The following is a 57,671-nucleotide window of genomic DNA, read 5'->3' as shown; positions in this document are numbered from 1 at the left end:
CTCATCCACCGCCCCTACTGAGAGAACGGAAGTATACTTAGCCGGGTAACGAGGCGTAGCCCCCCCATCATTTCCAGCTGCCGCTATGAGCAAGATCCCCTGATCATGCGCTTTTTGGATCGCCTCTTCCAGTGCTTGCGAATATTGCTCTCCGACAAAACTCATGGAAACAATATCCATATGCTGTTCTATAGCCCAATCCAAGGCCTGAATAACGGAACTGTATCGGCCTCCGCCCGCATTATCCAGTACTTTGACCGCGTACAAATCTGCGTCGGGCGCAATGCCTACGATCCCTTTCCCGTTTTTGGTGGCAGCGATGATGCCCGCTGCGTGGGTACCGTGTCCATTCAGATCGTCATAGGAGGAATCGCTAGGTACAAATGAAATTCCCTCTTTGACCTTCAGCTCATCGGAATGTAAACTGATCCCGGTATCGAAGATGGCAATTTTGACCCCTTTGCCGCGGTACGTAGACTCGACTACGGTATCCGCATGAATTTGCACCAGGTTAGGGGGGATTGTATCCGCTGCTTTTTTGATATACCCATCTGGTTCAATATATTCGACATTCGGGTCACTTTGCAGTTGTTTGAGTTCAGACTGCTTCAAGCGAACCATGGAATGCTGGTCAGACAACGGGTTCCCTGTTTTCCCTGCACTCTTTTTCAAGGTTTGTATGCTTCTGTTGCTAGGGGCAGCCTGTTTAAACTTTACAATATAAGGTGCTTCTGTGAGCTGATCCTCAACTAAGTTTGCTGCAGCTTCAACGGAAGGTGCTGTCAAAGATAACAATAAGATGCCACTTAATAATGTGGATATAAACTTGATTTTCATAAGTGCCTCCAAACCATGATTAATTGCTTAATTTCGTCCAGGTTGTGCTTTGAATACGTCCTGCTGCATCATAGTCGTACTGTATTTTTAGCTTGACGGGTGAAACGGTTGGCGGTGCAATCGCAGGAACCACTTTAATAGTTCGGGATAAGGGGGGGCCAAACCATGTCAGCCCGACTTTTACCATTCTCCAGTCCGATATATAGTTTCCTACGGCGGATGGAGCTGTCATCGTAAACGAAAAAGTATAGGATTGACCTGGGGCAATGGCCTGCCCACCGGTAATGACCTGTCTTCCGCTCGCAAACGGATCCGAATCGTCAATCGCTCCCAGACGATACGCTCCGGCTTCCGTCCAAGCTTCATCCCCATCATTCCGATACGTGACCGTGACCGGATACGTCTTCCCGGCTTCCATTGTACTCGGAATGGTATGATTGATTAAGGTAGACTTATGTGCGATGTAGGTAAGGACGGTCCAGCATTGTGCATAATAACATGCACCTCCATAAACCATTCCCGAATTTCCATGCTGGGCCATAATTTGAGCTCCTGTGACCCTTAATATGGCATCATAGTTACTAACCATTACTGTCCGACCAATATAAATAACGCTTCTCCCGTCTTGACCAGGCGGGGGATTAGATACATAAATGTTGCCATACTCTTGTCGAGTCAAATAAAAATCTATGGGGCTCCCCTCAAGCCCATCACTACCGTTGTCATACGAATGCACTTCTAGACTTACAATACTCGATATCTCTAAATCTGGATTAATGTCAAAATAGGAAGGACCCTCGAAGTAGTTCGTTGTCGGGTCGATCATGATCGGATATTGTAAACCTTCGTCATTTAATTCGATTCGTAAAATGGTTTCGTTTTCATAACGATCAATGAACAACCGCGTGCGGTCATACCGTTTCTCTGAACTGGATGCATCCCGAATCCATAAACGCGGGATAGACCCAAAGAGCTCTCCTTTGTTATTCACAACATCAATGCTTCCATCTTCTTTTTGGATAATTTCCAGATTGTTGGTTGTTACTTGGAATTGAAATACCTTAGGAGCACTTGCATCCTTCAGCCACAATTCCATTTTGAGATCATCCGGATTTACTTTATAGATGAGATCGGTTTGAACCCAAGCGTTGGGATATGTAATCTTGTTGTCTTTGACAACGCCTTCCGTCTGAAGGTTGTCCATAGCGGCATAAGTCATTGTTTCATCGTAGACCTGATAGGTGACGGTTGGCTGACTCCGTCGATTAAATTTAACAGAAAACCGATTTTGATCAGCAATTTCAGTAAACCCATTTTGGTCGGGCATCTTATGTATGGTCGTATCGATGTCTTTCCATTGATTCGCTTGAAGATAATGCAGTGAATAGGTCGAAGTCATCACCGTCATCGTTTCGTCATGATTACGAAATGTTTTACTGTTCTTTGTTCGCAGATTAGTTAACTCTTGGCTACCCCGTCTTTGAAAACCAGCCCCATAAACATCAGTGGTGATAGAGGGACGATAACTGTTTTGTGTTACTGTAGAGGCACCTTGTATCAATGTTAGTTCATTACTTTGATTTCCGTTTGCATAGGATAGAGCAGGTTGGATACTTAGTAATATAAACATGAGTAAAAGAATGATTTTTACTGTATTCGTTCTTATCGCCAATTTACTGTCTCCTTTGTTTAAACATATATTACATCTTCTAGCCAGGGCTGCTTGACCTTTTTCATCATTCTTTGTTCTTAGTTATATTTAACAAATTACCATTTTGATCGTATTTATACTGGATAACGTCCCCTGCTTCAAAATTTATTGAGAGGGTTTTGACAATCAATGAACTACTCTGTGCTGATACATTTCCTGCACCATCTTTTGCTGTAATGGTGAAGGAGTAGCTTGTATTCGGTATTAGCTCGCCTACGGTGTAGCTTGTGGAAGAAACATTTTCTACGTGTTTATCTCCATTATAAATAGAGTATTCCGTTACCCCCACGTTGTCAGTTGAAGGACTCCAGTTCAAGGTGACACTATTAATAGTAATATTTGATCCAACTAGGTTGGTTGGGGAACTGGGAGGTGTTCCGTCTAGTGTAAAAGTTGTCAATGGCGTGCTACTTGCTGATATATTTCCTGCAGCATCCCTAGCTTTAACGGAAAATAAATAAGTTGAAAGTTCATTTAAGCCTATAACAGTAAAGCTATTGATGATGCTTGTCCCAATCTGTAAATCTCCCATATAAATATCGTAGCCCACTACGCCCCCATTATCTGTAGAAGGGTTCCACACTAATGTCATACTGGAGGATGTTGGATCAATTGCTTTTAGATCTGTTGGTTCAGTAGGTGGCGTTGTATCATCTGTAACGTTAGTCAATATATTACTTACGGCGGACTGATTTCCCGCAGCATCCAATGCAACAACTGAAAAATTATATGTTGTAAGATCAGTAATTCCTTCTACGTTAAAACTATTGGTGATAGGGCTGCCAATTTTTGTTGATCCATCGTAAATATCATATCTGGCCACCCCCACATTGTCTGTTGATTCAGTCCAACTAAGAAAGAGAGTGCTCCCGTTTCTCCCATTTGAGACAAGATTAGTTGGGGCAGTTGGTGAAGTAAGGTCTTTGACTTGAACAGTCTGAGAGAGAATTGGACCAAACCATGTAACTCCGTCCTGAACCATCCGCCAATCAGTAATAAATGAACCTAGTTGATTGGCCGTCATGTTGAAGTTAAATGTATATTGTTGACCTGTCGATACAATTTGTCCTCCCATAATAGGTTGACGTCCACCTGCAAAAGGATCACTATCATCTACCGCACCCAATCGATACGAATCTGATTCTCGCCATGGATAATATCCATCATTTCTAAGGGAAACTGAAACATTATATATCCTTCCAACATCCATTATGACCGGGATTGTATTTGAAACAATTGTGTACGCCCTACCTGGTAAAACATTTGTACTTATTCCACCGCCTAAAAATGTGTAATTTCCAGCATTGTCATATGCGTAAACATGAGTGTTGTAAATACCCAGTTCATTATGATGTTGATTAAATGGAATAGTTACTTTCCAGGTGCCGTTTCCAATATTTATACCTTCATGCCATACTAAATCATCTTGACCATTGTATTCGGTCCATGTTGGAAACTTGACGGATTGAACTCCTGAGCCAGTATCGTTAACTCCGTAGGCGAACAAGTCATATCCTGACCCCTCATATGGAATTGTGGATGAAGATGATATGCTCCCACCAATCGGAGGGATAGTATCCACTACATTTACGTTTTTAGTTAGTGTCTGGCCAAACCATGTAACTCCGTCTAAAACCATCTGCCAATCGGTAATTTTGTTGCCTAGGCCATTAGCACCAAGTGGAGCTGTCATATTAAAATAAAATGTATATTCTTGCCCGGGGGAAACGTTCTGATTATTAGTAATAGTCTGTCTTCCTAAAGCAAAAGGATCACTTTCACCTACTGCACCAAGCCGAAATGAACTGCCCTCACTCCAATCTCCATATCCAGTATTCCTTAAAGTTATAGAAACGGGATAATTCTGACCTTGTTGCATCGTTGCGGGAATTGTGTCAGAAACTATACTTGCATTAAAAGGATATGCGTATTCTATTCGGTCAACAGTGAACCCGTAATGATCATCAAATTGCATTCCAGTATATAACGCAACATTCGCAGAATTACCTATTAACCAATCGCTCCAAATATCATAGTAAAAACTCTTATACCTATTTCCAGAATTTGGGGCGTTATTATTAACAGAAACAACGTCACTGTAATTCTCGACATCGATTTTTGAAAAATGAACTCGAATTGCAGAAGCACCCGGTTTAGATATGGTCCATACTGCAGAAGTATATGCAGAAATAGGGTGTGAACTTTCTATGGAATATGCTTCACCTAATATCATCGGATATGGTTCGTACTCTATCTGATCTATTACAAAACCTCTATAGGATTTAGTATTATCAGATGTTAAATTTACAGTTATAGATCCTGTTGTGCTCCAATTACTCCAAAGTCCAGAATAGAAACCACTCCATCTGTTACCAGAACTAGTTGTTACATAATCAAATCCAGACTCTGTTTCAACATAAGAAAAATGAACTCGAATTTTTGCTCCAGGCTTAGCTATGTACCATGTGTTATTGTAAGAATTAGGATAGTTATGAGGAGATTCAATTAGAACAGATTCAGTTATTGTGCCCGTATCTGCAACCAATTGGCTTACTCCCACACTTGATATTAAATTTATATCGTTGTTTTCTCTTTCGTAGGTTATACCAGAAACCGAAGTGTAAACATCATTAATCACGGTACTGTCTGAAAGGACTTTTGAATCATAGGCCGATTCTAAATTTATATCGTCCTTAGTTGTACCCTCAGCTTGTGTTAGGTATGGCGTTAATATAAATAGAGCTACAACCACCAAACTAATTAATGCCAGTTTTTTTCTAAAATACATGAACCGACCACTCCTAATTATTCATTTCCTAAATATCCGGCTCCCCATGTCCACACAAACCATTGTTTTTTAAACAGTGCTAATGTTGTTCCCAGCAATTGCTTGTCTCACCTCCGTCATTACTGGTACTTTTATAGGAGTATACGGTTGATCTCCTAACTGACCGTAGAAGTTGTCTCCCAAGCAAATAAGGTATCATCGTTCCGAACTTTCAACACATGCTTGCTTTCAATTGAAGCGTAGGACATTTGAATTGTCGGGTTCGTTCATTAATAAGTTCTTTCTTATCTTGAACCTTCGAAAGAGGGTCCCTTTCGTTATCCTTTCTAAAAAGTTTCTGAGTTTCATTCGGGTATTCATCTGATTGATTCAGACTGATACACATATGGCTGACTATGCTGTTACCCTGCCTTCCTGATTCCCAGTAAAGATATTGTCCCTGTCACTGCAATCGATTACCGGAGTTATGCCCTTATTAGCAGGAGATTTGTTGCTGGTAACGGTAACACCTCCGCTTCAACCCCCATAGGCAAGCAGATGCACATGGTAATAAAACTTTTTTCCATACACATCTACAACCTCCTATTTTTTTGAAAATACACACGCATTCTAGAATAATAGGTAATATTATCTATGTAAACAATTATTTTGTAATATTGTGTATAAATTCTTTTGTCTGATAGTGCGAAACGCAACCTATACTTTCTTTGTCAGTCGTGCTATATCGCCTAATCGTTATTGCCCATAAACATTATTTCCTTTATGAACAAGTAATTGATTTTTTTGACATAGCAATATCTAAACTTCGTTTATTCATGGAGTGACACCACAAACTCTTTGTCGCCATTGAAGACGGGGTCAGAATAAGCTAAAAAAAATAAGACTCTAAAACCACTACTAATGTGTGGTTCTGGAGTCTTTTTGAGCTTTCACTTGGTTGTTTACCTGCCAGCAGCTTTAGTGCAGAGGATTATCATATGATAATCATATATTATATTAATTACTTGATGGTAGTATAATATATGATTATTACGATTAATTGCTCTTTTAATTGATAATATCGCATAATATACATATTTTTTAAATAATTCATTGACAAATAATATACGATTATATATTATTGCTATATTATCATTTTGTTAATGAGAACTATTGGATTTCTTTCAACAAAGGAAAGGCGGAAGTGAATGAAGGAGAAAGAAAAAGGAGTCACTACGGAGTATATTTATAATTTGTTAAAGGAGCAGATTTTTGAGTGGAAATTATCTCCCGGACAAAAGATTAACATCGATCACCTGTCGAAGGAGTTAAATATTAGCCCAATCCCTTTAAGAGAAGTTCTCTCCCGTTTTCATTCCGAGAAGCTGGTCATACTTGAGCCTTATAAGGGGTATCGGGTCAGCGGGATTTTGGATGATCAAAGTATGACGGATATGCTGGAAGCTCGAATTTTAATTGAGACGCATGCGATTCGCAATATAATCCGTTATAATCGTCTGCATATTTTGGATGGAATGACCCGCTTAATGGAGCAAATCGCATCGATCAAGATGGGTTCATCTTATAAGGAAGTTCTTGAATTCAATCAATTGGACCATCTGTTTCACTTAACTATGGTTAAGGCAACGGAAAATTCATTTCTTACCGATGCGTATGGAGGGATGCACTGTCATCTGCACATCGCCCGTTTTTATCATGTAAGAGGTGAAGTGGATCAATATGAGGCTTCAGCGGAGCATGAGGAAATTGTAGAGGCCATTCGATCCCGTGATATATATCGTGCTGAGGAAGCTGTTACTAACCACATCTGGGATGCGAAAAATCGTTTGTTGCAAAAAAGGGATAAGGATTTAAAGAAGCTTTGATTTTCTTAGAAGGGAGCTAAATCATCTTGGATTCAGTGTGGACACCCCAAGGATTTGCTCTCTCTTTATGAAATTTTTTATGAAAAGTTTGGGAAAACCGGCAGCATGTGCACGATACATACAGTTTTGTAAGCGCTCTCTTGGAGTTGGATTGATTATTAGCTGGAGGTGATACGGGAATTCACATGAGTTGCGGGGCAAAATGGTAAGCGATGTATTAGCAAAAATCAGGAGGGGTTAAGAAATGAAGAATACCAAAGCTATAGCTCTGATCGCCATGTCAGCCGTTGCTTTAAGTGCTTGCAGTTCAACCAGTCCAGCGCCAGTTGCAAGTACGCCAGCTCCAGGAACATCGGCACCAACAACTACAGTACCCAAATTCGATCCTAATAAAAAAGTGAGCATTAAATATTCTTTCTGGGGCGATACGGATACAAAAGCTTTGCATGTCGCCGTAGTCGACGCGTTCATGAAAGAGTACCCGAATGTTACGGTTGAGCCTGTGTACATTCCGGCGGAGTATTTAACCAAAATTCAGACTACATTTACCGGTGGAACCCAACCGGATCTCATCAATTTCACGGCTAACGACTTAATTTCTTTTGCTGCCGCCGGAGTATTGGAGCCACAAACCAAATGGATTAAAGGTGAATGGGATAAGGAAAATTTCGGCGACAACTTTGAGAGATTGATGAAAGCGATGGAATATAACGGTGAGATATGGGCTTTGCCTCGGAACTCAGCGGGCAGAACGATCTTTTACAATAAGCGGATTTTTGACGAGGCCGGCGTAAAATACCCGGATAGTAGCTGGACATGGGATACATTAATTGAGCAAGGAAAAAAGCTGACGAACAATAGCACCGATCCGAACAAGAAAGTGTACGCGATTGGCTTTCAAGGGGAAATATCGGACATAAGCGCAAGCTACATTTGGCAAGCGGGCGGTGATTATTTCAGCCAGGACGGGAAAAAATTTATTTTTAACTCGCCTGAAAGCAGAAAGGCACTCCAGTATTTACATGACCTTATCTATGTTCATCAAATTGCGCCAAACCCGAGCGTTTATACAAATGGAACTCCGCAGTCCTTATTTATGAATGAAAAAATAGCCATGCATTTTGATGCGGGATCCTTTATTGCAACTATGCAAAAGGCTAAGTTCGAATGGAACCTTGCTTTGTTCCCGATGGGACCCAAAAACCGTCTAGGTGCTTTGTCTCCTACAAGCTTAGCGATACCGAAGGCGAGCAAAAACAAAGAAGCGGCCTGGGAACTAGCCAAGTTTATTAACGGGCCAAAAGGTCAGGAGATTCTGATCAGCACCGGATTCTCCGCTCCTGTCAGAAAGTCCATACTGAACGATGAGAAAAAGTATTTGCCAGGCGATAAATTCAAAGTGGACCGTAAAGTCGCATTGGAGAGCTATACCGATCATTCCGGTGTAAAGCCTACCAATCCGATATGGACGCAAACCGATACTATAATTAAAAAATATTTGGGTCTTTATTTCCTTGATAAGAACGGTAAGATCGATGAATCGCTGAAGCTCATTGAGAATGAAGTTAACGCAATAATGCCTAAGTAGTCTAAATTGGGTCATGTTCTGTGTATGGATCTAAGAGGGCGTAAGGTGACCGGATGAGGATTGAAGCCCCTTCTTGTCCGGTTTCATAAATAAATATTGAGGGGAATGCAGCATGTCGAGGAAATTTTTGTTAAATGACACGATGGTAGCCTATTACTTTTTGTTGCCGGCGATAATCGGATTCGGTATTTTCACTGCAGTTCCGTTGGTGACATCCCTTGTTATTTCCTTCTATGAATGGAACACCTTGTCGAGTCCGAAATTTATTGGTTTTGGGAACTTTATCAAGATTTTTACGGAGGATAAAATATTTTGGATTGCCCTGGAAAATACATTCTGGTATGCGGTCGGAGTTGTTCCGTTAAGCATCGCACTGGGATTGGCAGCCGCCTTATTGTTAAATCAAAAAATACTCGGGATTGCCTTGTGGAGAACGGTGTATTTCCTCCCTGTAATGACTTCGACAGTAGCTATTTCGCTGGTCTGGAAGTGGCTGTACAACCCTGATGTCGGTTTAATTAATGTGTTATTGAGGGAAATGGGCGTTCAGAATCCTCCTACCTGGCTAACCAGCACCACTTGGGCTTTACCTTCGATCATCATTGTAACGATTTGGAAAACGATTGGCTACAATATGGTTATTTTTCTGGCAGGCTTGCAAAATGTGCCCAAGGAATTATATGAAGCGGCTGAAATTGACGGATCGAGCAAGTGGAATATGTTTTGGAAAATTACGCTTCCTTTGTTGCGGCCTACTACCTTTTTTATAACGGTGATTTCGATTATCCACTCTTTTCAAGTGTTTGGATATGCGCTGATCATGACGGAAGGCGGTCCCGGTGCTTCGACAAACACGTTGGTTTTATACATCTATCAGCAGGGATTCAAATATTTCAATATGGGCTATGCTTCGGCTATTGCTTGGGTTTTATTCCTTATTCTTTTAATCGTTACTATGATTCAGTCCTATGTCAATCACCGAAGGGAGGCCGCATAATCCATGGAAACTGTCCAATCTACGGCAAAAGCGTCCATCGCCCTGAAAAGGTCGACCCTGCAGCGGATTACCGATTTGATAACGTACGCCATTCTAATTACTTTTTCCGGAATAATGATCCTCCCTTTTATTTGGATGGTATCCTCTTCTTTGAAAAATTTGGATGAAGTAAGCGAAATTCCGATTCGCTGGATTCCTGAGACATTCCGATTTAGCAATTACGTAGAAGTTTTTCAAAGCATTCCGATGGGACGGTTTATTTTAAATTCCTTTTTTGTTGCTATTTCAGTGACGATATTGGCGATTTTGGTTTCTTCCCTGGCAGCTTATGCGTTTGCACGACTGAATTTTAAAGGGAAAAGCACTCTCTTTCTATGCTTCTTGACAACAATGATGATACCGCAGCAGGTAACGATGATTCCCAACTTTTTGATTATGAAGGAATTCGGTTGGTTGAATACGTATAACGCATTGATTTTTCCCCAATTATTTACGGCTTTCGGGGTGTTTATGTTAAGGCAATTTTTCCTCTCAGTCCCTGTTGAGCTTGAGGAAGCGGCAAGAATTGATGGGTGCAGCCGGTTCAGAATTTACTGGAACATTATGATTCCGTTGGCTAAGCCTGCATTTGTAACTTTGGGCATATTTCTTTTCCTGGGCGAATGGAATTCATTTCTATGGCCGCTCATTGTTATCGATTCTGTAGATCTACAGCCGATTCAAGTCGGTTTGCGTACGTTCCAAGGAGAGTTTACTACTCACTGGCATCTTATGATGGCAGGAGCCTTTATAGCTGAGTTGCCCGTTTTATTGTTTTATGTCTTTTGTCAACGGTACATTATTGAAGGCATCGCCACTTCAGGGATCAAAGGCTAGTAATGAAACTAAATTCATTGGAGGTTTATTCATGAAAATCACGAAGCTGGAAGCTGTAATTATTGTAACGGAAGTTAAAAATCCGATGAAGGACGCACTGCACACTTATGATGCAGGCACTCGAGTAGTAACCAAGATCCATACGGACGAAGGGATTATAGGGTATGGATCGAGTTTTTTCGGTAGAGGAAAAGCAAGCGGAGCGATATTGAAGCTGATGCTGGAATCAGAGCTGGGGCCGCATCTCATTGGGGAAGATCCTCATTTTACTCGTCAAATCCGCAAGAAGCTGTGGAGTATCGCTGACTATCACGGTGCAGAAGGCTTCTCGCATTTCGCTATTTCAGCAATAGATATTGCGCTGTGGGATATTATTGGAAAAAAAGCCAATCTGCCGACTGCGAAGGTTTTAGGCGCTGTTCGTGACCGTATTCCTGCTTATTGCATGGCTGGATGGTATGTCGATACAGAAAAGGAATATGTCGCAAAATGCATCGAAACCGTGGAAGAAGGATTTAAGGCCATTAAACTTAAAGTAGGTAAATATTCTTTGGAGAATGATATCGAACGGATCAAATTAGCGCAAAGAGAAGTAGGGCCTGACATTAAAATTATGGTTGACGCGAATCAGGGATTTGATGAGAAAGAAGCGCTTCGTCGGGGGAGAGCTTATGAGCAGCTGGGTGTCCGATGGTTTGAGGAGCCGTTGATTCCACAGCATAAGGAAAGCTCTGCAAGATTGGCCCACGCGTTGGATATCCCGATAGCCATTGGAGAAAACTTTTATTCCAAATTCCAATTCTACGATGCAGTTCAAGCCGGAGCTGCCTCAATCTACCAACCGGATAACCGGAGAGCCGGAGGACCTACGGAATGGCTGGAAATCGGAGCTATTACCGATGTGGCTGGACATCATATCGCAAGCCATGGCGGCGGACCGGCAAATGTGAATATGCTGTGCGTTCTGCCTAACGCGATCTTCCTGGAAAGCGGCAGCCTGAAAAAAGAGGATGGCCTGCTGAAAACTCGGCTAACCATGGTGGACGGGGAAGTGCTGCTTCCGGATGTACCGGGAATGGGAACGGAAGTAGATGAAGAGTACGTTGAGAAATATCGGGTGGATTAGAAGGTTGGAGAGAAGAATACCTCGGCGGGCAACCGGGGTGTTCCTTTACATGGGGGAGGAGCTGGAGAATGTCTAAACATACAGTGGAAGCGTTAGGGAATTTGGTTAACGGGCAATGGATAATCGGCTCAGAAACGTTTGATGTTCTCAATAAATATACCGGAGATGTGATTGTTAAAGTGACCAAGTCATCCCCGGAGGATGTTAGTCATGCGATTGGCAATGCTTTGGAAACGTTCAAAACAACGAAGCTGACACCTTATCAAAGGTATGAGATTTTAATGAAAGCGGCCGAACTGTTTAAACAGCGGAAAAAAGAGCTTGCTCTGACGATTGTTCGGGAAGGCGGCAAGGTGCTAAAAGACGCCAGCATGGAGATTGAGCGGGGGATTCAGACATTCATCGCTTCTGCTGAGGAGGCGAAGAGACTGCAAGGGCATGAAGTCCCTGTTCAAGGGCAGCCAGGCAGCGACAACAAAATCGCCTTTACTTTACGTGTGCCTGTAGGTGTCCTGTGCGCAATAACGCCGTTCAATTTCCCTTTTAATTTAGTAGCTCATAAAGTTGCGCCTGCACTTGCTGCAGGCAATACGGTTATATTAAAGCCGGCAGGCGTAACACCGCAGATTGCCGCCCAAATGGCAGCCATTTTGTTGGAGGCAGGCCTTCCGCCAGGCTTTTTAAATATCGTAAACGGTCCTGGAAGAGAGATTGGGCAATATTTATTAGAGGATGCCCGCATAGCGATGTATACCTTTACCGGTAGTACGGAGGTTGGCAAGCAGATTAAAGCATCCTCCGGTATCCGCAAGGTGACCTTGGAGCTTGGAAGCAACTCGCCGAATATTGTTCACAAAGATGCGCCGGATTTAGCTAGAGCCGCCCAATTATGTGTGAGTAAGGGCTTTACCAACGCCGGGCAAGCATGCATTTCCGTACAAAGAATTTATGTGCATCAAGACGTATATGCAGCTTTTGTTGAAAAGTCAATTGAAACCGCATCGAAGCTAAGAGTGGGCGACCCCGAGCTTGATGAAACCGATATTGGCCCGATGATTTCCGAGAAAGAAGCAGAGCGAGCCGAACTGTGGATTCAAGAAGCTGTTCAACAGGGGGCGACGATCGCTTATGGAGGCCATCGGAAGGGCGCCATTCTATACCCAACCATTATGACCAATACGCTGGCTTCGATGAAGGTGATGTGCCAGGAGGTTTTTGCACCCGTAGTTTGCATTACTCCCTATAGCGACATTAGTGAAGCTTTGAATGCAGCGAATGATTCCAATTACGGACTGCAGGCTGGTATTTTTACATCGGATCTTCAAATAGCCTTCAAGGCAGCCAAGGAATTGGAGTTCGGTGGCGTTATTATCAATGATGTGTCGACGTTTCGAGCCGATATAATGCCATATGGCGGTGTAAAGGATAGCGGATATGGAAAAGAAGGTCCGAAGTATGCCATTCAAGAAATGACGAATGAAAAATTAGTTGTTTTTGATATTTAGTCGAAGAGAGATGATCAGCATATGAGGGATACATGGTCTTATTTCCCATCAGGGAAAATTATATTCGGCAATGGTGCCATTCATAAACTAGGCGAGCTTTTGAAAAACATGAATGCCCGTAATATATTCCTCATTACCGATAAGGGAATCGTTCAATCCGGCATACTGCATACGGTTTTGGATATTTTGGAGAAAGATAAATTCCAGGTTAAAGTGTTTGACGGAACGACTCCGGAACCTCCGGTTTCGAAAGTGCTGGAATGCTATGAATATGCCAAAAAGGAAATTAATGCGGATGTCATCATCGGGCTGGGTGGAGGAAGCAGCATTGATTTGGCCAAAGTCGTTGCCCTCCTTGTAGCGCATGGCGGACAGCCGCAGGATTATTTTGGCGAGAACGCTATTCCATCTGCGATTGCTCCCTTGATAGCTATACCTACAACGGCAGGCACAGGGTCTGAAGTGACATCGGTAGCTGTCGTAACGGATACGGTTAATAACATTAAAGTTGGGATTTCCAACAATTATTTGAGACCGGCGGTTGCTTTATTGGATCCCGAGCTGACCATGCAGCTGCCTCCCTATGTAACTGCGTGCTCAGGCATTGATGCTTTGGCTCATGCGATTGAAGCTTACCTGGCCAAGGATTTTAAATATATCCAGGCAGAAGGCGACATTTTATTTCAAGGCTCGGCTCCGATAAGCGACACCTTAGCTTTGCAAGCGATTGATCTCATTTCCAAAAATCTGGTAACTGCTGTCCAACAAGGGACTAACCTGGAAGCACGTTCTAACATGCTGTTGGGCAGCTTGCTAGCCGGATTGGCATTTTCAAATGCGGGTACGGCTGCGGCTCATGCGTTGGCCTACCCGATAGGTGGATTATCCAAATCACCTCATGGAGAAGTAACAGGCCTTCTGCTGCCGTATGTCATCAGCTACAATGCCCGTACTACGGGGGAGAAAATCGATAAGCTGGCTCAAGCCATGCATATTCCTGCTTATAATCTCCAACCGGCATCGGACAAGATCCAACTGGTCGTCTCCCATATCATCGATATTTTGCAGCAGATTGGATTGCCGACTCGACTTCATTCGATTGGGATTACGAGGGAGCAGCTGCCTGAAATCGCGGAAAAAGCGATACAAATCGAACGGTTAATTCGAAACAACCCGCGCGCAGCAACTGTAGGAGGCTTCATTGATTTGCTTGAAAAGGCCTACTAATTTTCGGGAGAGGATTTCATGAAGGTTGTCATAACGAGACGTATTCCGGAAAGCGTTAAGCAAAAGCTGGACGCGAATTACACCACCTATATGTGGCCAGAAGAAAATGTGCCGATTCCTTATGAGCTGCTGCTAGAACAAGTAAAGGATGCCGATGCTTTGTTCACCAATGTATCGGATCGGATAGATAAACATGTATTTCAAGCGGCTCCCAAGCTGAAGGTTGTCAGCACGATGGCGGTTGGTTACGACAACATAGATATTGAGGAAGCAACCGCAAGAGGGATACTTGTAGGGCATACGCCCGATGTTCTGTCGGAAGCAGTGGCAGATTTGACGTTTGCGCTCTTGCTTTCAACTGCGCGAAAAGTAGTGGAGGCCATGAGCTTCATCAAGAAAGACAGCTGGAGAGGCTGGGGGCCCATGCTTTTGACCGGGCAAAATGTTTACAACTCCACAATCGGCATTATCGGCATGGGTGGAATTGGAAAAGGAGTGGCCAGAAGGGCTGCCGGCTTCGGTATGCGAATTCTATATCATAACAGAAGACGAAGAGAAGATATGGAGCGGGAGCTGGGTGTCGAATACAGCTCGCTGGATAGCTTGCTTCAAGCTTCTGATTTTGTAGTGATGCTGGCTCCAGCCACTCAGGAAACGCGTAAGATGATAGGCAAAAGAGAGCTTTCGCTAATGAAACCAACCGCTATTTTGATTAATACCTCCAGAGGAAGCAACGTTGATGAAGCCGCGCTTATTACTGCATTAAAAGACCGCCAAATTTGGGGAGCCGGTTTGGATGTGTTTGAAGTCGAGCCGATTCGTGCGGACCATCCTTTGATCGGTCTTGATAATGTAGTGCTGCTGCCGCATATAGGAAGCGCTACTGTAGCTACCAGGATGGAAATGGCCGAATTGACTGCTCACCATATCCTTACGGGATTAAGTGGCGAGAGGATAAGAAATCTTGTAAACCCTGAAGTTTACAAGATCAGAGGTTAAGGGATGAATCGGTAAAGCAGGATTGTGGCCATTGTAATCTGTGGTTTTACGAATTTAATAGACTGTGGGTACAATGGCCCGCAATACTTCATGAAAAACATTTGCATTTCATAAAGAAGCCTGATATATTGGTATTTGTCGCTGATTTAGCGGAACGGCAATACTTTCTAGCTCCTCCAATCTTAGGACTAGTAGTCAACCGTGGGGAGTTGATGTCCCCTGCACATAGAATTACGGGACGTAGCTCAGCTTGGTAGAGCACCTGGTTTGGGACCAGGGGGTCGCATGTTCAAATCGTGTCGTCCCGACCATTTTTTGCAGATGTAGTTCAATGGCAGAACTTCAGCTTCCCAAGCTGGTGGCGTGGGTTCGATTCCCATCATCTGCTTAATAGAAACCAAAAAAATCCGTGATGATTCACGGATTTTTTTTGGTTGAGAAAGCATGAAATTTTACAGTAAAACAACGAATCTGGGTTTGCCCACATTCATCCCTCCCCACGCACAAAAGTAAAGGGTACACCAAGGACCTGGCCATCGGCCAGGTTTTTTTGTGTTCTCAGACTGAATATTCGTAACCTCCCCAAACACCTCCGTTTTTTCTATGTCAAAAGCACCAAAAAAATGCCATAAAAATAGGAAAAATGTAACTATTAGTAAAGAAAATGCTGTATAATGGAGACTGCTTTTATTTGTAAATTATGGTATCGGGAGGCAAGAGAGTGTCCATTAAATTAAAGGCAGCAAACTTCTTGGCACAATGGAAGCGAGTCGTTCCGGAGGTGTCCAAGCTGTTGGTTTTTACCATGCTCTTTTCTGCTATATTTGGCGGATGGGGCGGTATATGGGGAGCGGCACAAGAAGTGTATGCAGACTCTGCGCCCGGACTTACGGATATAGGGGCCTCATATGCGGCAAAAGAAATTGAAGCGCTGACCAAGTCAGGAATCGTTTCAGGTTATGGAGACGGAACCTTTGCTCCACAGAAGGAAATGACAAGAGCCGAGCTTGCTAAAATTGTCGCCATGGCTCTTAATCTAAAGGAAGATCCGGCAGCTGCGGATGCATTTATCGATGTGCCGTCTAATGCATGGCATAAGGGCTATATCGGTGCCTTGGTTAAAGCGGGAATCACTCAAGGGATATCTGCTTCAAGCTTTGCACCGGACCAAGAAGTGACACGGCAAGAGCTTGTCGTCTTCTTCATTCGAGCGTTTCAGATGGAAGAGACGGCGAAGAAGCTCGCGCTGGACATTCCGTTTGCTGATGCAGACGACATAGCGGCTTGGGCTCATCCCCATGTTGCGCTTGGCTTCAAGATCGGCTTCATTAATGGTGTAGAAGCTGCTGGGGGGAAGCTGCTTTTTGCGCCCAAGGCCAGAGCGGATCGACAGGCATTGGCTCGTCTAGCTTATGAGTTTATTGAAAATAAAGATGTGTATAAGAATAGAGTCCAAACCTTAGCAGCTCTGCCGCCAGAGAAACCAAATGAGCCAACGCCTGTATTAACAGGTGGAGGGGGAGGCGGCGGTGGCGGCGGCGGTGGCGGCGGTGGAGGTGGTGGAAATACAACCGGGACCATCACAGCACCTGTAGTTGCATCCGTGAACGCAATCACAAGCTCTACTGTGGAAGTAACCTTTAATATAGCAGTAACGTCTGTGTCGAGTGAGCAGTTTACATTGGATAATCAACTAATCGTAAGCTCTGCTCAATTGAAAATAAATCCGGGCAACATCGTGGTACTAACCACCAGTACGCAAACAGCAGGGCAAGTCTATAAGCTGTCTTATAATGGAATTCAAACAGGTAAAAGCTTTACTGGTAAATCCCTTGCATCGGATGTATTAAATCATGCAGGCTCCTATAAGGGAGATCTCCAAATTAATGCTCAGGATATTATTCAGAATAATGGTGTTACTTTTGGTCCAGAGTCTGGACAAGCAATCGTTGAAGGAACGCTTACTCTGGATCCGGGCGCCACAGGCAGTGTAACCCTCCGTAACATTCAAGCAACCAATCTGGCAGTGAAGTCCGGAGCCTCTCATACGGTGAAGCTGGATAAAGTAAATGTTACAGAAGAAATGACGGTTAATACGGCTAATCAATCGGAACCCGTTAGAATTACGACAAATGGCAGTACCCAAGTAAAGAAAACAAAGATTGGCACGAAAGTTAAATTAGAAGCAATTCAAGGAACGGGGAGTCTTGGGACGATTGAAGTTGAGACGACCATGCCGGACCAACAAGTCGAGTTGACGGGTGAATTCGAGCAGGTTATCGTTTCTCGAGGAGCCCAAGGAGTCCAGCTATCCTTAAACGCTGGGACTAAGGCGAGTAAAATTATGTTGAATGCAGATATAAAGCTTGCAGGGGACTGGGATGCAATAGCTTCTGTACCTTTGGAGTCGGTGAGCGGTGTGAAAATTGATGCACCCGGTGATGTATTGGCTAAGCTTCGTGCCAAGGCTTTAGAAAGAGCCCGGATTGCAATCCAGGCTTTGAAGCTAGCAACGGATTATTCCGCAGCGATTGAAGAAGAGATTGAAGCTGCACGCAGATTGGTGAATACCGTTGTTTCCCTGGGAGGAACGGAACTTGAGGTACCTACTGACAGGTTAGTTCGAGCTGAGAATATGATTAAGGAAGCAGCTTTGAAATATGCAACTGAACAGCTTTCTGTTGGTTTTACGGGAGCTGATTCTGCGGAATACGTGATAGAAACTCTTAAGCTTCCATTAATGGGGGCAGCCGGAACAACGATTAGTTGGAGTTCCAATGATGAAGCTGTTCTTAGTCCAATTGGAGTCGTTCATCGGCCGGCAGCTGATCAGTCTAACCAGAAGGTTACGCTGACTGCGACTATAGTAAAGAAGGATCTAACTACAGTCAAACAGTTCCATTTAATTGTAATTTCACTCAATCAAGCTCCAATAGCTAGAGTGCTGGAGCGTCAATACATTTTTAACAATCATGCAGATATGGTTTTGGAAGGAAATCAGCTTGCTACTGACCCGGAGCAGGGCTCCTTGTCGGTTATTGCGGCTAGCTCGGATCATGAAGACATCGTGAAAGCTACGGTAACAGGCAGGATGCTTTATCTTCACCCTGTTAAGGGAGGGACGGCAAGCGTCACGGCTAAAGTAAGTGATCCGCAGGGACTTGTGGTCACAAATATAGTGCAAATAACAGTAGTCTATGTGGACATTAAGGAATATGGTTCGTTGGGTGATAAAAGTATCTATATGAACGGGAATTCCAGCTTCGCGGATAACATTCATGTAAGGCTTGTCTCGCCATCAGGCTTGAAGAGGAACTATTCGCGCGATGCCGGCATTGTGATGGCCTCAGACGGAACCTTCACTCTGCAAACTGAAACGGGAATGGAACCCGGGAATTGGAGTTTTGAGGTTGTCGCTGCAGCCGGGACTAAAGAGCAATCTATATCTGTAGGACAAATCCTTATCAGGGAGCCTGCAAAGCCGACAAATCTCACGGATTCTCCAAGTATTGTGGGCAGTGTTTTGAATGATGGTATGCCGATAAAGGGCAATTCTTCTCCTGGTGCTCATGTTGTTGCGCGAAATGGCCAATCTGAGATATTAGCAGCGGCGGATGCGGATGGAGAAGGCCATTTTACATTGAACTTACAGAAAGAACTGTGGTTGAAATCCAATGAAAGCATCTCGATTACAGCCAAACTTCCGGATCTTCCGGAAAGCAACCCGTTGCCTATCGCAGTGGCGGCCTCATCAGTCCAAACCCCGCAGCCAACACTGACAGGAAAGCTTTATACCGATGGCGGCGCGTTCGAAATAGCAGGCCCTTTGGGCAGCATTATGCTGATGCAGAACGAAAACGGGCAAACCGTCAATTGGAATGAATTGAAAACGGGGGCTCTATATTTTTCCCTCGATCAAGAATTCATGGCAAATAAAAAGATTAATCTCTATGTTCGCCAACCAGGGAAAGCGCCAAGTGAACCGCTAGTACTCACAGTTCAACCTGTTAACGGGAAAACTTCAGCTCCAGTTGTTGCTAAGGTAGTTTACGAGAACACTGATTATTTATCCGGTTATACAGAGCCTTACTCTAAAGTGAAGATTCGTAAGCAGGATGGATCACTGGTTGCACAAGCCACTTCATCGCGGAGCGGGATGTTTGATTGGCACCCTGATACTATGAACGTCAAAGCTGGAGAAAAGTTGATTTTTACGGCAGATGCCTACGGGAAGACGGAAAGCGAGCAAACGTCTGTCACGGTTAGTGCGTTAACCGGTCTAACTAAAGCGCCCAATGTTAGCGGAGCGGTTTACACTAATGGGGGAGTTTTGTCAGGGGAGGCGGATGAGCTTTCGGACATTTATTTCCGCAGTGGTTCGGGAATCTTCATGCAATCCCAATATAATAAGATCGATTTTAGCGCCGTTATTACAAACGCCAATGGCTTTAGCGCCGGTGAGAGTGTAATGGTGAGTGCGATAGCGCCAGGGAAGGCGGAAAGTGAGAAGGTTGTATTCAAGGTGAAGCCCGTTCAAGGGAAGAGCACTAGGCCTTTGGTAAGTCCATTTTACGAGGGTTCTAATTCCATCAAAATCAACAATGCTGAGGATGGTTTTATCGTAATAACGAGATCTGACGGTACAGTAGTGAGTCGAGGATCGACGTTTAAGGGCTTGTCCGAAACGTTCTTTTATAAACAGTCGTTCAAGGCTGGAGAAGTCCTTCAGGTGGCTTTGGAGGCGTTTGGAAAACAAATCAGTGACGCGGTTCCTGTAATCGTATTATCATCTATGGGACAGACTCCGACACCTAAGGTTACAGGCTCTGTATATGCCGATGGCGTGGGGCTAAGTATTTACAATGTTTATACATATGGCACTTTACGTCTCACAAGAGAGGATGGCACGATCTTCTTTCAGTCTGACATATGGGGGTCTCTGAAATTAAGCTTTGCCGCAGAATCTATAGCCGGGGAAATTTTGAAGGTTACTGTACAATCGGCAGGAATGAGGGAAAGCGATCCAGTCTACCTGCAAGTACTCCCGATTTCGGGACAAACACCTGTACCTTCGGTGAGCAGTACTTTGTATGACCTTCCTCCAGGCAGCAGCACCTTATCTGGTCAGACATTACCTTATTCTGTACTAATCCTGACTCGTAGTAATGGGGAAAGTATGGGCACCGGGAATGCGGATGAACGAGGCATCTACACCATGACTATTCAAAAGTCTCTGGTTGCGGGAGAAACTTTGCGTTTAATTTCTGATGCACCTGGTATGGCAAAAAGCGAACCCAAGCTTATTCAGGTTCAAGCGGCAGCAAAGACAGCGAAGCCTAGCGTGACCTCTACGGTTTATATCGATCAAGGACTGTTGATCTTCACGGTAGAGAATTATTCGAAAGTTACGGTGAAAAAGGCGGATGGAACGATCCTATGGGATCTTTGGGGAGGTAATAGTACTGTTTACCTTGAGGTAACCAAACTTGTTATTGGTGAACAGCTTATTGTTACCGCGACTGAAATCGGGAAAAAAGAGAGCGATCCAGTCTATATTACGGTTCGTCCGCTTCAAGGTAAAACCGGTACGCCGACTATGAATGGTAAAATTTATGATACAGTTGCTAGCTTTATCTATGGTTATGGGGAACCTGATACCAAGATTGAAATAAAACGGTCCAATGGCGCAGTGATCTACTCCACTACAGCAGGATATGACGGGTACTTTGCTTATTATATGAACGGAAGTAACTGGAATCTGGTAGCTGGAGAAGTTTTATATTTAACTTCAGATGCATATGGAAAGGCTGAAAGCGACCCCCTTCTTATTACCGTTGCTCTTGCGCCGCAAACATCTGCACCTACGGTGACATCAAATGTGTATACAGACGGCGGTTGGCTGGAAGGAAGGACGAAGGGGTATGCAAACCTTTGGCTGAAAAAAAATGACGGTACTCAAGTAGCCTGGGGTAACAGCTACTTGGTATATGATAATGTTACAGGGTCTGATAGCTATCAGTATTCGATGAACCTGATGTCCTATACTTTTGTAGAAGGCGAGGTTCTCCAGCTAGTTGCCAAAGAAGACGACAAAAGCCTTAGTAATCCAGTATATCTGAAGGTATTACCTGTGCAGGGAATAACAGGAATACCTTTCGTTTCGGGGAATGTATACGCGGAAGTTTCAAACTATCTTTATGGTTGGGCGGAGCCGGGGTCGCTGGTAGTACTCAAAAAAGAAAATGGCAAAATAAGCAATTCTACGTATGCTGGTGGTAATGGTTCTTTCACTTTGTACACAGATTCGTATAGTTTACGTGAAGGCGAGAAGCTGACTCTGACAGCTGATGCTGCCGGGAAAGCTGTAAGCAGCCCTATTCATTTGATAGTGTTGGGCAAGCCACAGCTGCCCAAGCCGACTGGTGTAATATCTAATGTATATGCAGATGGCGGCGTGATACGCGGTTATATGAGTGTCCCGGCTGAATTGCGTCTAACTGATGCAAGCGGAGGCTACATTGCTTCACGAAGTGTGAACGGAAGCTTCACGTTCATTTTCTCGTCGAACTGGCTTACTTCTGGACAAATATTGAACTTGACAGCCTATGAGACGTACTACAAGCCTAGTGATCCCATCCTAGTGCCAGTGCTCCCGGTAGAAGGAACAACCTCAACTCCTACGGTGAAGGGAGTCGTTTACGAACAGACGAATAGTTCGTTGTCTGGACGAGCGGAGCCTTATTCCATAGTAGAGCTAAGGACAAAAGACAATCAAGATTTGATTGCAAGAACAGATGCGGATGCTCAGGGGAGTTATGCTTTTAGCTTTTATTTACCTTCACGGGTAATGCCAAATCAATACGTGATACTTACAGCGGATGCTTATGGCAAAATGAAGAGTAATGGTTTGGAATTAATAGTTACAGCCATACCGGAAACAACGATCCCAACCGTCACAGGCAGTGTATACACGTCAAGTAGCTTGCTGCAGGGGGTCAGCGAGCCTAATGCCTATATCTCAATAGATATACCGAGTTATGGAGTGTTGGGGGCGTACAGCGATTGGAAGGGTCAATATTCTTTGTCGCTAAATAGCAATATGGAATTGAAGCCTGGAACACTCATCCAAATAAAAGCACAAGCATCAGGGAAAAGGTGGAGTTTACCGAGGGTGGTGACGGTGCTTGCTACACCTTCGGTTACACTTAACGTGTATAAAGTCAGCATGTCGAGTACAGCATCGGTCCAAGGAGCAGTGTATCAAGCATTTCTGGATGATTCATTGAGGATTAATGAACTAGATAATCCATATATTCTGAAACAGGCAGGTCCTTATCTGATTATTGACTTCAATATCCAACTAAGCTCTTTTCAACCGAAACTATATGTATCAACAGCGGATTATTCTCCAAATGGGACGATAACAGGGGCCGTATACAAAAGTGTCAGTGGATCTTCCTTAATAATCAAAACACTGGAATTTTTTCAGTCAGGTCACGATTACGATATCAGTATTGATGGCTTGATGATGGGGGACTCGGTATCACCAATCATCGTTAACCCTGTACTAATTTATTTACGCAAATATTAATTTATTAATCTTCGTTATAGGGTTACTTCCAGCCGCTGGTCTATGACCAGCGGCTTTATGGTCCGTCCTAGAGTGGTACGTCATTGTTTCTATTATAAGGAGGAGTATAGAAAAAATTGTCGAAGGAATTAATAAGTGAAGCTTTTAAGCATGGATATGGACCCGGATTGAAGTCCGTAATTGGATTGGTTGTTGGAATTTGCATTACTAGCTAGAGGGTGGAGTTTAAAGTAAGGGTAGGGTGCTGAGTTTTTTATTTATAACCGATGAAAAGGAGCGATGCGGACATGAGTAACTACGAGAACAACTATTCCGAGAATTCTTTCTGGGAGAAGCTAAAGAAGCATGCTGTTGAAGCGGGGAAAAAGGTTGTATATAGTGCTCTTCTTGCCTTTTATGCGATTGAAAATCCTAATGTGCCTCGAAAAGACAAAATGAAAATATACGGGGCACTTGGGTACTTGATACTTCCCATTGACCTGGTTCCCGACTTTATTCCGGTTGTCGGTTATGGAGATGATTTGGCTGCATTGCTCTTTGTGCTCGGTACGATTGCAACCCATTTGGATAAAGATGTGAAGCAAAAGGCGCTTAACAAAATGGAAGAGTGGTTCGGTAAACTCGATCATGGAGATCAGGAAATAATTGAGATTGATGCCAAGATTGTTGATGTGGAAAAAGGTATCGATGGAATCGCTTCGACCACGCAGCTGAAAGAAGATTAAGTAAGCAGAAGTGAGACCGTCACTGTGCTGTACTATAGTAGGGACACCCATTTAATGAGGTGTCCTATTTGTTTTGGTCATGAAGCCATCTTTAAGTTTGCTATTCCTGACCGTAAGCATTAAATATAAATCCAGTTAACTTTTAACGTAATTAGTTGTAGCATACCGCAGGCCGCTCTATCTTTTTTCATACAATTTTGGATAGATGTACATATTATGGCTATAGGTAATTTTTATGAATTCTGAAGAAGTTGAGGTGCTATGGATGCAATCCACAAATTGTGATGTATCTCCTATGAAAGACCAGCTAAAACAGCATTTGAACTATATTGCAGCTGAAATAGAGCATAGCTTACAGCTTTTGGATGCAGAGGCTCATTGTCTTTTGAACGAATTTGAAAAAGTCAGGGAAGCCTTCAATACAGTGGAGTCTTTAGCGGCTTCGTTCTATCTGCAATGCTACCTGTCGTCTTTTACAAGCAGCTACTCAGAGCTCGCCATAAGTATTCGGCATTTATCCGAGCGTCGGCATGGTGCGCTGATCGTCATTCAGAGAAAAGATAACCTGAACGCCTTCATCCACTCCGGCATTTCAATAGAAGGGACCTTGAGTCATTCGCTGTTGGAGTCTATCTTTTATCCTGGAAATCGGCTGCATGACGGGGCTGTATGGATTAAGTCGGACCGGATAATTTCAGCGGCCAATATCCTGCCGGTTTCAGCTTTATTAGTGGAAGAGGATAAAAAAATGGGGACCCGACATCGTGCGGCGATAGGTTTAACGGAGAGGACAGATGCGCTGGTGCTCATCGTTTCGGAAGAAACCGGAAATGCATCCTTTGCTTATCAAGGAAAGCTGCATCCTCTTAATGCGATGGGTTCAGTGGTTGAACTTGCAGAGGCGACCCACTACATGGATATGGAGATTATATAAATACTAGATTAAGATACACAAAAATTACCACTGTTCAATAAATGGATACATTTACTGCATTGACAATATCCGACTATAATAGTACGATTTGTTGTGTTGTCAGTACTTCAATGCTTGAATTTTTCTTGTTTAAATAACCATTAATTGGAATTTATTGCAATTACTAAAGCTTCTGACTGGGATATATATAATTATATAGTTCTCTGTATAAACAACAAGTAAGCTACGAAGGTGATGCCTTTTCTAATGGAAAAGGCGTTTTTATCATCTTGGAGGGACATGCATGATCAACCTGAAACATTTACATAAAGAGTATAGAACGAAAAAAGGAACGGTTATAGGTGTTGATAATGTGAATTTGACGGTCCGTAAAGGAGAAATTTACGGTATCGTTGGGTACAGTGGAGCGGGTAAGAGCTCGGTGCTCCGTTGCATCAATTTGCTTGAGAGGCCTACTTCCGGCGAGGTGCTGGTAGATGGTGTGAATTTGATGTCTCTTTCCACGGGTGATCTGAGGCTCGCGAGGCAGAAGATCGGGATGATTTTTCAGCATTTTCATCTTATCAGCAGCAAGACCGTGTTCGATAATGTAGCCTTTGCATTGAAAGCGGCCGGTAAGCCGGCCTCTGTCATTGGTAAGAGGGTTCAAGAGCTGCTGCAGCTCGTTGGGCTATCGGACAAAGCTGACAATTATCCCGCTCAGCTGAGTGGAGGCCAGAAGCAGCGGGTCGGGATTGCACGGGCGTTGGCGAATGATCCGCGGGTACTCCTCTGTGATGAACCGACCTCTGCACTCGATCCAATGACAACGCAATCGATACTGACGCTGCTCCGGGAGATCAACCAAACGCTAGGGTTAACCATTGTCCTCATTACTCATGAGATGGATGTTGTGAAGGACTTATGCCATCACGTTGCTATTATGAATAACGGAAGAATCGTCGAAGAGGGATCGGTTTACGATATTTTTGCTAATCCGGTACAGCCGCTTACCAAAGAATTCGTTCAGAACTCATTGGAGTTCAAGCTGCCCCAGAAGCTGTGGGATAAACGGGATCCGAACGGCAAAATTGTGAAGATATTGTTCAAGAATGAGGCAGCAGAACAGGCTATTATTTATGAAATGCTTAAAGCTATTCCTGTGAAGGCCAACATCATCCATGGCAAAATCGATTATATCGGGGACAAGCCCCTTGGGATGTTTATTATGGAAGTCACGGGCGGTATCCAAGAGATTGAGCACGCGCTGAAGTTTCTAGTGGACCAGTCCTGCGGTGTGGAGGAGATCGTAACCAATGAGTGACAATGCTTTGATTAAATTGCTTCCGGACATGCTTAAGGCGTTCTATGAAACCTTATATATGTGCGGTGTGTCGCTCATTCTAGCGATTGTGATAGGTATTCCTCTGGGAATATTGCTGTTCATCAGCGACAGGGGCTTATTTGCGGAAAATAGATTCGTTAACATGGTGTTAGGCGTGTTGTCCAACATAATCCGGTCGATTCCGTTCCTTATCTTATTAGTACTGCTGCTGCCGTTCACTCAATGGATTCTCGGAACGACCATTGGTCCATCTGCCGCGGCGGTGCCGTTATCCGTGGCTGCAATTCCTTTCTACGCGCGGCTTGTAGAAGCTTCCTTGAGGGAAGTCAGCAAGGGTGTCATAGAAGCGGCAGTCGCTGCGGGAGCTAAGCCGTGGCTGATTATCCGCGAGGTGCTGCTGCCTGAAGCCAAGTCGGGTATCATCTCCGGGTTGACGATTACAGCTGTCAGCCTGCTGGGCTTCTCGGCTATGGCCGGTACGGTTGGCGGTGGGGGCATTGGCGATTTAGCTATCCGTTTTGGGTATTACCGTTATGACAATCAAGTATTATTTACAACGGTTATTTTACTAATCGTTCTAGTCCAAATCATCCAGCTTCTTGGTGATTGGGCTGCGCGCAAAGTGGATAAACGTTGATCAAATAAAAACACATCAAGAGGGAGTCTGAAATCATGAGAAAGAACATTTTTATTATTATGGCTTTGACACTGGCCTTTTCATTATTTGTAGCCGGATGCGGCACCAAATCAGGAGCAGGTACAACGAATAACGCTGCAGGAAATACGGCGCCGACGAAAGAAGAGCCTAAAAAAGCGTTGAAAATCGGTGCAACCGCAGGTCCTTATAGCGATATGATAACTAAAGCTGTTAAGCCGATCATGGAGAAGAAAGGCTATACTATCGAAGTTGTTGAGTTCAACGATTACGTTCAGCCTAACAAAGCGCTTGCGAACGGCTCCTTGAATGCTAACCTGTTCCAGCATGTACTTTATTTGAAGAAATTCGCTGCAGACAACAGCCTGGATCTAAAGGAAGTTATCAGCGTACCGACAGCGCCAATGGGCTTGTATTCCAAAAAATTCAAATCCTTGGATGAAATCAAAGAAGGCAGCACTTTAACGATTTCGAATGATCCGTCTAACCTGGCTCGCTCATTAGTTCTGCTTCAGGATATCGGTCTTGTAAAAATTAAAAAGGATATCGATCCGGCTAAAGCATCTGAGAAAGATATTGACGAAAATCCAAAGAAGCTTAATATTAAACCACTTGAGGCCGCTCAGCTTCCAAGAACAGTGGACAGCTCTGATCTGGCTTTAGTACCGGGGAACTTCGCTCTTGCTGCTAAGATGGATTTAACCTCCGCTTTGAAGCTGGAAAACATGGCAGAAAATTACCGTAACGTGCTGGTTGTGAACACGAAAGATGTGGATGCTCAGCTTGGTAAGGATTTGAAAGAAACGGTTCAGTCCAAAGAGTTCGAAAAAATTATTGACGAGCAGTTCAAAGGCTTCTCTAAACCGGAATGGATGAAAGCAGCTAAGTAGTCCCTTATTATTAGGCTGCAAAAGAAAAGAACCTTCAGTTCCAACTGTTATAGTTGGTGTACTGAAGGTTCTTTTGCACATATATGACTCTACTCATGAGGGCTACTTGTAGTAAAGGATAGCCGTTTATGTCCGCTATCTCCAGGGCTGAGTGCCACCGAAACGAGGAGGACAGCAGAAGAGGGAGACAGCCCCTTATCGGGGGAGTCTGCCTTTTCCTGGGAGGCTAGGATTTGACACTACTGCTGAAATAAATACGGTAGATGGAAATTCTCCCGCTAATCTGTCTTGGATATCGCTAGGAATCCATCTAACTGGAAAACATCCCTCTAATCCATCTGATACTTGGCATATTTGAACAAATAGGTGAAATTAGCTTGAGAATTTCCAGTTAAAGGGTCCAATATGCTATTCAACGGTGTAACTAACGGGACATTTTCCTGATAAACTTGGATCAGAAGTCCTCTCCATTAAAACTGTTTGGTTTTTATATCATCCGTCGGAGATTTTCGCCCCCAAGGGGTCCCGAGAATAGGCAGCGCCCATCTGTCCAAACCATACCAGCCGGCATTTTTCCATGCAAGCACTAGCCAAGTAGCAAGGATGAATAGAATCGGATTTGTACTTAAGGTTCCTGCAAACAAAAAGCTGGCATTCATAAATCCGCCGAAGAAAGCGGCAATTCCAGTTAGTAGTCCTAAGATGAGCCCAAGCCCAACCAGTAATTCGCCAAAAGCAACCATAAATCCGAATACCTTGGCATTAGGAAGCACCACACTTTCAAGGAAGCCCGCATACCAGTCTGTAACATCTTTGCCAGCCTCTGCTTTAGCGAGTGCACCCTTTATGAAGCTTTGGAGAGCGGTGCCCGCTTTGTCGCCTGTCCATGCATCGCTCGTTACCTTCTTCCAACCGGAAGTAACCCAGGCATAACCGACATATAGACGAACGATTAGCCATATCCAGCCCGCTTGGGTGCTGTTGAACAAAAACTTGGAAACGGGGTTTTCAGGAATGATCTGGTGATTTAATTTTTCAATTTGCATCGCGTGAGCCTCCTTTTAATATAAAACATAGCAACAATGGAATATATCGGATAAAGCTATTGTAGCTGGAGTCGATTTAATTGGATGTGATACAAATCACACCGGAACTAAATAGGATGCCATTATGATATAAGAAACACCGGAGTCCAGAGCGCAGCTGCACTATTGTAAAATGTAAAAATGAAAACGTATACAACAGAATAGAGTTCAAGTATAATTAACTTAATGAATAAAATAACTTAAGCTTAATATTCGTTCATGCTCCGTTAACGAAGCTGGCACTGCTTACGATAGCTTTATTTCAATTTATGCACAGCTGGGCTGACTTTCAAGGGTCATTATTTTACTTGTCGGAGGAGTCGCAGTATACGATCATGATTGGTTAGCAATCCTTCAAAACCCAATATGGAGCCGAATGGCAACAAAAAGTGTTTATTCAGGGTATCACCTTCACCTTTTCAGGGATCAAGTAACGGTCTAGTTCTGTTAGGTAAATTCATAAACGGGAGTGATCTGAAATGGAATTGTTTATTATACGACACGGCCAATCAATAGGAAACACCGTACCGCATGATGTGCCGGATGGGGAATTGACGGAGCTTGGCATCAGCCAGGCTGCCAGAGTGGCCGTATGTTTGGCCGACCGGAAATTTGACCAGCTTATTAGCAGTCCTTTGATCAGGGCGATCGAAACGGCACAACCGCTGGCGAGAGCATTGAAGCTGCCGATCCAGATATGGAAAAACACGTTCGAAGTAAGAAACAAAGGAGTATACCGGGGACCTACGGCGGCGGAGTTGAACCGGCTGTACCCGGAAACACAGTTTCGCGATGATGTAGAGGCGGAAGGCTGGTATTGCAGTGGCGATGAGAATTCTCAAAAAGGCCATGCGAGAGCCTCAGACATATGGCAGGAGCTATTGGAGCGTTTCATGGGCCAGCGCGTGGCATTGTTTGCCCATGGTGGATTTAACCACCATCTGCTGCTTGCCATACTCGGGCTGCCCCATGACAGCCCGGTGTATTTTGAGCAAAGCAACGGCAGCATTTATTGGGTCAGTGTGACCGAAGAACGGACCAAGGTTCGTTTCATCGGGCCAACTGAGGGCATATTGAGTGCCCGGGAGGAATAACCCGGCACTCTGCCTGGCCATTGCCATAAGCCTATGAGTTAGTGGCTATGGCTATGGCCGCCGTGATCTTGACCATGGACGGGATGCTCCCGGTGATGGTCATCTGCCGGTGTGTGAAGATGCATGACACCATGCTGATGCATTCGGTTGTGCAGTGCACGGTGAGCGGAAGTGAGCGTCATGAGCAAATGCTTGAAGGTTCGATCATCCGCTTTCGTAGCCAGAGACTTGACATAAGCGGTAGAGCCTTCGATCTGCTCCAGAATGGTAACGGCATCGTTTGCATCAAAGCATTTTTTTCCACCCACGATAATAGTCGCAGCACTGGAATGGGCTGCGATGATTTCCCCGTGCTCAGCATCCATCCCCCTTATACGCAGTGCGATCCAGCAGCTTTGCTTGACAGGAACCGACCAATGTCCCGCATAGGATCCTTTATTGGGATCGACAGCATATACTTCCTTCAACTCGCCGTTACAAACCAATTCAATCTTGGTTACAGGAACAGTAACTGAAGAAACTTCCCAAACCACGTCAACCGTTCCACCTGAATCGGTCAGTTGGATCATGGAGCCCATCTCATAACCGTTGATCCGGAACTCGAGCAGCGGACCGTAGGTAGCGAAGGTAACGCCTTGACGTACTGCTTTCATCCACGCTTCATAAGTGAAAGGGGCATCCTTAATTAAAGCATAGGTGCGGATCGTCCCGACTGCAGTCGACTGGGACATCTTGTCTGTTCCACCAACCGCAGGCGCATGATAGCCGCAATTCAAGTAACGGTACCAGTCCGAGAGCGAATAGGGATCGATTCCTTTGTTCTCGAAGGAGCACATCTCTACGGCATCGATCTCTCCAAGAACAATGGCGGCGGCTCCTTCTGCACGTGGATTCGGCAGATGAGGCAGCACGGCTAAGCCGTTTTGCTCACGGCATTGCCGGGCCCACTGTGTTACAGTGGCCTCCAGAGCATCACCGAGCGGCGATTCATCCGGGCCGCCTGTACAGAGCGGCAGTATCATGCTGCCCTCATAGCCTAGCAAAGAAATATGACCTAGAATATGCTGGCGATTCTCGGTCCCCACTCGAACCAAATACTCTCCGTTGCCTCCGTTTTCGGTGCTTCCTATTGTCGTTTTGCCGTCAAAATCGCCAAGATTACTGAACATCTCTCCCCATTGACTGGTCAGCAAGTTGATGACGTTGACATCTTCCGCTTCGCCTTCCAGAAGCGCTGTCAGGGGAGACAGGAAATGAACATGCGTATCGGCAGTAACCCAACCGCGCTGCCTCCAGGGCAATACGCGCTCCAGTCCGATTTCGATTGTATCGGTGGTATCCGTCACGGTGAAGCGTTGACGGACCGGACGGGTTTCGAATCCTTTCGTAACCTCCACATAAATATCGCCGAGCGGCAGCTTGAATTCGGCAGCTCCCGGGACGTATGCACTGAAGTGGTGACCTTGCACATGTTCGGCGCCGTAATCTTCAAACCAATGCGGATTGGGCAAACGGTGGCCGTTGATGGGAGCTATATATTCGCCGGACTCCCCATGTACGTGAAGTTTGGCGGCTACAGTACTGCCGCTTTTCAAGTCTACGATACGCAGGGTGACCCTGCGGACGGCAGGCTCCAGCGGCTCGAATTCCGGCAGTGCCTCCAGCTTGTGCAGCTCAATAGCGCGTACAGGACCGTCCTCAAGGATCAAGCGAGCTTCTGGATGGGCGGTATATTCGATAATCCATTCATTCAGCGCTGGATGTGGCAGCGAAGGATTGGCATTATCAAGCCATGTCGCATGATTGTAGCGAAGTGCAGGTGATACGGAGATCACTTCACCCAAATCGATGCGGATATTCGGATTGTCGCCATAAGGATTTAATGCCGGGTTTTCACTCTCGGATTGATATCTCACTTTTTTACGGGGCTCCCAATTAAATGGGTTGCTGGACAGATCCGATCGTGTAATACCGAATATGAGCGCAGTTCCATCGATAGGCTGCATGGTCAATCCGATCAGGTTTTTCTCTGGATGCGGATTGTTGAGCGCGTACAGCCAATGGTGCATCACAGCTCCGAATCCCTGGAATGTGGTGCGAAGCTGGCTTTGTCCCCATGGAATCGAAGGGGATACGCCACGAGGCATATCGCTATTGGCTTGCATAGTCCGCGGTTTGATATGCTTAACGGCCTCGAAGCTGTTTTCTCCCCATTTTACCTGAAACTCGCTGATTTGATAGCGTCTGCGGATGGGGAATGTAACGGTGGTATTATCGTCATAATGCAGCTTATATTCGCATACGGTTTCGCCCAAGCGCGGGGTTCCCGGCATAGGTCGAATAATCCCGTCTTCTGCTGCACTGTTCACTTTGAAGTCGGCTGCATGAACGAAAACAAGCTGGCGGTCGTGCAGAGGCTGAGGGAAGTGAATAGTAACAGGCCCCTCTTTTAATACTATAATGTTAGCGGTTCCATCATTGGGGCCAAAAACAAAAGGGAGCCCCCACAGCTCATGATTGCCGGTTAGCAGCAAATGTTTGTTAGCTAACAGCCGATCGGAGCCATCCTGCGTATCCAGTTTTGCAATGATTCGGTTATAGGCCGCTGATAGGTCGATGGGAGTAAATCGGTTGTCCCCACTAGAAGGTCCAGTGTACATAGAATCCCTCCAAAATTAAAAGTATAAATACATCATATTTTAATTTAATGATTAAGTAAATTCATTTCTTTTAAAAAGCCTCGGAACAGCTTCATTAGTCACTGCCCAATGGGCTTGTTGGATGTGCGCCTCAGATGGTCGCTATCGCTAAGTATTGCTAAGTATTCGGGTCACTTAAAGCGCAGCTCCGCAACGCGCGCGAATCCAGGGCGCGCGCGTTGCGGAGTTGCATGAATGTCGGACAACCCCTAGAAATAACCACTACTGCCTACTTGTGGGGAACAGCCAAGCCTCTGAGTAGACCGTACGGTAAATCTTTCTGTACGGTTTTCTCACATTAAATGCTCATATAGTTGGAAATCTCAATCAAGTTTAAGTCCGGATCGCGGAAATAAACCGATCGAATAGGCCCCATCGCTCCGGTTCTGGCAACAGGACCCTCCTCGATAGCCACATGGTGCTTATGTAAATGAGCCACGACATCATCCAAAGGCAGTTGTGTGATGAAGCACAAATCGATCGAGCCTGGAGTGGGGTTACTCGCTTTTGGTTCAAATTCATTGCCGTATTCATGCAAATTTAGTTTTTGCATTCCAAATTGCAATGCTTTGCGGCCGCCTCCGAATGCCACGATTTCCATTCCTAGAACCTTCGAATAGAATTCACAGGTAGTTTCTATATTTTTTACGGTGAGAACAAGATGGTCGATACGGTCTATCTGCATGAACGGGCACCTCTTTTCGCTGTAGTTAACAATTATACAGTTATATTCACACTATACACGATATTTTGCGCTTATTCCTGTACTGGATTTTGAGAGCAGTATTCTAAAATTTGATGATCCACTTTAGAAATTGCAGATTTATAGTATGTAATTTCAATGTTGGTTTCATCTTTTGTTGATATATTTTATCGAAGGTTTTCTATATAAAGGGTTATAGGAGCACATGCTTGATTGCATTTGAAAACGCTTTATATGAGAAAGAGGTGGAGAAGGGTTGAATAAGATGGGTAGAAGCAGGAATATAAGGTTTCGGACGATTCAAATCATTCTGGTATTTACATTGATTATCGGAAGTGTATGGTTACCGGCGAGCCCCTCGGCCGCTGATGCTGTTTCAGGGACACCCGGCGGAGTGGATGCTGGTGCACTTAGATTGTGGCTGAAAGCAGATCCGGAGAATGTGACGCTTAACGCAACGAGTAATGTCACGGTGTGGCGGGACAGCAGTCCGAATGGAAACGATTTTGTTAATGACGGTTCGATTGCTGCAATCAGTTCCCGTCCGAAACCGAAATACCAGCCGGCAAATAGCGGATTAAATTTTCAACCGTCCGTTGGATTTTCCAGAAGCAGCAGCGGAAGCATTTTGCAGGATATTAACGGCTTATTTGGAGTGGGCGAATCCATTAGCAAAACAAGTGTGTTCGCTGTTACCGGGGGCGTTCCGTCGATAGATAACTCCATGATATTCAATCAGGAGCTAGCAACAGGCAGTCTTGTAGCCCATATTCCCTATACTAATGCAGCGACACCTGGGGTAGGGTCCGTCCTATGGGATTCCGGAGCATTGACGTCTGGAACGGGAACTCCGCGTATGACGGTCACGAATCAAGTTAATCCGTCTAAATATAACTTGTGGGGATTGCATTTTGATGCGAGTCCGATGACAGTCGGGACAGACGTCTATCAGTCTGTTACTCGTGACGGTAAGTCCGAAGGTCAATCCAAACAGGCCCGTCTTCCCTTCGTTGGAAAAGCAAACGGCGCCATGTCTTTAGGCGCGGCTGCGGGCGGAGGCTCAGGCTATAACGGCAATATCGGGGAGTTCATCCTATTCACCGACCGGCTTACAGCGACGCAGAAGCGCCAAGTGGAAACCTATCTGGCCATCAAGTTCGGTATTGGCCTGCAGGAAGGTGATTATTTGTCCGCAGGTTCTTCTCCGCAGGTGGTTTGGAATGCCGCGGCTAATGCTGATTACCGTAGCAGTATAGCAGGGATTGGGAAGGATCTGTTGGGGGCACTGGATCAGCAGCAGAGCCGGAGTGCAGATATTCCAACAGACCAAGTGGTAATCAGCGCCAAACAGTCGTTATTAGATAAGCAGTACTTGCTGTGGGGAGATAATGGAAGCGCAGGCTCGTTGCCTTATGGTACGGAGTACCAGCGGTTGACTCGAAGCTGGAAGGCGCAAAATACAGGCAATGTGGGCGCCGTGCAAATAGCGATTCCCAAAAGCGTAATTCCTCTTGGAGGAGTGCTTCTGACAAGCAAGAGCAGCAGTTTCGGGAATGAAGCCGCATATCCGCTATCTTTGAAGACCATTCAAGGTGTGGAGTATTATGCCGCTGATGTAACACTTGAAAACGGCTCTTATTTCACATTTGCCGAGAAACTGCCACTGGTTCTTTTGAATAGTTTTGAGGTGTGGGATGGAGCAACTCCTGTATCATTAAATGAGGCATTTGCGCCAAGCAAGACTAAAGGGTATGAGGCGATTGTTTCGCAGGATACAGGAAGCATCCGTGTGGAGGCGGCAGCGACTAGCGGAGCTGTCACATCAATGACTTTGAGTAATTATATTACCGGTAACATTCCAGTATCCATACTGGATCCTGGACATATCTCTTTGGTCCCGGGCGTTAATAAATTGAAAGTTAATTTATCTAGCGGTAGTGCGAATAATTCGTACCAGATAGATATTATCCGAAAACTGTCTAAGGGAGAGAAAGGAAAGATTGGGCTTAACGTAGGATCAGTTACAGCCAGTTCTTATCAACCGAATACGAATTATATCCCGGCCAATGTGGTGGATGGTGTTTGGGGTGAGGATACGGCAAGCCAAGATAGCCGCTGGTCGGCTTCAGGACAAGGACAATGGCTGCAATTTGATTTGGGGCAGTCTGAGAAGGCCACTTACTTGGATATCGCCTTTTTAAACGCAAGAGATCGGTCATCCAGTTTTGAAATATTGGGTTCGAACGATCCAGAGTTTACAACCAGCACGATCTTATTGCCTAAAAGGAATAGTCGAAGTCTCAAGGCTACGGATAGTGTGATGCAGAGCTATGTTCTGACAAACCCATCCAATGCGCGTTATTTGCGGCTTGTCGGGTATGGCAATAGTGCAAGCGGAAGCTCTGGCAACTGGAATAGTATAATGGAAGTTGGGGTCTACACGGGTACAACTCCAATAATCGAAGAGCCTAAGGACCCAAGCGGACCTCCGGAGGCCGGGGAGAATCCCGAAGTACCAACACCGGAACTGACGAAAGTGAAGGTAAGCTCAGCAGAGCAATTGCAGAATGCTTTGGATCAGGCTGTGCAAGGGACGAATATTGAGCTTCAAAATGGGAACTATGAACAAAATGGTCCGTTTGTTGTTAAAGATAAGAAGGGTACCGTCGCGCTTCCGATTCGGATCACAGCTGCCGAGAAGGGGAAGGCCGTCATTACCGGAAACAGCTATATGCACATTGAAAATTCACAGTATATTGAGGTATCGGGGCTTGTATTCCGCAATGGGATTGGTACGGCGGAAGAGAATGCAGACCGGACTCTGAAGGACAGAGGGCTGGAGGGATCCATAATGAAGGAGGTACATCCAGGCTTGGAGCTCAGAAGCTCAAGCAATGTATCGATTCTTCGTAATACATTCGCACTGGATGAGACGGGACAGCCGTTCAGGTTCGACTCAGCTAGTGGTAAGGTGTGGTGTTTAACCGCGGTTGAGGGCAGCTGCCGATATGGAACGGGTGACACTTATAGTTCTGGTGGAGCGTTGTACATGGGGGATACTCCTCATACCAATTCGACCCTGATGACTGACAACGGAACCAATCGCCATTATATACGGATTGAAGGAGTAAGCAACCATAATCGGATTGCTTACAATGATATTGGTCCCAAGAAGGGCTTCGGTGCAGTAGTCATATACGACGGAGAAGCGGGGAAAAATGTATCGGAATACGATCTGATTGAGTATAACTATTTCCACGACATAGGCCCGCGAGTTTCTAATGGATTGGAAGCTATACGACTAGGATTATCCGGTTTATCGCTTGCCTCGGGTCATGTGACGATCCAGAATAATTTATTTGATGGACTGAATGCTGAAGATGAGATTATTTCAGTCAAAAGCAGCGATAACATTATTCGTTATAATACTATTCGCAATTCTTATGGCGGCATTGTAGCACGTCATGGACACCGCAACAGCTTTTATGGAAATTTCATTATTGGAGACGGGAAAAAAGCCGGAATGGGCGGTTTCCGTATTTACGGTAACGAGCATAAAATTTATAACAATTACATGGAAGGCCTAACGGATAAAGTGATCGAGCTTGATGGGGGCACTCATGACGGAGGTCCTGACGGTGGAAGCAGTCCAACGGTTAAATGGGGCGGTTCGGGTACTTCTGAACAAACTGTTTCGCTTGGAAGCCTTGCTATTGATAATCCGTTAAGGGTTGAGATCCTTCGTGGACATTGGCGGCAGTATAATGTTCAAGTCTATAATAATACGATAGTTAATGTTGGTAATAAAGCGGCTGCTTTCTCTTTTGGCGGTAGAAACTATCAACCGGTGGCAACCCAAGTATACAACAATGTAGTATTCAGCAATGCGGGAACGGTGTTTAATGAAATTAGTGCCGCACAGAACGTCCAGGCAAGCGAGCGTGCGGTTTATGCGGGGAACCTCGTAGAAGGAACAGCCAATCTGACCAATATCACTAGAAACATCAACGGCGGTTTTGAAAAGAAGGAGCTTAAGCTAGTCCGAAGCGCCGACGGAATGATCCGATTGTCAGCCCAGAGCCCTGCTATTGATGCTTCCAAGGCTCCTTATATTGCTTTGGACGATATGGACGGACAAATCCGTTATAACGCCCCCGATGTAGGGGCAGATGAATACATGCCTGGAGTTGCACCAACCAGAAGAGCTCTAACCGTAACGGATGTCGGGCCTAATGCGGGTCAGTCTCCCCCTGTTCAAGAAGGCGATCCGGGTTTGAGCAGTCTGGTGCTGCGGTCTGACAGCGAGCTTGTCCCGGGGTTTAGCACTAATGAAGCCTACTATACGGTAGCCATTCAGTCTAATGTTAATAGACTCACAATTGTTCCGAAGGCATTGAATGGCACAGGCTCTCAAATAACTGTATCCGTAGATGGCAAGAATCATCAGACGGTTATAAGCGGTCAAGAGAGTCAAGCGTTAGAAATTGCCCAAGATGGCAGCATTATTGTGATTGAAGTAGCGAATCCCTCAGGCAAGAACAAAGTCTATACGATTGTCGTACATCGTCAGAAAGTAGTTCCGCCAAGCGAAATCCAATTGGACAAAATCCAATTCGATTCTGCCGCGTACCGAATGAAGGTTGACGAAACAAAAGCGACAGCCCTTAGCGCGGTGTTTCAAGACCACAGTGAATCATTGACAGGAGCAAGCATCTATACAACGAATCCTGCTGTAGCGACAGTGGATGAACGCGGCGTATTGCGGGGAAAAACACTAGGTGAGACCGTAGTTGTTGCAACCTATAAAGGACACTTTGCAACAGCGGCCGTGAGCGTATATACCGATGTTATTGTGGGCGGTGGCAGACACGGCGGCTCATCATCAGCGGCTGCACCGTCAACACAGGCTCCGACTGCATTACCGGAGTCAACGGCCACTACACCTGTGAACCCTTCGGCATCGACACCGGATCCGGCCCCAACATCACAATCCCAGGCATTGACCGACATTAAATCGCATTGGGCAGGGGATGTGATTGCCAAAGCTATAGAAAGGGGCATCGTGGCCGGATACCCGGATGGCAGCTTTAAGCCGGAGGAACCGATAACAAGACTGCAGTTCGCCGCAATGCTTGTACGTGCGCTAAAGCTGACGGCCAAGGAACAGGCGGCAGTGTTCGCAGATCAATCGGAAATTCCGGAATGGGCTTCGAGAGAAGTTTCAGCAGCGACTCAAGCTGGAATTATTCAGGGATATGAAGATCATACATTGCGTCCTAACAGACCGATAAATCGGGCGGAAATGGTCACCATGCTCTTGCGGGCGTTCCAACAAAATGTGGGGACTTCGAATGCGGCGGCCTTTAGTGATAGCAATGAGATCCCTCAGTGGGCTCTGCCTTTTATATCACAAGCGATGGCGTTAGGCGTTGTGCAAGGGCGGGAGAATAACCGCTTTGAATCAAGCCATCTTGCAACCAGAGCTGAAGCTGTGATAGTGTTAATGCGTATGATAGAGCGGTAACGTAATGAAATAACGGGGCCGACTTGTCTGGAAGGACGGTCGGCCTTGTTATTTTTTCAACAATTTCAACACGTCCTGAGGGGTAATTTTGTATGGGTCTTAAAAGAATCGGTTTTAACAAACGCAGCGTGATCGTCACCTGGCTCATTTCTTATATCTCCGTGCTCCTCGTTCCTATAATGATCAGCGGGATTATTTATGTTGCTACCTGGCATGTGGTGGAATCGGAGGTTAATCGAGCCAACGAATCGCTTCTTCAGCAGATGGAACAGGCAATAGACAATAACCTTGGAGGTATCGAGCGTTTAAGCGTTGAAATGACCCTCAGCAAACGGCTGGCCGCCTTTATTAACGCCGCTAAACCTCTCACGGACAATGACTACTATGAATTGGTCAGCATCGCGGACAACCTGCGGGTTTACAAAGTGGCTAACGATTTTATTGAGCAGATCTATATTTATTATAAAAACAGCGATACCGTAATATCGACACGGGATCACATCAACACCCATACGTTATATGAAACGATACGAGAGAAGGAAGAGACGAGCTATGAGGAATGGAAGGCATTCTTCGACAAGCGGTATATTCAGGAATACGCACCCATAACGATTCGCGAGGACGGAAAATCAGTTAAAGCTGTCATGTATGCAAAATCCATTATTTTGGATAATCTGGATCTTCCGGGTGCAGTCATCCTGTTTGTCATTAAAGATTCGAAGCTGCTGCAAAATATAACGCCCGCTAACAAAGCGGCTGTCGCGGTATTGGACAAGGAAAATCGTCTTATCGCTTCCACCGGCTTCGAGCATAGTCCGGATTTTCTGACTTATGAAAGATTGTCTGGAAATAAAGGGATGTTTTATGACCAATTTTCCGGAGAAAAGCTGGCTGTTTCCTATACCACCTCGAGCAGCAGTACGGGTTGGAAATACGTATCGATGATTCCGGCCGAACTGTTTGATGAGAAAATGAAATATATAAAAACGCTGATCTATGTCAGCTTATTTCTGAGCCTTCTTAGCGGAGGGATTGTTACATTCTTATTTTTGAGGAAAAACTATAATCCGATCAGCTTGTTAATCCGCAGCTTGTCTTTGAAATCAGGCATCTCCTTTGATGAGGGATCAAACGAATATGGTTATTTGCAGGAAGCACTAAACAACACATTTGCTGAAAAGGAAAAAATCGATCAAAGATTGCAGCAGAACCGCGATGCGATCCGTTCTCATTTTCTGCAGGGATTGCTGAAGGGGAGATTAGAGCAGAACGTTCCCATTCATGAATCGCTCGCGGCCCACGATATACGGCTCGTGTCATCGCATTTTGCTGTCCTGTTGTTCCATATTGATCATTATGGCAAGCTCGAGTCTGACGGATATGTTGATCCTCAGAAAATGAAGCTTGTGCAGTTTATCATTATGAATGTGGTGGAAGAGCTGGCTACCGAGCAGCATTGCGCTTTCACGACAGAAATGGACGACATGCAGGTATGCATCATAAATTTCAGTGCCGAACCCGAAGCGGAGGAGCTGAACCGAATTTCGGTGCAGGTGAGATCGTTTTTGCTCGACCATTTCCATGTTCATTTAACGGTTGCGATCAGCGGGATTCATCAGGATCTGTACGGAATCTCCCTGGCGTATCAGGAAACGCTGGCAGCGCTGGAATACCGTCTTGTTATGGGGAGCGGGGAAATTATCAGGTACGGTGACCTGCCAAATACCGAAACGTCTCAAGAATCTACGAACTATTATTTTCCGCTGCAGGTGGAGCAGCAGCTGATTAATTTCGTCAAGACAGGCGATTATGAGAAATCCAATGCCCTGATCGAAGAAATCATTGAGATTAATCTGGCCGATGCATCGCTCTCCGCCCCGCTTGCCAAATGCCTGATGTTTGATTTGATCAGCACGATGCTGAAAACAATGGATGAAATCGGCATAAACAACAAACGGGAGTTCACCCAGCGAGAAAACCCGATAGACCGGTTAATTGGCTGTGAAACGATTAAGGAAATGAAAGTGCAGATTGGTGAGGTGCTCAGTCAGGTTTGCCGATCCATCCAGGAGAACCGCGGGCAGGAGCATAACCAGCTAAGTCAGCAGGTGACAGAATATGTTAAGCAGCATTACAGCTCGGAAAACCTGAACATTAGCATGATCGGTGAGGTGTTCGGATTAACCCCATCCTATTTATCGAAGCAGTTTAAGGCTCAGACGGGCGAGGCCCTTCTGGACTTTATTAACAAGAAGCGTCTTGAGGAAGCGAAAAAGCTTCTTTCTATGCAAACCTACTCCATTGTAGAAATTTCCAAAAAGGTTGGATATTCGGACATTAATACCTTTAACCGTATATTCAAAAAATTCGAAGGAATTACTCCTGGTAAATATAAAGGGATAAACTAAATAGTATGGAAGTAACCGAAAAGGCCGCCTAGAGCGGCTTTTCCGGTTTTTGCATACCGAATATCGATTTTATAGAACACTAAGTATCGATTTTAATGACGTTTTCCTGGTTTTGAAGATTTCAAAATTGTAATATCCGTTCCATAATAGCGCTAGGGTGTACAGCACGTAGGGTGTACAATTCATAATTCCGAATTTGAACAGGGGGATTGGCATGGGAAACCATTCTAACAAAAAATCATTCAGTATAGCATTATCCATTGTACTGGCATCTACGAGCTTGCTCGCGGCATGCTCCAAGGAGAACACGGGGGCTAAGGATGCGCCCAAATCTCCGGCTGCACCGGTGTCGGAGGCCGGGAAATACCCGATCAGCACACAGGAAACGCTAACATCCTGGGAGCAGATGGATACGAACCTGGCTGCGTTCTTCACCAATTTGAGTGAATCGCCTTTTGGCAAGCAATTAGAAAAAGAAACGGGTGTCAAGGTCAAATATACGCATCCCGCCGACGGACAATCCAAAGAGCAATTCAACCTGTTGATCGCATCGAATAATTTGCCGGATGTAATCGAATACAACTGGAACACCTCCTATCCAGGGGGACCGGAGAAGGCGATCGCCGACAAGGTCATTCTTCCGCTTAATGATTTGATTGACAAGAATGCGCCCAACTTGAAGAAATTGCTGCAGCAGGATAAGGAATTGGATAAGATGCTCAAAACGGATAGCGGTAAATATTATGTATTTCCGATGATCCGCCCTGATAATGGATTGGTATTCCGGGGACCGATGATCCGCAAGGACTGGCTGAATGAATTGAAGCTTGAGGTACCGACTACGATCGATGAATGGTACACCGTGTTGAAAGCATTTAAAGAACAAAAGGGTGCTACGGCGCCGTTTACCGCCCAGTACAGCAACGAACTGAACATTCAGGATGCTTTCATCGGCGCTTACAAAACAGCGAATCGGTTTTATATTGACGACCAGGGGAAGGTGAAGTATGGCCCGATCGATCCGCAGTTCAAGGATGCGCTGACTCTTCTGAGAAAATGGTATGCAGAAGGACTGATCGATAAAGATTTTGCACTGAACACCGATTCTAAAGCACTCGACAACAAAATGATGAGCGATAGCTCGGGTGCTACTGTCGGCCTTTTAAGCGGAGGTATGGGCAGATGGATGGAAACCGGGAAAAAGAAAAATCCGCAGTTCCAGCTCGTCGGAATTCCTTACCCTACTTTGAAAAAGGGCGAACGTGCTTTCATCGGACAGCGTGACTTTAAATACAACCCGGCCGTCAGCAAAGCGGTCACAGGAGGCACCAAGAACGCCGAGCTGGCTGTCAAATGGATGGATTACGCTTTCAGTGAAAAGGGCAGTATGCTGTTCAACTTCGGTATTGAAGGCGAAAGCTATACGATCAATAATGGCATTCCTCAATTCACCGACAAAATTACTAAAAATGAAAAGTTCAATCTCCAGCAAATGGTATCCCAATATACCAAGCCGAACGGTCCGTTTCTAGGAAACAGCGCTAAAAGCTTCAACACCTTCAAGGAGCAAGACGAAGCGGTAAAAGTGTGGAGCGAAACGGACGCTGTGAAGCATGTCTTGCCGCTGTTCATTACGCCGACTGTCGAAGAGAGTAAAGAAATAGCCAAATTGAACACGGCGATCACAAGCTATAAGGAAGAAATGTTCGTGAAGTTTGTGATGGGCAAGGAACCAATCGAGAAGTTCGATGAGTATTCCAATCGTATTAAGGAAATGGGCATCGATAAGGTGACCAAAATTTATCAGGATGCGCTTGACCGTTACAATAAGCGATAAAATCAACATCAGCGTCTTACCAAGGGGAACGTTAGCAGGAGCGGGTCAGAATGCGCCGTTATAGTTTCCCTTCAAGAAGCTGTTACAGGATGGGAAAGGGAGAAGGAATGAACACAATTAATCAAGAAACGATGATTCCCTTTATTGCAAAAAAACGGAGTAAGCTGGGAATCTTGATGGATATCCGAAAAAATAAGCTGTTATATGTCATGCTGCTTCCCGTACTGCTGTATTACGTGATCTTCCACTACGCACCGATGTATGGCGCCATTATTGCGTTCAAGGATTTCTCCCCCCGGCTTGGTATTTGGGGGAGCGATTGGGTAGGGTTTGAGCATTTTCAAACGTTTTTTACAGGTCCCTACTTTTGGAGGACGATAAAAAATACTGTTTTGATGAGCTTTTACGAGCTGGTATTTGGTTTTCCGGCTCCGATTTTGTTGGCGCTGCTGCTTAATGAATTGAGGCATTCCTTATTTAAACGGACGGTGCAGACCGTCACTTATATGCCGCATTTTATTTCATTAGTAGTTATCTGTGGTATGGTCAAAGATTTTACGGCCAGTGAGGGTGTTATTAACGACCTGATTTCCTTTTTTGGCGGGGAACGCTCAACATTTTTGCTTGAACCAGGCCTTTTCCGTACCATTTATATTTCCTCGGGCATTTGGCAGCATATCGGTTGGGGAACGATCATCTATTTGGCAGCTTTGACAGGTATTGATCCGGAGCAGTATGAAGCGGCTCGAATAGACGGCGCTGGGCGTTGGAAGCAGATGGTGCATATTACGGTTCCAGGGCTAATGCCCACGATCATCATTCTGCTCATCTTGGAAATTGGACGAATGATGAATGTCGGGTTCGAAAAAATCATTTTGCTCTACAACCCAAGCACTTATGAAACGGCCGATGTCGTATCTTCTTATGTGTACCGGGTCGGGCTGCAGGATTTTAATTATAGCTTTAGCTCGGCTGTAGGTTTGTTTAACTCCTTGGTTAATTTTATCCTGCTCCTATTTTCCAACTGGTTAAGCCGAAAATTTAACGATACGAGCCTGTGGTAGAAAGGAGAAAGCTTGGATGCTAAACCGGCCAACATTTGCAGAAAAAGGCTTTGACCTTATCAATATGATTTTTTTGACCTTGCTCATGATAGTTACCCTTTATCCGCTGCTGTATGTGGCATTCGCTTCAGTGAGTGATGCCGGGAATCTGATGGCGCATAAAGGGATATTATGGCGGCCACTGGGGCTATCGCTCGACGCGTATACGAATGTGTTCCGCAACCCGATGATCCTGAAGGGATACGGCAATACCCTTTTTGTAGTTGTGGTGGGTCTGCTGTTCAATATTTTGCTTACAGCACTTGGTGCCTATGCCCTATCTCGGAAAAGCTTGCAATATCGCAAGCAGCTTATGCTGTTCATTATTTTCACGATGTTTTTCAGCGGAGGGCTGATCCCATTTTATTTGACGGTCAAAGGGGTTGGGCTGGCCAATACGCTGTGGGCGCTTATTATTCCGCAAGCGATCAATACGTTTAATCTGATTCTCATGAAAACGGCGTTCGAGGCGATTCCCGATGCGTTGGAGGAGTCGGCCAAGATGGATGGGGCCAATGATTTTGTGATCTTGTTCAGGATCATCTTACCGCTCTCCATGCCGGTCATTGCGGTAATGCTGTTATATTATGGTGTCAGTCATTGGAATTCATGGTTCCATGCGATGATTTTTTTACAGGATCGGTCGATGTACCCGCTGCAGCTTATTTTGCGTGAAGTGTTGCTTCAAGGAGAAGCAAGCTCAAACTTAGGTGCGGCTGACGGGGATGCTGCAATGCTCTCGGTTACATTGAAATATGCGACGATTATTGTGGCAACAGTGCCGATTCTGCTTGTATACCCGTTCTTGCAAAAGTATTTCGTCAAGGGCGCGCTCATTGGGGCGATCAAGGGATAAGGAGCGAGTGGGAATTCCGTTATTTTGGGTAAATGTATGCATTATGCACAAAAACAGAGAGATAACGGAACTAGCTTTTCCGTAATCTCTCTGTTTTTTGAGCTTTCCAGTTGATAAAGGAACAATTACTTCCGCTGATGTCTTTCCCTTCGATGCGGAGAGCGGTTAGGAAGTAAGGAAGCAATGCAAAGCACAGAGTAGAACAAAGAGGGAACGGGTGTGGGATGGAGGAGCGATAGCGTCCGCCTTTGAAGCTTGTGTTCCTCCCGCTACAACCTTCCATTCAAAGGAACACGACTTCAACAGCGGCCGGAATCCCATACCCGATTCCCTCCCCACGCACAAACGTAGATTGTACACCAAGGACGCCGCAAGGCATTTTTCTTAATGATGGTGATTGTAAAGCTGCATTTTTAAAATTAGGGCTATTCAGTTTGGAAATTGAAATGATTCTTTAGTTTTTGATGATTTCTTTATTAAAGCTTTTACGTTATAAATGTAATCAGAGTGCGCACTCTACTTTTTGAAAACGCTTTAATAGCTCGGTGTCGAAGGGAATGTCGGTAAATTCATAAAATCATGCTGAAAAGGATGTGCATGGATGATATTACGTAAAAAGGCTTTCGCTTTCGTTTTATGTGTGTGTTTGCTTCTCTCAATGCTTCCGCTGCCCGTATTTGCGGTTGACGCGAAATTAACAGTCCCGGCGTCTGGTGTAACAGCCAGTGCTGACGATGGAAACGTACCTGCCAATACAGTCGATGGGAATTTAACGACCCGCTGGTCTGCGTCAGGTAACGGACAATGGATTCAGTATGATCTCGGCTCCAATAAAAAGGTGGCCTACATCAAGATAGCTTTTGTAAGCGGAGATACGAGGACATCCACTTTTGATATCCTGACCTCGACTGATAACGTGAATTTTACAACTGTGCAGACTAATGTAACCAGCAGCTTGAATACGAGCCTGCAAACCTTTGATTTCCCGGATGTGAGCTCGGCTCGATATGTGCGAATACTCGGTCACGGCAACTCCCTCAACGCATGGAATAGCTACACCGAGGTTGAAATTTATGGCGATACAGCTATCACTACAGACGCAAAATTTTCAGTCCCCGGGGCTTCCGTTACGGCTAGCTCCAATGATGGAAACGTGCCCGCCAATACAGTGGACGGGAATTTAACGACCCGCTGGTCGGCGTCGGGCGACGGGCAGTGGATCCAGTATGATCTCGGCTCTAATAAAAAGGTGGCCTACATCAAGATAGCCTTTGTAAGTGGAGATACGAGAACGTCCACCTTCGATATCCTGACCTCTACGAACAATGTGAATTTTACTACCGTGCAGACTAACGTGACCAGCAGCTTGAATACGAGCCTGCAAACCTTTGATTTTCCGGATGTGAGCTCGGCTCGGTATGTGCGGATCGTCGGTCATGGCAACTCCTTGAATGCATGGAATAGCTACACCGAGGTAGAGATTTACGGCACGGATACCAATTCCAATCCAGGCAATGAGGTTTCTGTTTCTACCTCTGCGCAATTGGCTTCAGCCATAAGCAGTGCCAGTGCCGGTACGACAATCGTACTAGCGAATGGTACCTACACACAAAGCGGGGCTTTTAAAATAAATAACAAAGCCGGAACAGCCGGTAGCCCTATCACGATTAAAGCGGCAAATCAGGGACAGGCGATTATTTCCGGTGGCGCCTTCATCGAAGTGAATAACTCGTCCTACGTTATTATTCAGGGATTGAAGTTTACCAACACAGGAAACAATGCCCTCCTCTTAAACGGATCCAATAACATTCAGGTTACCCGAAATAAATTTGCTTTGCCTGCAACCGGCGGAGCCCTTATCTGGCTTCAGGTCAGCGGAGCTAATAGTCATCACAATCGGATCGACCATAATGACTTCGGTAACAAGAGCGATACCAACCCGCTCATTGCCTACGAAGGAGACGGTAATGGGAACATCTCTCAATACGATATTATAGAATATAACTATTTCCATGATGTTGGACCTTGGGTTGATAATGGGAAGGAAACGATCCGCCTCGGGCTGTCGGGAATCTCATTGTCCAATGGGTATAACACGATCCAGCATAATTTATTTGAGAATACCGATGGTGAACCGGAAATCGTTTCTGTGAAAAGCAGCAATAACACAGTCCGTTATAACACCTTCAAAACTTCAAAGGGAGGATTAACCTCCAGACATGGCCATAACAACAGCTTCTATGGAAACTTCTTTCTTGGAGATGGTGTAGAATCGGAAGAAGCAGGGATTCGGATATATGGGAATGACCATAAGATATACAACAACTACATGGAGAATTTGACCAAGGATGCCATTATTCTCGATAATGGCAATTATGACGGCGGTTCCAGCGGGTATCCCGCGAATCCGTCTGCCGATGATTTGAGAGCGCAGTGGAAAATTTATCGTGCCCAAGTCGTCAACAATACGATTGTAAACAGCACAACAGGAATTATTGTCGGTTCCGGCAAGACCTATGCTACGCAGGACAGCAGAATAGCTAACAACATAATCAAGAATTCCAGCGGTATTCTTTATAATGAAATCGTGTCTACCAATACCGTATTTGAAGGGAACATGGGCAGTGGCGGTACTCTGAAAAGCAACTCATCGAGAACGGCTTCCGAGATACTGGGTTCAGACCCGGCATTTACAACTATTAACGGATTGCAAAAGCTGTCCGCTACGAGTCCGGCAATAAACTATGCCAAGGGCAGCTATCCTTTTGTGTCGGAGGATATGGATGGAGAAACACGCTCCATCAACGATGCCGGAGCAGATGAACGCTCCGGAGCTACAAGCTTTCCGAACCATCCGCTGACAGCAGCTGAGGTTGGGCCAAGCGCGCCATAAAGTAATATGGAATCCGCACAAGTCTCAATTGTGCGGATTTTTATATTTAGTCGACGATTAAAGGAGTTTTCTGTCGGATTGAGGAATATGTCTAATGACTATTTGCAGGAATTCGCGACGGGTTCTTGGCGATAGGGTTCATGGAAAGACGATCTCTTTGGGATGGTGAGTCTATTGCTGCGGGACCTGATACTGAATTTTGCGATCATTAGCATATTTGTATTTTTGGCAGCACCCTTATTTTTCAGAATGAAGAATGAGGCGAAGCCTAATTGGTTGTACCGGTTATATGTTGGCGCTGCTCATGGAGGACTCGGCGTCGTTTTGTTGTTTTTTAGTATCAAGACTAGTGAGTCTACCGTTCTTAACTTTAGAGGGATTGCCTTTCTTCTATCCTCCTTCTTCGGTGGACCCGTTAGCAGCGTGATCACCTACTTATTTGTCATCATCGGGCGGCTGGTAACAGAAGGTAATCTCAATATCATCCAGGCTGGAATAGGCTTTGCAGCAGCCTTTGGAACAGGGATTTTATTTAGTCAAATCAAATCCTATGGACTGAAGTGGACGGCGGGCACCTTGTTTTTGCTTAACTTTTATTATTTTAGCCTATGGTATATTGCCCAAGCTTCTCTGGACAAAGTCTGGCCCTATATCATTTATCAGTCATGCGTTGCCTTAATGGTTGCCCTTTTTCTTCGCTATTTGCTTCATATCCACCAATTCCAACAGACAGCCAAGCAGCTCGAACGGGAAATGATTCACATGCTCTGCCTGCAGCCGGGATTTACTTTTAAGTTTCATAAGAGAGAGGATGGCAAATTCATATACGGATTAATAGAAGGAGAATTGTTAAAGCGGCTGGGGGCGAAGGCGAGTCTTTTAACAGGCCGAGCGGTTGAGGAAATTGAGGCTTTTTCCGATGAGTTTGTGGCAATGTTGAATAAGCATTATGGTCGGGCATGGAAGGGCGAAAGAGTTGTTTTTGAAGCGGAATTGGATTCGTACAGCATCTTGGTAACATTAAATCCCGTCTTTATTAATAAGAAAGTCAGCTATGTTATAGGTAACGCTATAGATATTTCTGAAAACAAGGCAGCCGATAAAATCATACAAGCAAGCGAGGAACGATATCGCAGACTGGTGGAAAATTCACAGGATTATATCCTTGGCTTTGATATACATGGCAAAGTGACCTCCGTGAACCAAAAATTAATTCATGCTTATCAACTGCATAGCAAGCCAACCACAGGGATGCCTTTGACGGATCTCATTAGCATAAACGAGGTAGGGGAATGGCAGCGATATTTTCAACAGGCTGTGCATCGGCAAGCGTCCCAGCAGTTTGAAATGACCTTGAAGCTGCCCGGCGGAAATGAGCATATTTACACGGTCTCGTTGTCGCCAATAATGGATGGGAATCAAGAAATAATAAGTATTACCTGCACATTTCACGACATTACGGATTTGAAAAAGCGCAAAGAGGCGGATGAGTCTAATTGGGCGAAAAGTCGGTTTCTAGCTCAAATGAGCCACGAAATACGCACACCAATCAATGCCGTCATCGGCCTTAACTACTTGCTTCAGCAGACGGACTTATCGGAGCATCAAAAGGAATATGTAGACAAATCCATGCGATCGGCTCAAGGCTTGTTGACGATTATTAATGACATCCTTGATTTCTCCAAAATTGAGGCCCAAAAAATCGTCATGGAGCAAATCGAATTCGATTTGTTTGAAGTGCTTCATACGTTAACCGATATGATCAGCTTGCAAGCTTATAATAAAGGATTGGTTCTGCATACCGCGGTACATCATAATGTTCCACAGAAGCTTATTGGCGATCCGTTCCGATTAAATCAGGTGCTCTTAAATTTAACTAATAATGCGCTAAAGTTCACGGATGACGGCCAAATATCGGTTTTGATAGACAGGGTTTCACATCATGAAGATGGCGTAACGCTTCGTTTTACGGTTCGTGATACGGGGATAGGCTTAACTAGGGAGCAGCAAAAGCAGTTATTCCAGGAATTTATACAGGCCGATATGTCCACAACGCGGAAGTATGGAGGGACGGGGCTTGGTCTTGTCATTAGCAAAAATCTGGTGGAGCTTATGGACGGGACCATCGGCGTTGAGAGCGAGCTTGGCCAAGGCAGCTGTTTTTATTTTACCGCACGGTTTGGCATTAGCCCTCAGATGATTTCCGAGGTAGCTATAGACCTGCCTTTCAATGATCAAGCAGACAGATATGCTTTACTTCGTCATGCAGACGTTTTATTAGTGGAGGATAACGAAATCAACCAACTGGTGGCCAAGGAAATTCTCAAAGAGATGGGAGTTCGGGTTGATGTAGCGGTAAACGGGGAAGAAGCGGTGAAATGTGTTGAAGGTAAGCGGTATGATGCGATTCTGATGGATTTGCAGATGCCTGTTATGGACGGCTACGAAGCTGCCGGAATAATACGGAAGCTCGAATATGCCAAAGATACACCCATCATAGCTATGACCGCGGATGCTATGACTGGAGTTAAGGAGCAGGTGCTCAAAGCCGGGATGGACGAATATATCACCAAACCGTTTGAACCGGCTCAGCTCTATAGTATGCTTCAGCGGGTTATACAAGCTTCAAGACGGATGCGATCCAATTGATTGCCTTTTCGTAATCCCCTTATATTTCCTGTAATGGTTTTTCTGCTTTCAGCAGAAAATGAATCATATCAAATCAACAGGGGATAAGGGATGGTTACTATCAATAAATATGTAGTTATGTTTTTCTCAATTGCATTCTTATTTATATTTTTTGATCCCAATGCTCTCGCGGCTCCTGAATCCAAAGCGATATTGACAGTGAAGGCTTCCGCGGAAGCACAAATGCAAACGCAGCTAACCTTGGACAACAAATGGCTCCAGCATATCAGTCGTAACGGCACGCGTACAACCGCTTCTATTATTCCCGTCACGGACACCGCTCTGACCCTTGTAGATAAGGGAGTTACGGTAACTTATTCGGTAGACCGCAAAGGCGGTTTGTATCATATAGAAACCAACGAAATGATTCAATTGGATACGAAAAAAAAGCTGAGGCTTGCGAAATATGTTCAGCGTGTACGCTCTGCGCATTATGGGAAAATCTTGCCATGGGATAAGGCGAAAGGGATCATTCCAAAGAAAAAGAAGTTTAAGGTCATCGATGTAGAGTCGGGACTGAGCTTTAATGTGCAAAGAAGAGCGGGCACGCATCATGCAGATGTACAACCTCTGACCAAAGAAGATACGGCAGTCATGAAACAAATTTATAATGGCAAATGGAGCTGGAGGCGGAAAGCCATTATTGTGCAAACGGAGGATAAGCTCCTCGCCGCTTCTATGCATGGCATGCCGCATGGAGGGGATGGAATCCCTGACAATGACTTTTCCGGCCATTTTTGTATTCACTTTCTGGGGAGCACTACTCACGGTTCGGGCAACGTTGACCCCGAGCATCAGTTAATGGTGTATAAAGCAGGTGGAATGCTGGATGAGTACTTCATGCAGGCATCTCCTTATGAGATAGTGAATGCTTATTTTAACGCCTTCAATTTTCGTGATTCGCAAATTTTGAAAATGAGCTTCTCCAATGCCAAACATCATCAGCTTGAATTGTTATATAAAAATAAGGATCAAATTACAGGGATAAGTAAAAGGGTAAAAACGATGGCAAGAGACACTTCCGGGCTGCTCTCATTGGAAATTCCGGTGGTGGTTGGCATTACTCGGGGAGGGCGTGGCGAGGAAAGGGCTACGTTACAGTTTCAGATGAAAAGAACGTCATTCTTCGAGCAGTGGAAAATTGATTCCATTGATATGATTTCTTAACAACATTGCCGTAAAGGCAGGGCGCCTCCCAGAAGCGCCCTTTTTTGTTATCCAATTGGATGGAAGGCTTGTGTTATAATATAATTTTATTTATTAACCTTACTAACGAAGGATGGAAAAATGGACAAGCCACTAAGTAAAAAGAATGAGAAGGCACTATTGACCGCTTTGGCCAGGGCAAAAGAGGCGGGGAGACAAATGGAGATTAAAGAGGAGGAGAAGCGCTGGGCCCCAATCTCAGTGCCGGCTACCCTTGAAGATTGCCTTACCGGTTTGACGAAAAGTGATTTATCGGACATACGTACAAATTTGGGTGTTTACGGAGCAAGCTCGCTAAAAAAACAAGAGTTGATCACGGTATTGGAACAGCAATTTCCGATTATGCTGCCTCATCTTTTAAATAAAATAGACGATACCCGCTATAAAATTATAAAGCAGATCGCAAGCGGCGGCGGACATGCTTTCCTGCCGTTGGAAACGAATCAGCTTAATTACTTTAAAGCTAGAGGAATGATCTTCTCAGGGACTCATAATGGGAAGAAGACTTTGGTCATGCCACAGGAAGTTCTCCAGTGCTTCAGTAAGATGGACACGAATTCCTTTCGTGAAACGGTTAGAAGAAACACGGAATGGGTGAAGCTTTCACAAGGAATTCTTTTTTACTATGGTTTCATGGACTTTGAGCCATTATGCAGTATGGTGACTTCTCATGCGGGTACGAATGAAATGCAGAGTGATTATTTACCGGTTCTGGAGGAGGCTTCAAGGTTCTACAAGGACCTTCAATTTAGAACCGAGGGGGTTTCAAATAGTAGGGCTCGGAACGTGGAAGAATTGAAGAATGAACATCAAGCGAGACCTGACTTGTCGTTCTATCCATTTACAAAAGCTCAGTTGATTGCTGCAGGTGAGCCGGACTTTGTGGACCGGACTCGAATCTACCAAGCCTTTGTCAGTTTCATAATGGATTATTACCCTATAGACCGCGACAAGGCAGATAGTCTAGTTAAAGACTGTGTATATGCTGTTCAGAACGGAGAGGTACCGGGTAACTTGCTCCAGATGTTTCAATACCAATTGGTGATTGATAATTTGGAATTGATAAAAGGTTTTATGGATCATATTGTTAAATTGAGTAATTCTACCAAACAATGGTTTCTCAAGGGTTATTCCCCAGATGAATTATCTTCTTCTAGAAATACACCGATTATTGTGCAGCCTGCTCCACACAAGGCTGAAGTTATTGATATAGTAACGAGAAATAAAGTGGGGCGTAACGACCCATGTCCTTGCGGCAGCGGCAAAAAATTCAAGAAGTGCTGCGGCCAATAATCAATAAGAGCGGTCGCAAGTCCATATGCTACTCATCCCAACTTACATTGTAGGCATATGCACACAAAAGAACCTGAGGTCAAGTCCGCGGCCTCAGGTTTTTCCTTACTCAAAAAGTGTTGTAAATATTTTCGCACTCTTCTCCTGTCGGTTGGTAGAAGCGGTCTAGTCATTTGACTAGTGTAATGTATGAGTGGTAGCCATTATTGGTGCCTAAATCAATCTGTAAACAAATAGGCTTATATGGTAACATATACAAAAACCAACATTAGAATAAGAAGGGCGAGATGCTTATCTATGTCGAAGGGAGCAGCAGTTACGGAAACACAGCAAGTAACGATACCATCTGCAAGACGAAATCCATATAAAGACGGTCCTTTTTGGGGAATATGTATAGGGCATGCTTTTACACACTGGTATCCGTCTTCCATGTATATTTTATTGCCTTATATTGTAATTGCCTATAATTTCTCCATCACACAGGCAGGTTTATTAATAACATTAAGATCTTTAATCACTGCATTTCTGACGATGCCTATAGGCGCCTTTACCGATATGTCCAGAAAGAAGCATCTGTTCTTGGCAGCCTCATTATTTTTGGTTGGAATGCCGTTTCTCTTTATTGGATTCGTTCAGGAATATTGGTTGTTTGCGCTGCTTTTTATTGTGATGGGTGTGGGCAATGAGTTCTGGCATCCGGCTTCCTACACAACCTTGTCCCTAAGATTTCCTGAACAGCGGGGACTGACGTTCGGTTATCATGCTATGGCCTCGAATCTTGGGGATATGCTGGCACCTATTGTTATAGGCGCTTTGATTGTCACCTATACATGGCAGGAGATTATTTACTGGAATTTCGTTCCGGGTGTGTTTTTTGCCATTTTTATTTTGATCACTTTAAGGAATATGAATGTCGATCCATCCCGATTAACCAAAGCCAATGCAGACTCGGCGAGCGGGTTAAAGGATTATTTAAAAGGGTTAAAGGAGTTGCTCCGCAATAAAACGGTGGTGCTGATTGCTGTTTTAAGTGGAATTCGTGCGATGGCACAAAACGGTATTATGATTTTACTTCCTTTATATTTAGCGATGCAAATGGGTCTGAACGCTTTTTGGGTAGGGATGACACTGGGAGTGCTGCAGGCAGGCGGGTTGATTGCGGCTCCTATTGTAGGAAGAATGTCGGATAAATCGGGTCCGCGCAAAATATTGACGACCTTGATGGTTGCTACCTCGGTCATGCTTGTAATAGTATCGTTCATTCGCAATGACTGGATTCTTATTGGTACGATTGCTATTCTAGGATTTTTCTTGTATGCCATCAGGCCGGTGATGCAGGCGTGGGCGATGGAAAGCACGGACACTAAAGTTGCGGGGACGGCGACAAGCTTGTTGTTCAGTATGCAATCGCTCATGGGGGCTGCCTCACCGATCATTGGTACCTATCTGGCACAAACCTACAGCTTCTCTGCCGCTTTTTATTTTTTGGCGGGAGTTATTTTGGCAGGAAATCTGGTTATTCATTTCATCCCTAACAAATAATAGAAAGAACCTTTTTCTATGCACATCAGGCAACTGACGTTACAATAGGTGAAGTAACTATTAAGTGCAGACTGAATGGAGTAGCTCATATAATGAAAAAATTCAAGAAATTTTATGTCGAAATCACTAGCGTATGCAATCTGGCCTGTACTTTCTGCCCGCCAACGGAGAGGCAAGCTAATTTTATTAAGGTAGATGCGTTCACTAAAATATTAGATGAAATAAAACCTCATACGGATTATATATATTTTCATGTCAAAGGTGAGCCTCTTCTGCATCCCAAAGTAGATGAGCTGCTGGATTTGAGCCACGAAAGAGGTTTTAAGGTTAATATTACCTCTAATGGAACGCTTATTAATAAGAACAAGCACAAGCTTTTGAACAAGCCGGCTCTAAGACAGATCAACTTCTCGTTGCATAGCTTTGACGGACATGAAGGCTCCAAAAATAAAGAAGAGTACATTATGAGCATTTTGTCTTTTGTGAAGGAAGCTGTGGCTACTAGCCCGCTATTGATATCCTTTAGATTATGGAATCTGGATACCGATAACACTACCAACCTGGAAAGAAACAGAAATCGTGAAATCCTTGCGATGATTGAAAAAGAGTTTAATTTGGACTACAAAATCGAAGAAAAATTCGTTCGCGGCAGCGGGCTCAAAATTGCAGATCAAATCTATTTGAATCAGGATCATGAATTTAAATGGCCTAAGCTAACCGAAAAAGAAGATGAGGGAAAAGGTTTTTGCCATGCGCTTAGAAACCAGGCGGCTATATTAGTGGACGGAACGGTAGTCCCGTGCTGTCTTGATGGCGAAGGGGTCATTAACTTGGGCAATATTAACCAAACCCCTTTCTCTGAAATCGTAGAGGGCGAAAGAGCGAACAGATTGTTCGACGGATTTTCGAGAAGAGAAGTCGTTGAGGAATTATGCAGGAAATGCGGGTACAGACAAAGGTTTAGCATATAAGTTCGCGAGTTTGTGCGTTAGGGAGTCAGCGTTGTTGCCCATGCTTTGAATTCATGAATCTCATTGGGGCGTATGATAATTAGAGGGATGATGTTCCGCTAGTGGAGGCTTGAGCCATGAATAAAAAGGTGTTGGTTATTGGAGCGGGAATCGGAGGTTTGACAACAGCACTTGCACTAAAACGAATAGGCTATGAGCCTGTAGTATACGAGCGCTCCACTGAACCTTCGTCCAACGGGACGACACTTGTGTTATGGCCTAATGCTTTGCGTGTCTTTCAAGCTCTTGGTGCAGCCGACGCAATCTTGAAGCTTGGTGTCCGCAACCTGAAGACGAGCGTATTTACTTCTAAGGGACAACCGCTGTACGAGCTTTCGCTCGACATGGAGGCTGAATATGGCTATCCGGTAATAACTGTATTACGGGCAGATTTGCAGAAGATCCTTCTGGAGCAGCTCGGGAGAGATGCTGTTGTATGGGGGCAGGAATTTGTTAATGCTGAGCAGGATGATGAGCAGGTTACCGTAAAATTTGCCGATGGACATCTGGAGCAGGGTTGTTTATTGATCGGAGCGGATGGCATTCATTCTAAGGTGAGAAATGCTTTATTCGGGGAAGTGCCGCTACGCTATTGCGGGTATGCTGCCTATAGAGGGATGGTGGACAACCATTCCACTATATTATCCCATCAGATTGGGATGGAAGTATGGGGGGAAGGCAAACGGTTTGGCCTGTTCCATACCGGCCATAAGGGGATTTACTGGTTTGCCACATTGAACAGCGCGGCGGATAATTCTATTTCTCCCAACGGGATAAAGCAGCGGCTGCTGCATGAGTTTGCGGGCTGGCATCCACCCGTGGAGCAAATTTTACATCTCACGGATGAATCGAAGATGCTGCGTCACCTGATCTATGACCTGCCGAAATTGTCATATTGGACGAAGGGGCGAGCGACTCTGCTGGGCGACGCAGCGCATGCGATGACGCCTAACCTTGGGCAAGGCGCCTGCCAGGCGATCGAAGATAGCATGGCTTTGGTTGAATCGATCCAGCGTGGGCCTGACTTGAATACCGCTTTACAGCGCTATGAAGCAGGACGTATTTCACAGGTAAGAAAAGTGGTGAACTTGTCGTACCGAATGGGGAAGGTTTCCCAGTGGTCGCATCCTTGGCTATGCGGAATTAGAAATTGGGCATTTGCCGCCCTGCCGGGCTCCCTTAAATTAAAGCAGCTGGAGCGTATTATAGGCAAGGACAGCCGTTCGAAGAAAGACAACAAGTTGATGCTGTGATTGTAGAAGGGGGATACTAGCTATGAGTAAGGAAATCGAAAGAAAGTTTCTATTGACGGGCTTCCCGGCGAAGGAGCTTGTGAATAATACAATCACGTTAGTTTCGAAGCAATACATATTTCAAACCTATTTGGCATTTTCAGAGGATCAAGAAATTAGAGTGAGGAAGTTAGTCAACAATGAAGGAGTTCCCCACTATACACATACTTTCAAATCAGGCCATGGTTTAGTAAGGGAAGAAATCGAATACTCGATCTCTGAGGAAGTTTACACGCAGCTGCTGAATAATACGAAGCTTAAACCACTTGAGAAGATACGAACTAAGGTAGAGCATGAAGGGCGTATCCTTGAGGTGGATGAATACAAACAAATCGATCTTATTGTTGTGGAAGTTGAGTTTCCTGATTTGCATGAAGCAGAGGTATTCACGGTTCCGAGTTGGTTTGGAAGAGAGCTGGGGCAGGAAGAGGAGTTTCGTAACAAGACTCTTTGGCTCAAGCTGCAGACTGAAAACCTATGATTTTATAGAAAAGCGTTGGTCTGGAATACACGGCCAATGCTTTTCTTTTTTAAGAGATAAGAAAGTATAAGTTTGAACCGGAGGTTCACCTTTCTTATCTCGCAAGAAAAGCTACCGCTAAGATACGAATGTATCTTCATCGAATGGGCTTCGATCAGAAGCTTTTCTTATAATATCAGACTTTAAGTTTTCAGCAGAGCTGAACAAGTCTGATATTGCAAGAAAAGCTACAACTTAGTCACGAATGTATCTTCCTCGAAAGGGCTTCGATCAGAAGCTTTTCTTATAATATCAGACTTTAAGTTTTCAGCAGAGCTGA

The 57,671-nt window shown here is 44.9% G+C and carries 34 protein-coding genes and 2 tRNA genes (1 of these 36 only partly in view); 30 read left to right on the top strand and 6 right to left on the bottom strand.

Going from position 1 to position 57,671, the window contains the following annotated elements; all coding sequences use genetic code 11:
- The 3 genes from ACFQ0C_RS11005 to ACFQ0C_RS10995 all read right to left on the bottom strand — a co-directional run.
- Positions 1–837, bottom strand: the 5' portion of a protein-coding gene (locus ACFQ0C_RS11005; RefSeq protein WP_379366672.1) for a S8 family serine peptidase. 5,283 nt of this gene lie to the left of the window's left edge; the window shows 837 of its 6,120 coding nt (coding positions 1–837); the start codon lies at positions 835–837; its stop codon lies beyond the left edge, outside the window.
- 19 nt (positions 838–856) lie between these two features.
- On the bottom strand, positions 857–2,509 hold the full coding sequence (locus tag ACFQ0C_RS11000) for an NBR1-Ig-like domain-containing protein (protein ID WP_379366670.1): 1,653 nt from the start codon (positions 2,507–2,509) through the stop codon (positions 857–859).
- A gap of 64 nt (positions 2,510–2,573) precedes the next feature.
- Positions 2,574–5,336 carry a fibronectin type III domain-containing protein gene (locus tag ACFQ0C_RS10995; RefSeq protein WP_379366668.1) on the bottom strand — a complete coding sequence of 921 codons (2,763 nt, stop codon included), beginning with the start codon at positions 5,334–5,336 and terminating at the stop codon, positions 2,574–2,576.
- A 1,187-nt stretch (positions 5,337–6,523) separates the two neighbouring features.
- On the opposite strand from ACFQ0C_RS10995, the gene ACFQ0C_RS10990 reads away from it, so the two are divergent.
- The 16 genes from ACFQ0C_RS10990 (at position 6,524) to ACFQ0C_RS10915 (ending at position 27,638) form a co-directional block, all read left to right on the top strand.
- A complete protein-coding gene (locus ACFQ0C_RS10990) occupies positions 6,524–7,201 on the top strand; it encodes a GntR family transcriptional regulator (RefSeq protein WP_258217088.1) in 678 nt (225 codons plus the stop codon).
- 244 nt (positions 7,202–7,445) lie between these two features.
- Positions 7,446–8,789 (top strand): extracellular solute-binding protein, encoded by a 1,344-nt coding sequence (locus ACFQ0C_RS10985; protein ID WP_379366665.1) that lies wholly within the window; start codon positions 7,446–7,448, stop codon positions 8,787–8,789.
- Positions 8,790–8,901: 112 nt separating this feature from the next.
- Positions 8,902–9,786 (top strand): carbohydrate ABC transporter permease, encoded by an 885-nt coding sequence (locus ACFQ0C_RS10980; RefSeq protein WP_258217090.1) that lies wholly within the window; start codon positions 8,902–8,904, stop codon positions 9,784–9,786.
- 3 nt (positions 9,787–9,789) lie between these two features.
- Complete coding sequence (locus ACFQ0C_RS10975) at positions 9,790–10,662, top strand: carbohydrate ABC transporter permease (protein ID WP_379366662.1); 873 nt, start codon at positions 9,790–9,792, stop codon at positions 10,660–10,662.
- A gap of 31 nt (positions 10,663–10,693) precedes the next feature.
- Entirely contained in the window at positions 10,694–11,788 is a 1,095-nt protein-coding gene (locus tag ACFQ0C_RS10970) for a mandelate racemase/muconate lactonizing enzyme family protein (RefSeq protein WP_258217092.1), read from the top strand.
- Between the two features lie 68 nt (positions 11,789–11,856).
- Positions 11,857–13,293, top strand: coding sequence for an aldehyde dehydrogenase family protein (locus tag ACFQ0C_RS10965; protein ID WP_379366659.1), 1,437 nt, complete (start codon positions 11,857–11,859; stop codon positions 13,291–13,293).
- 21 nt (positions 13,294–13,314) lie between these two features.
- Positions 13,315–14,520, top strand: a complete 1,206-nt coding sequence (locus ACFQ0C_RS10960) for a hydroxyacid-oxoacid transhydrogenase (protein WP_379366657.1) — start codon at positions 13,315–13,317, stop codon at positions 14,518–14,520.
- An 18-nt stretch (positions 14,521–14,538) separates the two neighbouring features.
- On the top strand, positions 14,539–15,519 hold the full coding sequence (locus ACFQ0C_RS10955; protein ID WP_379366654.1) for a 2-hydroxyacid dehydrogenase: 981 nt from the start codon (positions 14,539–14,541) through the stop codon (positions 15,517–15,519).
- Positions 15,520–15,753: 234 nt separating this feature from the next.
- A tRNA-Pro gene (locus ACFQ0C_RS10950) sits at positions 15,754–15,830 on the top strand.
- Between the two features lie 6 nt (positions 15,831–15,836).
- Positions 15,837–15,907: transfer RNA gene (locus ACFQ0C_RS10945), tRNA-Gly, on the top strand.
- A gap of 333 nt (positions 15,908–16,240) precedes the next feature.
- Entirely contained in the window at positions 16,241–23,110 is a 6,870-nt protein-coding gene (locus ACFQ0C_RS10940; RefSeq protein ID WP_379366652.1) for an Ig-like domain-containing protein, read from the top strand.
- A 287-nt stretch (positions 23,111–23,397) separates the two neighbouring features.
- A complete protein-coding gene (locus ACFQ0C_RS10935) occupies positions 23,398–23,835 on the top strand; it encodes a YkvA family protein (RefSeq protein ID WP_379366650.1) in 438 nt (145 codons plus the stop codon).
- 265 nt (positions 23,836–24,100) lie between these two features.
- Positions 24,101–24,769 (top strand): sporulation-specific diadenylate cyclase CdaS, encoded by a 669-nt coding sequence (gene cdaS, locus ACFQ0C_RS10930; protein WP_379366648.1) that lies wholly within the window; start codon positions 24,101–24,103, stop codon positions 24,767–24,769.
- 283 nt (positions 24,770–25,052) lie between these two features.
- Positions 25,053–26,072, top strand: a complete 1,020-nt coding sequence (locus ACFQ0C_RS10925) for a methionine ABC transporter ATP-binding protein (protein ID WP_379366646.1) — start codon at positions 25,053–25,055, stop codon at positions 26,070–26,072.
- Positions 26,065–26,730 carry a methionine ABC transporter permease gene (locus tag ACFQ0C_RS10920; RefSeq protein WP_258217100.1) on the top strand — a complete coding sequence of 222 codons (666 nt, stop codon included), beginning with the start codon at positions 26,065–26,067 and terminating at the stop codon, positions 26,728–26,730. The genes ACFQ0C_RS10925 and ACFQ0C_RS10920 overlap by 8 nt, the downstream gene beginning before the upstream one ends.
- Before the next feature lie 35 nt (positions 26,731–26,765).
- Positions 26,766–27,638 (top strand): MetQ/NlpA family ABC transporter substrate-binding protein, encoded by an 873-nt coding sequence (locus tag ACFQ0C_RS10915; RefSeq protein WP_258217101.1) that lies wholly within the window; start codon positions 26,766–26,768, stop codon positions 27,636–27,638.
- Positions 27,639–28,108: 470 nt separating this feature from the next.
- On the opposite strand, the gene ACFQ0C_RS10910 is transcribed toward ACFQ0C_RS10915, so the two are convergent.
- Positions 28,109–28,684, bottom strand: a complete 576-nt coding sequence (locus tag ACFQ0C_RS10910; protein WP_258217102.1) for a DoxX family membrane protein — start codon at positions 28,682–28,684, stop codon at positions 28,109–28,111.
- A 518-nt stretch (positions 28,685–29,202) separates the two neighbouring features.
- Here ACFQ0C_RS10910 and ACFQ0C_RS10905 point away from each other — a divergent pair.
- Positions 29,203–29,817: a histidine phosphatase family protein gene (locus ACFQ0C_RS10905; protein ID WP_379366642.1), complete on the top strand. Its 615-nt coding sequence runs from the start codon at positions 29,203–29,205 to the stop codon at positions 29,815–29,817.
- A 38-nt stretch (positions 29,818–29,855) separates the two neighbouring features.
- Here ACFQ0C_RS10905 and ACFQ0C_RS10900 read toward each other — a convergent pair whose 3' ends face one another.
- Positions 29,856–32,477 carry a CehA/McbA family metallohydrolase gene (locus ACFQ0C_RS10900; protein ID WP_379366639.1) on the bottom strand — a complete coding sequence of 874 codons (2,622 nt, stop codon included), beginning with the start codon at positions 32,475–32,477 and terminating at the stop codon, positions 29,856–29,858.
- A gap of 337 nt (positions 32,478–32,814) precedes the next feature.
- A complete protein-coding gene (locus tag ACFQ0C_RS10895) occupies positions 32,815–33,201 on the bottom strand; it encodes a VOC family protein (protein ID WP_379366637.1) in 387 nt (128 codons plus the stop codon).
- Between the two features lie 283 nt (positions 33,202–33,484).
- Between ACFQ0C_RS10895 and ACFQ0C_RS10890 the strand changes: the two genes are divergently transcribed.
- The 13 genes from ACFQ0C_RS10890 to ACFQ0C_RS10830 all read left to right on the top strand — a co-directional run bounded on the left by ACFQ0C_RS10890 (position 33,485) and on the right by ACFQ0C_RS10830 (position 57,352).
- Positions 33,485–38,743 carry a chondroitinase-B domain-containing protein gene (locus ACFQ0C_RS10890; RefSeq protein WP_379366748.1) on the top strand — a complete coding sequence of 1,753 codons (5,259 nt, stop codon included), beginning with the start codon at positions 33,485–33,487 and terminating at the stop codon, positions 38,741–38,743.
- Between the two features lie 92 nt (positions 38,744–38,835).
- Entirely contained in the window at positions 38,836–41,151 is a 2,316-nt protein-coding gene (locus tag ACFQ0C_RS10885; RefSeq protein WP_379366635.1) for a helix-turn-helix domain-containing protein, read from the top strand.
- 214 nt (positions 41,152–41,365) lie between these two features.
- Positions 41,366–42,988: an extracellular solute-binding protein gene (locus ACFQ0C_RS10880; protein WP_379366633.1), complete on the top strand. Its 1,623-nt coding sequence runs from the start codon at positions 41,366–41,368 to the stop codon at positions 42,986–42,988.
- Positions 42,989–43,095: 107 nt separating this feature from the next.
- Positions 43,096–44,052, top strand: a complete 957-nt coding sequence (locus tag ACFQ0C_RS10875) for an ABC transporter permease (protein WP_379366631.1) — start codon at positions 43,096–43,098, stop codon at positions 44,050–44,052.
- Positions 44,053–44,068: 16 nt separating this feature from the next.
- Positions 44,069–44,947, top strand: a complete 879-nt coding sequence (locus ACFQ0C_RS10870; protein WP_379366629.1) for a carbohydrate ABC transporter permease — start codon at positions 44,069–44,071, stop codon at positions 44,945–44,947.
- Between the two features lie 601 nt (positions 44,948–45,548).
- Complete coding sequence (locus ACFQ0C_RS10865; protein ID WP_379366626.1) at positions 45,549–47,840, top strand: chondroitinase-B domain-containing protein; 2,292 nt, start codon at positions 45,549–45,551, stop codon at positions 47,838–47,840.
- A gap of 174 nt (positions 47,841–48,014) precedes the next feature.
- A complete protein-coding gene (locus ACFQ0C_RS10860) occupies positions 48,015–50,489 on the top strand; it encodes a response regulator (RefSeq protein ID WP_379366624.1) in 2,475 nt (824 codons plus the stop codon).
- A gap of 90 nt (positions 50,490–50,579) precedes the next feature.
- Positions 50,580–51,695 (top strand): hypothetical protein, encoded by a 1,116-nt coding sequence (locus ACFQ0C_RS10855; protein WP_379366622.1) that lies wholly within the window; start codon positions 50,580–50,582, stop codon positions 51,693–51,695.
- A 120-nt stretch (positions 51,696–51,815) separates the two neighbouring features.
- Entirely contained in the window at positions 51,816–53,027 is a 1,212-nt protein-coding gene (locus ACFQ0C_RS10850) for an SEC-C metal-binding domain-containing protein (RefSeq protein WP_379366620.1), read from the top strand.
- A gap of 297 nt (positions 53,028–53,324) precedes the next feature.
- Positions 53,325–54,569, top strand: a complete 1,245-nt coding sequence (locus tag ACFQ0C_RS10845; RefSeq protein ID WP_379366618.1) for an MFS transporter — start codon at positions 53,325–53,327, stop codon at positions 54,567–54,569.
- Positions 54,570–54,661: 92 nt separating this feature from the next.
- Positions 54,662–55,540, top strand: coding sequence for a radical SAM/SPASM domain-containing protein (locus tag ACFQ0C_RS10840; protein WP_379366616.1), 879 nt, complete (start codon positions 54,662–54,664; stop codon positions 55,538–55,540).
- 116 nt (positions 55,541–55,656) lie between these two features.
- On the top strand, positions 55,657–56,832 hold the full coding sequence (locus ACFQ0C_RS10835) for an FAD-dependent monooxygenase (protein ID WP_379366614.1): 1,176 nt from the start codon (positions 55,657–55,659) through the stop codon (positions 56,830–56,832).
- A gap of 22 nt (positions 56,833–56,854) precedes the next feature.
- The gene (locus ACFQ0C_RS10830; protein WP_379366612.1) at positions 56,855–57,352 is read left to right on the top strand and encodes a CYTH domain-containing protein; all 498 of its coding nucleotides are present in this window, start codon (positions 56,855–56,857) and stop codon (positions 57,350–57,352) included.
- Positions 57,353–57,671: the final 319 nt, after the last annotated feature.

It is taken from the genome of Paenibacillus sp. GCM10027630 (assembly GCF_042676305.1).
Classification (GTDB): Bacteria; Bacillota; Bacilli; order Paenibacillales; family NBRC-103111; genus Paenibacillus_S.
Note: the sequence above shows the minus strand (reverse complement) of the source record. Positions and strands in the feature narration are given on the sequence as shown.

What these genes read in the sequence shown, in the direction of transcription:
- ACFQ0C_RS10995 (WP_379366668.1), bottom strand. Translation starts at nt 5,336, where the DNA reads ATGTATTTTAGAAAAAAACTGGCATTAATTAGTTTGGTGGTTGTAGCT.
- ACFQ0C_RS10990 (WP_258217088.1), top strand. Translation starts at nt 6,524, where the DNA reads ATGAAGGAGAAAGAAAAAGGAGTCACTACGGAGTATATTTATAATTTG.
- ACFQ0C_RS10985 (WP_379366665.1), top strand. Translation starts at nt 7,446, where the DNA reads ATGAAGAATACCAAAGCTATAGCTCTGATCGCCATGTCAGCCGTTGCT.
- ACFQ0C_RS10980 (WP_258217090.1), top strand. Translation starts at nt 8,902, where the DNA reads ATGTCGAGGAAATTTTTGTTAAATGACACGATGGTAGCCTATTACTTT.
- ACFQ0C_RS10975 (WP_379366662.1), top strand. Translation starts at nt 9,790, where the DNA reads ATGGAAACTGTCCAATCTACGGCAAAAGCGTCCATCGCCCTGAAAAGG.
- ACFQ0C_RS10970 (WP_258217092.1), top strand. Translation starts at nt 10,694, where the DNA reads ATGAAAATCACGAAGCTGGAAGCTGTAATTATTGTAACGGAAGTTAAA.
- ACFQ0C_RS10965 (WP_379366659.1), top strand. Translation starts at nt 11,857, where the DNA reads ATGTCTAAACATACAGTGGAAGCGTTAGGGAATTTGGTTAACGGGCAA.
- ACFQ0C_RS10960 (WP_379366657.1), top strand. Translation starts at nt 13,315, where the DNA reads ATGAGGGATACATGGTCTTATTTCCCATCAGGGAAAATTATATTCGGC.
- ACFQ0C_RS10955 (WP_379366654.1), top strand. Translation starts at nt 14,539, where the DNA reads ATGAAGGTTGTCATAACGAGACGTATTCCGGAAAGCGTTAAGCAAAAG.
- ACFQ0C_RS10935 (WP_379366650.1), top strand. Translation starts at nt 23,398, where the DNA reads ATGAGTAACTACGAGAACAACTATTCCGAGAATTCTTTCTGGGAGAAG.
- cdaS (WP_379366648.1), top strand. Translation starts at nt 24,101, where the DNA reads ATGCAATCCACAAATTGTGATGTATCTCCTATGAAAGACCAGCTAAAA.
- ACFQ0C_RS10925 (WP_379366646.1), top strand. Translation starts at nt 25,053, where the DNA reads ATGATCAACCTGAAACATTTACATAAAGAGTATAGAACGAAAAAAGGA.
- ACFQ0C_RS10920 (WP_258217100.1), top strand. Translation starts at nt 26,065, where the DNA reads ATGAGTGACAATGCTTTGATTAAATTGCTTCCGGACATGCTTAAGGCG.
- ACFQ0C_RS10915 (WP_258217101.1), top strand. Translation starts at nt 26,766, where the DNA reads ATGAGAAAGAACATTTTTATTATTATGGCTTTGACACTGGCCTTTTCA.
- ACFQ0C_RS10910 (WP_258217102.1), bottom strand. Translation starts at nt 28,684, where the DNA reads ATGCAAATTGAAAAATTAAATCACCAGATCATTCCTGAAAACCCCGTT.
- ACFQ0C_RS10905 (WP_379366642.1), top strand. Translation starts at nt 29,203, where the DNA reads ATGGAATTGTTTATTATACGACACGGCCAATCAATAGGAAACACCGTA.
- ACFQ0C_RS10900 (WP_379366639.1), bottom strand. Translation starts at nt 32,477, where the DNA reads ATGTACACTGGACCTTCTAGTGGGGACAACCGATTTACTCCCATCGAC.
- ACFQ0C_RS10895 (WP_379366637.1), bottom strand. Translation starts at nt 33,201, where the DNA reads ATGCAGATAGACCGTATCGACCATCTTGTTCTCACCGTAAAAAATATA.
- ACFQ0C_RS10890 (WP_379366748.1), top strand. Translation starts at nt 33,485, where the DNA reads ATGGGTAGAAGCAGGAATATAAGGTTTCGGACGATTCAAATCATTCTG.
- ACFQ0C_RS10885 (WP_379366635.1), top strand. Translation starts at nt 38,836, where the DNA reads ATGGGTCTTAAAAGAATCGGTTTTAACAAACGCAGCGTGATCGTCACC.
- ACFQ0C_RS10880 (WP_379366633.1), top strand. Translation starts at nt 41,366, where the DNA reads ATGGGAAACCATTCTAACAAAAAATCATTCAGTATAGCATTATCCATT.
- ACFQ0C_RS10875 (WP_379366631.1), top strand. Translation starts at nt 43,096, where the DNA reads ATGAACACAATTAATCAAGAAACGATGATTCCCTTTATTGCAAAAAAA.
- ACFQ0C_RS10870 (WP_379366629.1), top strand. Translation starts at nt 44,069, where the DNA reads ATGCTAAACCGGCCAACATTTGCAGAAAAAGGCTTTGACCTTATCAAT.
- ACFQ0C_RS10865 (WP_379366626.1), top strand. Translation starts at nt 45,549, where the DNA reads ATGATATTACGTAAAAAGGCTTTCGCTTTCGTTTTATGTGTGTGTTTG.
- ACFQ0C_RS10855 (WP_379366622.1), top strand. Translation starts at nt 50,580, where the DNA reads ATGGTTACTATCAATAAATATGTAGTTATGTTTTTCTCAATTGCATTC.
- ACFQ0C_RS10850 (WP_379366620.1), top strand. Translation starts at nt 51,816, where the DNA reads ATGGACAAGCCACTAAGTAAAAAGAATGAGAAGGCACTATTGACCGCT.
- ACFQ0C_RS10845 (WP_379366618.1), top strand. Translation starts at nt 53,325, where the DNA reads ATGTCGAAGGGAGCAGCAGTTACGGAAACACAGCAAGTAACGATACCA.
- ACFQ0C_RS10840 (WP_379366616.1), top strand. Translation starts at nt 54,662, where the DNA reads ATGAAAAAATTCAAGAAATTTTATGTCGAAATCACTAGCGTATGCAAT.
- ACFQ0C_RS10835 (WP_379366614.1), top strand. Translation starts at nt 55,657, where the DNA reads ATGAATAAAAAGGTGTTGGTTATTGGAGCGGGAATCGGAGGTTTGACA.
- ACFQ0C_RS10830 (WP_379366612.1), top strand. Translation starts at nt 56,855, where the DNA reads ATGAGTAAGGAAATCGAAAGAAAGTTTCTATTGACGGGCTTCCCGGCG.